Annotated in this window: 36 protein-coding genes (1 of these 36 cut by a window edge); 10 read left to right on the forward strand and 26 right to left on the reverse strand. The window is 70.2% G+C overall.

Annotated features, from left to right (window positions below; translation table 11 throughout):
- The 4 genes from ABFX54_RS13620 to ABFX54_RS13635 all read right to left on the reverse strand — a co-directional run.
- Positions 1–106: the beginning of a roadblock/LC7 domain-containing protein gene (locus ABFX54_RS13620; protein WP_090935862.1), read on the reverse strand. Its footprint begins 317 nt before the window's first position; 106 of the gene's 423 nt are visible here — the first part of the coding sequence; its start codon is at positions 104–106; the stop codon falls past the left edge of the window.
- Positions 103–3,411, reverse strand: coding sequence for a sensor histidine kinase (locus tag ABFX54_RS13625; protein WP_346104709.1), 3,309 nt, complete (start codon positions 3,409–3,411; stop codon positions 103–105). The genes ABFX54_RS13620 and ABFX54_RS13625 overlap by 4 nt, the downstream gene beginning before the upstream one ends.
- Before the next feature lie 176 nt (positions 3,412–3,587).
- Positions 3,588–4,985, reverse strand: a complete 1,398-nt coding sequence (locus tag ABFX54_RS13630) for an aminobutyraldehyde dehydrogenase (protein WP_346104710.1) — start codon at positions 4,983–4,985, stop codon at positions 3,588–3,590.
- A 28-nt stretch (positions 4,986–5,013) separates the two neighbouring features.
- Positions 5,014–6,279, reverse strand: coding sequence for a glycosyltransferase (locus ABFX54_RS13635; RefSeq protein ID WP_346104711.1), 1,266 nt, complete (start codon positions 6,277–6,279; stop codon positions 5,014–5,016).
- A gap of 124 nt (positions 6,280–6,403) precedes the next feature.
- On the opposite strand from ABFX54_RS13635, the gene ABFX54_RS13640 reads away from it, so the two are divergent.
- Positions 6,404–7,009, forward strand: a complete 606-nt coding sequence (locus ABFX54_RS13640; protein WP_346104712.1) for a TetR/AcrR family transcriptional regulator — start codon at positions 6,404–6,406, stop codon at positions 7,007–7,009.
- Here ABFX54_RS13640 and ABFX54_RS13645 read toward each other — a convergent pair.
- The 5 genes from ABFX54_RS13645 to ABFX54_RS13665 form a co-directional block, all read right to left on the reverse strand.
- Positions 7,003–8,049, reverse strand: coding sequence for an ABC transporter ATP-binding protein (locus tag ABFX54_RS13645; RefSeq protein WP_346104714.1), 1,047 nt, complete (start codon positions 8,047–8,049; stop codon positions 7,003–7,005). The two genes, ABFX54_RS13640 and ABFX54_RS13645, sit on opposite strands and share 7 nt — an antisense overlap.
- Positions 8,036–8,815 (reverse strand): ABC transporter permease, encoded by a 780-nt coding sequence (locus tag ABFX54_RS13650; RefSeq protein WP_346104715.1) that lies wholly within the window; start codon positions 8,813–8,815, stop codon positions 8,036–8,038. The genes ABFX54_RS13645 and ABFX54_RS13650 overlap by 14 nt, the downstream gene beginning before the upstream one ends.
- A complete protein-coding gene (locus ABFX54_RS13655) occupies positions 8,808–9,647 on the reverse strand; it encodes an ABC transporter permease (RefSeq protein WP_346104717.1) in 840 nt (279 codons plus the stop codon). The genes ABFX54_RS13650 and ABFX54_RS13655 overlap by 8 nt, the downstream gene beginning before the upstream one ends.
- Positions 9,648–9,685: 38 nt before the next feature.
- Entirely contained in the window at positions 9,686–10,807 is a 1,122-nt protein-coding gene (locus tag ABFX54_RS13660; protein WP_346104718.1) for a polyamine ABC transporter substrate-binding protein, read from the reverse strand.
- A 157-nt stretch (positions 10,808–10,964) separates the two neighbouring features.
- Entirely contained in the window at positions 10,965–11,168 is a 204-nt protein-coding gene (locus ABFX54_RS13665; RefSeq protein ID WP_346104719.1) for a hypothetical protein, read from the reverse strand.
- Here ABFX54_RS13665 and ABFX54_RS13670 point away from each other — a divergent pair, their 5' ends adjacent.
- Positions 11,169–12,095 carry a hypothetical protein gene (locus ABFX54_RS13670; RefSeq protein ID WP_346104721.1) on the forward strand — a complete coding sequence of 309 codons (927 nt, stop codon included), beginning with the start codon at positions 11,169–11,171 and terminating at the stop codon, positions 12,093–12,095. It abuts the gene before it with no gap.
- A complete protein-coding gene (locus tag ABFX54_RS13675) occupies positions 12,092–13,051 on the forward strand; it encodes an SIS domain-containing protein (protein ID WP_346104723.1) in 960 nt (319 codons plus the stop codon). The genes ABFX54_RS13670 and ABFX54_RS13675 overlap by 4 nt, the downstream gene beginning before the upstream one ends.
- Positions 13,052–13,093: 42 nt before the next feature.
- Here the strand turns inward: ABFX54_RS13675 and ABFX54_RS13680 are convergent, their stop codons facing one another.
- The 4 genes from ABFX54_RS13680 to ABFX54_RS13695 all read right to left on the reverse strand — a co-directional run bounded on the left by ABFX54_RS13680 (position 13,094) and on the right by ABFX54_RS13695 (position 17,137).
- Positions 13,094–13,660, reverse strand: a complete 567-nt coding sequence (locus ABFX54_RS13680; RefSeq protein ID WP_346104724.1) for a GTP-binding protein — start codon at positions 13,658–13,660, stop codon at positions 13,094–13,096.
- Positions 13,641–13,955 carry a DUF742 domain-containing protein gene (locus ABFX54_RS13685; RefSeq protein ID WP_245956310.1) on the reverse strand — a complete coding sequence of 105 codons (315 nt, stop codon included), beginning with the start codon at positions 13,953–13,955 and terminating at the stop codon, positions 13,641–13,643. Before ABFX54_RS13685 ends, ABFX54_RS13680 begins: the two co-directional genes overlap by 20 nt.
- A gap of 66 nt (positions 13,956–14,021) precedes the next feature.
- Positions 14,022–14,444 (reverse strand): roadblock/LC7 domain-containing protein, encoded by a 423-nt coding sequence (locus ABFX54_RS13690; protein WP_346104726.1) that lies wholly within the window; start codon positions 14,442–14,444, stop codon positions 14,022–14,024.
- A complete protein-coding gene (locus ABFX54_RS13695) occupies positions 14,441–17,137 on the reverse strand; it encodes a sensor histidine kinase (protein WP_346104728.1) in 2,697 nt (898 codons plus the stop codon). The genes ABFX54_RS13690 and ABFX54_RS13695 overlap by 4 nt, the downstream gene beginning before the upstream one ends.
- A 337-nt stretch (positions 17,138–17,474) precedes the next feature.
- Between ABFX54_RS13695 and ABFX54_RS13700 the strand changes: the two genes are divergently transcribed.
- The 5 genes from ABFX54_RS13700 to betA all read left to right on the forward strand — a co-directional run bounded on the left by ABFX54_RS13700 (position 17,475) and on the right by betA (position 24,070).
- Positions 17,475–18,560, forward strand: coding sequence for a quaternary amine ABC transporter ATP-binding protein (locus ABFX54_RS13700; protein ID WP_346104730.1), 1,086 nt, complete (start codon positions 17,475–17,477; stop codon positions 18,558–18,560).
- Entirely contained in the window at positions 18,557–20,473 is a 1,917-nt protein-coding gene (locus ABFX54_RS13705; RefSeq protein ID WP_346104732.1) for an ABC transporter permease, read from the forward strand. Before ABFX54_RS13700 ends, ABFX54_RS13705 begins: the two co-directional genes overlap by 4 nt.
- A 65-nt stretch (positions 20,474–20,538) precedes the next feature.
- Complete coding sequence (locus ABFX54_RS13710; protein WP_346104734.1) at positions 20,539–21,444, forward strand: ABC transporter substrate-binding protein; 906 nt, start codon at positions 20,539–20,541, stop codon at positions 21,442–21,444.
- Positions 21,445–21,500: 56 nt separating this feature from the next.
- Positions 21,501–22,442 carry an ABC transporter substrate-binding protein gene (locus ABFX54_RS13715; protein WP_346104736.1) on the forward strand — a complete coding sequence of 314 codons (942 nt, stop codon included), beginning with the start codon at positions 21,501–21,503 and terminating at the stop codon, positions 22,440–22,442.
- Complete coding sequence (betA, locus tag ABFX54_RS13720) at positions 22,439–24,070, forward strand: choline dehydrogenase (RefSeq protein ID WP_346104738.1); 1,632 nt, start codon at positions 22,439–22,441, stop codon at positions 24,068–24,070. Before ABFX54_RS13715 ends, betA begins: the two co-directional genes overlap by 4 nt.
- 1 nt (position 24,071) lies before the next feature.
- Here betA and ABFX54_RS13725 read toward each other — a convergent pair whose 3' ends face one another.
- Together ABFX54_RS13725 and ABFX54_RS13730 are read right to left on the reverse strand one after the other, a co-directional pair.
- A complete protein-coding gene (locus ABFX54_RS13725; RefSeq protein ID WP_346104828.1) occupies positions 24,072–24,836 on the reverse strand; it encodes an ABC transporter permease in 765 nt (254 codons plus the stop codon).
- 26 nt (positions 24,837–24,862) lie between these two features.
- Positions 24,863–25,810, reverse strand: a complete 948-nt coding sequence (locus ABFX54_RS13730) for an ATP-binding cassette domain-containing protein (protein ID WP_346104740.1) — start codon at positions 25,808–25,810, stop codon at positions 24,863–24,865.
- Between the two features lie 80 nt (positions 25,811–25,890).
- Between ABFX54_RS13730 and ABFX54_RS13735 the strand changes: the two genes are divergently transcribed.
- A complete protein-coding gene (locus ABFX54_RS13735; RefSeq protein WP_346104742.1) occupies positions 25,891–26,661 on the forward strand; it encodes a TetR/AcrR family transcriptional regulator in 771 nt (256 codons plus the stop codon).
- A 64-nt stretch (positions 26,662–26,725) separates the two neighbouring features.
- On the opposite strand, the gene ABFX54_RS13740 is transcribed toward ABFX54_RS13735, so the two are convergent.
- The 7 genes from ABFX54_RS13740 to ABFX54_RS13770 form a co-directional block, all read right to left on the reverse strand.
- Entirely contained in the window at positions 26,726–27,304 is a 579-nt protein-coding gene (locus tag ABFX54_RS13740) for a GTP-binding protein (protein ID WP_346104744.1), read from the reverse strand.
- On the reverse strand, positions 27,285–27,647 hold the full coding sequence (locus tag ABFX54_RS13745; protein ID WP_106248329.1) for a DUF742 domain-containing protein: 363 nt from the start codon (positions 27,645–27,647) through the stop codon (positions 27,285–27,287). The genes ABFX54_RS13740 and ABFX54_RS13745 overlap by 20 nt, the downstream gene beginning before the upstream one ends.
- Before the next feature lie 26 nt (positions 27,648–27,673).
- The gene (locus ABFX54_RS13750) at positions 27,674–28,096 is read right to left on the reverse strand and encodes a roadblock/LC7 domain-containing protein (RefSeq protein ID WP_106248327.1); all 423 of its coding nucleotides are present in this window, start codon (positions 28,094–28,096) and stop codon (positions 27,674–27,676) included.
- Positions 28,097–28,117: 21 nt separating this feature from the next.
- Entirely contained in the window at positions 28,118–31,180 is a 3,063-nt protein-coding gene (locus ABFX54_RS13755) for a nitrate- and nitrite sensing domain-containing protein (protein WP_346104746.1), read from the reverse strand.
- A gap of 222 nt (positions 31,181–31,402) precedes the next feature.
- A complete protein-coding gene (locus ABFX54_RS13760) occupies positions 31,403–33,628 on the reverse strand; it encodes a [protein-PII] uridylyltransferase (RefSeq protein WP_346104748.1) in 2,226 nt (741 codons plus the stop codon).
- 121 nt (positions 33,629–33,749) lie between these two features.
- On the reverse strand, positions 33,750–34,088 hold the full coding sequence (locus ABFX54_RS13765; RefSeq protein WP_346104750.1) for a P-II family nitrogen regulator: 339 nt from the start codon (positions 34,086–34,088) through the stop codon (positions 33,750–33,752).
- Positions 34,085–35,398, reverse strand: coding sequence for an ammonium transporter (locus ABFX54_RS13770; RefSeq protein ID WP_346104752.1), 1,314 nt, complete (start codon positions 35,396–35,398; stop codon positions 34,085–34,087). The genes ABFX54_RS13765 and ABFX54_RS13770 overlap by 4 nt, the downstream gene beginning before the upstream one ends.
- 204 nt (positions 35,399–35,602) lie before the next feature.
- On the opposite strand from ABFX54_RS13770, the gene ABFX54_RS13775 reads away from it, so the two are divergent.
- Complete coding sequence (locus tag ABFX54_RS13775; RefSeq protein WP_346104754.1) at positions 35,603–36,535, forward strand: ABC transporter substrate-binding protein; 933 nt, start codon at positions 35,603–35,605, stop codon at positions 36,533–36,535.
- Between the two features lie 67 nt (positions 36,536–36,602).
- On the opposite strand, the gene ABFX54_RS13780 is transcribed toward ABFX54_RS13775, so the two are convergent.
- The 4 genes from ABFX54_RS13780 to ABFX54_RS13795 all read right to left on the reverse strand — a co-directional run.
- Complete coding sequence (locus tag ABFX54_RS13780) at positions 36,603–37,364, reverse strand: MOSC domain-containing protein (RefSeq protein ID WP_346104756.1); 762 nt, start codon at positions 37,362–37,364, stop codon at positions 36,603–36,605.
- Between the two features lie 166 nt (positions 37,365–37,530).
- Positions 37,531–38,472 carry a sigma-70 family RNA polymerase sigma factor gene (locus ABFX54_RS13785; protein ID WP_106248319.1) on the reverse strand — a complete coding sequence of 314 codons (942 nt, stop codon included), beginning with the start codon at positions 38,470–38,472 and terminating at the stop codon, positions 37,531–37,533.
- A gap of 66 nt (positions 38,473–38,538) precedes the next feature.
- The gene (gene hutI / locus ABFX54_RS13790) at positions 38,539–39,723 is read right to left on the reverse strand and encodes an imidazolonepropionase (RefSeq protein ID WP_346104757.1); all 1,185 of its coding nucleotides are present in this window, start codon (positions 39,721–39,723) and stop codon (positions 38,539–38,541) included.
- Positions 39,720–40,425 (reverse strand): amidohydrolase family protein (locus ABFX54_RS13795; RefSeq protein WP_346104759.1); only part of this gene is annotated, 706 nt, incomplete at its 5' end. The genes hutI and ABFX54_RS13795, both read right to left, overlap by 4 nt.

Genomic DNA, 40,425 nt, shown 5'->3' on the forward strand with positions numbered 1-40,425 from the left:
ACCCGTCGGACGACACCACGACCGTGTGAGCGACGCCTGGCACGTTGTTCACGAAGTCCGTGATCAGCCAGCTTATACCGCGCGCTCCCTGGCTCATTTCTCTCATTTGTCCTCCTCATTCTCTTCTCCGCGGGTGAACGCCCGGCCTTGCCGGACACCCTGCTGGAAGCTGGAGAGCCGGCTGCGCAACCGCTCCGGGGAGATCTGGGGCGCCGGCGACGTGGCCTGGGGCTCGGCGAGACTGGCCGTGCCCGGCACCAGGTTGGCCTTGGGAACACGACGGGGCAGGCCCGACTGCGTCGTACCGGCCTGCTGCGGCTGGGCCGCGGCCTGCGCGGCCTGGAAGCCGGAGTCCGCGGGCGACGACCAGGTCGCCGCCGCGCCGGAGGCGCCGGGCGTGCGCTGCGGCAGCCCGGACCTGCTCAGCGTGTGCTGCGGCTGGTTCTGCGGGGGGTTCTGCTGCTGGGGGGCCGGCGGCGCCGCGGGCGGCGGCGGGTCGGCGGGGATGGCCGGGTGCACGGCCGTGATCTCCGGCTCGCTCTCCGGCTCCGGGTGGCGCAGCATGTCCGGCTCGGGCTGGCGCAGCACCTCGGGGTCCGGGCGGCGGAACCAGTCCGAGCCGACCGACGAGAAGATCGGCAGGAACTCCTCGCCCTGCTCCTCCATGGGAGAGTTGCGGACCGCGGGCAGCGGGCCCGTCATGTCCTGCGAGGAGTAGTCGCCGGGGCCGAAGCGGCTGTACTGCCCGTTGCCGTTCTGCTCGTACTGGTCCGCGGGCTTGGGCTCGTCGAACACGAACGGCGAGTGGTAGTTGTCGCCGAACACCGGCTTCGGCCGCTCCTCCGCCTCGAACAGCGACCTGCGCGGCGACGGGTCGCCGAACGACGTCCAGCGCGGCTCCTCCTGGGGCTGCTGCTGCGGCGGTTCGGTCGCGAAGGACGGCCAGCGCGGCTCGTCGTCCTGCATGGGCGGCGGCTGCTCGGCGAACGACGGCCACCGGTTCTCGGCGAACGGCTGCGGGTCGGCGGCCGGCGGGGCCTCCTCGGCGAACGAGGGCCAGCGCTGCTCGCCGAACGGCTGCGGCTGCTGCGGCACGGCCGGGGGCTCCTCGGAACCGAACGGCGGCCAGCGGTGCTCGTCGGCGGCCGGCTGCGGCTGCTCGTACGACGGCTGCTCGTACGACGGCTGCTCGTAGGAGGGCGGCTGCTCGTAGGAGGGCGGCTGCTCGCCGAAGGCGGCCGGCTGCTGCTCGCCGAACGAGGGCCAGTTGCCGCCACCGGGCACCGGCAGCGAGCCCGGCCACTGGGTGTCGACGACCTGGTCGGGAGCGTCGTCGAAGGAGGGGTGACCCTGCATGCCGTTCGGCGACTGGGGCCCGAACTGGCTCGGGTCGAACGTGGTGAACGCCTCGTACTGGCCGCCCTGCTGCGGCATGCCCGCCCCGTTGCTGATGAGCATGTCGGGCATCATCACGAGCGCGCTCAGGCCGCCGGTCTCGCGCATGCTCAGCTGGACGCGGACGCCGTGGCGCAGGGCCAGGCGGCCGACCACGAACAGGCCCATGCGCCGCGAGACGGAGACGTCGACGACGGGCGGGTTGGCCAGGCGCCAGTTGGCCTCGGCCAGCTCCTCCTGGCTCATGCCGATGCCGAGGTCGTTGATGGAGACCATCACGCCGCCCTCGACGGGCGTGCTGGTGACGGTGACCTTGCTCTCGCGCGGGGAGAAGGAGATGGCGTTCTCGATCAGCTCGGCGAGCAGGTGGACGGCGTCGGTGACGGCCGGGCCGACGATGAGGGTGCCGGACGGGATCTGGATCTGCACCCGTTCGTAGTTCTCGACCTCCGACAGCGAGGCGCGGGCGATGTCGACCAGCGGCACCGGCTCGCTCCACTTGCGCGCGGCCTCCTGGCCGGCGAGGACCAGGAGGTTCTCGCTGTTGCGGCGCATGCGGGTGGCCAGGTGGTCGAGGCGGAACAGGTTCGCGAGCCGGTTCTCGTCCTCCTCGCCCTGCTCCAGGCCCTCGATGAGCTGCAGCTGCCGTTCGACCAGCGTCTGGCTGCGGCGGGAGAGGTTGACGAACATGGCGTTGACGTTGGCGCGCAGCTTGGCCTCGTCGCCGGCCAGCCGGATCGCCTCGCGGTGGACCTCGTCGAACGCCCGGGCCACTTCCCCGATCTCGTCGCGGGTGTTGACGCCGACCGACGGCACCTCGGGAATGTTGGCGCCCTCGCCGGACTCGCGCAGCACGCGGACGGTGTCGGGCAGCCGGGTCGTGGCGACCTGGAGCGCCTCGGCGCGCAGGCGGCGCAGCGGCCGGACCAGCGAACCGGCCACGCGGGTGGTGATCACCAGGACGAGGAGCAGCAGGACGAGGATCAGCGCGCCGGAGATGATGGCGTTGCGCTGCTCGGTGTCGCTCAGCTCGCGGGTGCTGGCCACGATCTTGGTGGCCAGGCCGTTCTCGACCTTGCGCATCGCGTCGGTGGTGAAGTCGGTGCTCTTGTACCAGTTGTCGAGGTCGCGGACGAGGGTGGGCGTGGTGACGTCGAGTTCCCTGATCCGGTTGCTGTCGCTCACCTGCGCCAGCGCACGCTGGCGCATGGCGTCGGCGAGGTCGACGTCCTGGCCCCTGACCCCCTGCTGGTAGGCCTTGAGCTCCTCGGGGCCGGCCTCCTGCTCGAACGCGGCCAGCTCGGCCTGCTGCTTGTTCCACGAGCCGAGGAAGTCCGACCAGTCGGCGCGGTCGATCCTGCGCTGCACGAGGGTGACGATGAGGATGATCTGCTGCCGCGAGACCTCCTCCTTGACCTTCTGCAGCGAGTTGAGCGCGGCGACGTCACCCTGGAGGGCGTCGTCGCTGACGCCGTCGCCCAGGTCTCCCTGGATGGAGGAGAACACGTCGATCATCGTGCTGTACGTGCCGATGGAGGCGCGCGCGGGCACGTTGCCGACCATGGAGGCGCGAAGGCTGTTGAGACCGTCGAGCCAGCGGCGCATGTTCTGGACGCCCTCGCGCACGCGGACCGAGTGCGCGGCGTCGATGGCGGTGGAGGCGGACAGCACTTCCGTCTTGGCCTCGTCGGTGGCCTGCCGCTGCGTCTTCAGCTTGACGAAGCGCTGCCCCTTGCGGCGGTCGGCGACGTACCACGCGGTGAGCGTGCGCTCCTTGGCGAGTTCGTGGTTGAGCGCGCCGATGCGCTGGACCAGCTCCGCCACCTGGCTGAGCCGGCGGTATTCGGCGCTGGTGCCGATGGAGTTCGCCAGCTGGACGCCGGCGAGCAGCACGCCCACGACCGTGGGGATGAGGATGAGCGCGACCAGCCTCGACCGCACACGCCAGTTCGCCAGCCGGAACCGTCCGCCTGTGTACTCCCCTGACTTGGTGTGCCTGGGGTCTTTCGTCCTCACTGAGTCTCGCAACCTCTCGCCGGTACGTGCTCGAAGAAAATCAGACACGCGTGGGGCGCATGGGATTCTGTCCGGCTGGGTAATTGGAACACAACCCGTACCAGATCGGCCAACCGAACATATCCCACCACACATGCCCAAAGAGGCACTTTGGGCACCATAGCGCCTACACGTTTTCAGGCTGGCCGGAACGAATCCCGTTCGGCGGGCGCCGCGTGCTTCACCATCAGGTGCCGCGTCACCGAATACTCCTGCACCGCCTCCTGGCTCATGTCCTTGCCGAACCCGCTGCCCTTCACCCCGCCGTGCGGAGCCTCGCTGGCGATGGGCAGATGGTCGTTGACCCAGGTCACGCCCACGTCGAGCCGGTGCGAGACCCGCATCGCCCTGGCCACGTCACGCGACCAGACCGAAGAGGCCAAACCGTATCTAGTGTCGTTGGCCAGTCTCACCGCTTCGTCCTCGCCGTCGAACGGCAGAACCACCAGGACCGGTCCAAAGAGCTCACCCTGGACGATCTCGCTGGTCTGAGCGACGTCGGCCACCAAAGTGGGCGGGTAGAAAAAGCCGGGGCCCCCGATCGGGGAGCCGCCGTGCACCACGCGCCCGCCGGCCCGCGACACGAAGCCGTGCACCCGGTCCCGGTGCGCCGCGGAGATCAGCGGGCCGATGTCCGTCTTGGGGTCCCAGGGGTCGCCCACGGTGATGCCCGCCAGCCGCTCCCTGATCGCCTCCACGGCGTCGCCGTAGACGCTCCTGTCGACGTAGACGCGGGTGGCCGCGGTGCAGTCCTGCCCCGTGTTGTACGTCGCCCCCATGGCCACGCCGTGGGCCATCTCCGCCAGGTCGGCGTCCTCGAACACCAGCGCAGGCGCCTTGCCCCCGAGTTCGAGGTGGACCCGCTTGAGCGTGGCCGCCGCGCCGCTCATGACGGCCCTGCCGGTCTCGGTGGAGCCGGTGACGCTCACCATGTCCACGCCGGGGTCGGTGACCAGCGCCTGACCCACCTCCGCGTCGCCCGTGACGGCCCGTACGAGCCCGGCCGGGGCGCCCGCCTCGGCGAACAGCCCGGCCAGCCGCAGCGTCGTACGGGGCGTCTGGGGCGCCGGCTTGATGACCACGGCGTTGCCCGCCGCGACCGCGGGCCCGAGCTTCCAGACCGCCATCACGAACGGGAAGTTCCACGGCGCGATCGACCCCACCACCCCGACCGGGCGGCGCAGCATGACCGAGGTGTAGCCGGAGCTGAACACCCCGGCCCCCGTGCCCTCCAGCGAGCGGGCGGCCCCGGCGAAGAAGCGCAGGTTGTCGGCGGCGAAGGGCAGCTCGCCGTCGCGGAACACCGCGGCCGGCTTGCCCGTCTCCTCCACCTCCAGCCTGGTCAGCTCGTCGGCGTCGGCCTCCACCAGGTCGGCCAGCCGCAGCAGGACCCGCGCCCGCTCGCCAGGGGTGGCCTGCGACCACTCCTCGAACGCGGCGCGGGCCCCGCGGACGGCCGCCGCCACCTCCTCGACCGGCGTGTCCGGAATCTCGGCACAAGGAAGGCCGGTGGCGGGGTTGATCAATTCGCGCATCAGGAAGACTTCATCTCTCCGGGTCGGGCTACTTGCCGAGTTGCTCGATCAGGTCGGCGGCCTTGCGCAGGCCGTCGCGACGCCGGATCTCCTCGCCCGCGGCGGCGATCCTCGCCCGCAGGTCATCGTCGCCGATCAGGCGCTCGACCGCCCCCGTCAGCTCATCGTCGGTGAAGGTGTAGGTCGAGAGCCTGACACCATAGCCGAGCTCGTCGATCCGCTGCGCGTTGTCGTACTGGTCCCAGAAGAGCGGCAGCAGGATCATCGGCTTGCCGAAGTGCAGCGCCTCGGTGGTGGTGTTGTTGCCGCCGTGGGTGATGACCAGGTCGCACAGTGGGATGATCTTAGTCTGCGGAACGAACTCCGCACCCCACATGTTGTCGGCGAGCTTGATCTCCTCGTGCAGCGGACCCTTGGAGACGATGTACTGGTGCGGGGTGGTGGCCAGCACGTCGATCACGCGCTGCATCAGCTCCACGTCGGAGGAGCCCAGCGAGCCGAGCGAGAAGTAGACCAGGGAGCCCTCGCCGCGCTGGAACGGCAGCGTGAAGTCCTCCTCGGTCTCGCGGACGGAGGAGTCGAGACGGTGCCACGACGGGCCGAGCGGGCGGTCAGCGACGTAGTCGGCGATCTCCGGGTAGACGTAGAGGTTCAGGTCGCCCTCGTGGATGAAGTCCAGGTCGGGCAGGGGTGCGGTGCCCTGCTCGACGCACCACTCGTTGAAGGCGGTCCAGAGCTCGCGGTGGGTGCGGTCGTACTCGGCGCGGAAGTCGTCCCACTCGGAGCGGTCGGTGGCGGGCAGGCCGGAGAAGACCGGCGCGACGTTCTCGCCGCGCACCTCCAGCGGGTTGCAGGAGACGATGCGGACGAACTTGCGGCCCGCCGTGAGCAGCGCCGGGAACGTGATCACGTTGTCCTCGACGATCACGTCGGGGTTCACTCGCTCGATGATGGCCTTGAGCTGCGGCTCGCAATATTTCGCGCCCTCGACGAGCTCGGCCCAGATCGGCTTGGTGACCGTCTCGAGCTGCTCGCGCGTGCTCTTGCGGTACTCGGGCGCGGTCTCGCGGATGAAGTCCTTCCAGAACTGGCCGGCGTCCTGCTCCTCCTCGGCCGGCGGGGCCAGGTCGACCAGGTCCTCCTCGAAGCCGAGCGCTTCGAGCTTGCCCTTCCAGGACGCCTCGGCGGCGAAGACGACCCGGTGACCGCGCCGGCGAAGGATGTCGCCGATGCCGATGCAGTTGTTGGTCGGTCCGTACGCGCTTTCCGGCATGAACAGGAACGTGAGAGACATCGAGACTCCGGGAGAACTCGTCATTTTGAAGGTGAATTCAAAAATGGATCTGGCGTGAGGGTCGAGTTACGTGCACTATGGTCACGGCTAACTGAACATCATGCGAAGAGTGAGGGTGGTGAGGGTGGCGCAGCGTAAGAGCCGCAGCGATCGGCGCATCGACTTGATCGAGGCCGCGCGCAGGGCCATCATCCGCCACGGCATAGACGGTGTACAGCTCTCGCACGTCGCCGAGGAGGCTGGCCTGACCTCGGGCGCCGTGCTCTACCACTACCCCGACCTCAGCGAGCTGCTGGTCGAGGCGCAGCACGCGGGCATGGAGCGCTTCTACGAGCAACGCCTGCGTCAGCTCGCCACGCTCACCGACCCCGTCGAGAAGCTGGTGGTCACGATCAGGTCGGGGCTGCCGACCGGCTCGCTCGACCCCGACGTGCGCCTGCTCAACGAGCTCGGCGGCGCCGCGGGCCGCAACCGGGTCTACGGCGTGCTGCTCACCTCTCTCTACGACCGTCAGGTGTCGATGTACCAGGCGATCCTGGACACGGGTGCGGCGCTCGGCGTGTTCCGGCTGAGCGCCGACTCGCTGACGATCGCGCGCAACCTCGTGGCCCTGGAGGACGCCTACGGCTACCGCATCACGGCCAGGCATCCGGTGATCGGTCCCGACGAGGCGAACGAGCTGATCCTGTCCTACGCCCGCGCGGCCACGGGCAACGACCTGGCTCACTGACCGGCCGCCATGACGACCGCGTCCCCGGCGTCCCAGCGCACCTTGACCTTGGCGCCCGCGCTCACCGTGGCGGCGCCCTGGACGGCGGCGAGGACCGGCTTGGCCCGGCCTGGGACGTCCACGGAGACGTGTGAGACGCCGCCGTAGAAGCTGACGTCGAGGACGCTGCCGGCAAGGCCCCTGGCCGCGTTCTCGTCGGCCAGCTCGATGCTCTCCGGCCGGACGGCCAGCAGCGCCGCCGCGCCCGGCTCCAGCTCCGTCAGCGGCGTGCCTGCCAGGGTGCCGAACGTCTCGCTCTCGATCCCGCCGGGCCCTGCCACGCCGGGGAAGAGGTTGTTGGCGCCGACGAAGTCGGCCACGAAGGGCGAGCGTGGGCGCTCGTACAGGGCGATCGGCTCGTCCACCTGGCAGACCCTGCCGTTGTCGAAGACGGCGATGCGGTCGGCCAGCGACATGGCCTCCTCCTGGTCGTGCGTGACGACCACGAACGTGATGCCCACCTCGTGCTGCAGGCGCTTGAGCTCCAGCTGCATGTCCGCGCGGACCTTCTTGTCCAGGGCCGACAGCGGCTCGTCGAGCAGCAGCAGCCGGGGCCGCTTGACGATGGAACGCGCCAGCGCGACGCGCTGGCGCTGGCCGCCGGAGAGCTGGGCGGGCTTGCGGGAGGCGTGCGCGGACAGGCCGACCGTCTCCAGCACCTCGCCGACGCGCCGCCTGACCTCCTGCCGGGGCAGCCGCTCGCGCTCCAGGCCGTAGGCCACGTTCTTGGCCACGGTCATGTGCGGGAACAGCGCGTACGACTGGAACATGAGGCTGATCGGCCGCCGGTTCGGCTGCAGGGACAGCAGGTCGTCGCCGTCGAGCGTCACGGCGCCCGCGTCCGGCGTCTCGAAGCCGGCGATGATGCGCAGCAGCGTGGTCTTGCCGCAGCCGGAGGGGCCGAGCAGGGCGAAGAACTCCCCCTGGCCGATCTCCAGTGACACACCGTCGAGCGCGGTGACGTTCCCGAACCTGCGGGAGACACCGTCAATCTTGAGCACGAGACTCCCCGATCTTGGTCAGTCGCTGCCCGGCGATCACCGCCGTGAAGCTCACGAGCAGCAGGATCGCGGCCAGGGCGTTGATCTTCGGGGTGACCCCGAAACGGATCATTGAGTAGATGACGATCGGCAGCGTCGGCTCGGCGTTGCCGATCGTGAAGAAGGCGATGACGAACTCGTCCAGCGACAGCGTGAACGCCAGCAGCGCCCCGGCCACGATCCCCGGCGCGAGCTGCGGCAGCGTGATCCTGATGAACGTCACCACCGGCCCGGCGCCCAGGTCGCGCGAAGCCTCCTCCAGCGAGGTGTCCGCGCCCGACAGCCGGGTCCGGACCACCGCCGCCACGAACGCCATCGCGAACACGCCGTGGGCCAGGATCACCGAGTACAGGCCGAGCGTGAGCTGGATCATCCCGTAGAAGACCAGCAGCCCGATGGCCAGCACCAGGTCGGGCAGCACGGCGGGCATCAGCGAGACCGCGTCGAGCAGCTTGGACCTGGTGTACCTGGCCAGGCCGACGGCCAGCAGCGTGCCGAGCACCGTGGCGATCACGGTCGACCCGACGGCCACGATCAGCGTGTTGACCACGCCGTTCATGATCCGTTCGTCGCCGGCCAGCTCGCCGTACCACTTGAGGCTGAAGCCCTCGTAGGTGTACGCGGACTCGCCGGCGTTGAACGACATGACGACGAGCACGACGATCGGCGCGTAGAGGAAGACGTACGTGGCCCAGAAGGGGACGTACAGGAGCCTGGATCTACGCACGGCGCGCCACCCACGCCTGCGCGACGAGCAGCACGAGCAGCACCGCGATGAGCGCCAGCGCCAGCGTCGAGCCGAACGGCCAGTCGCGCGCCGACAGGAACTGCTGCCTGATCAGGTTGCCCACCATCAGCGACTTGCTGCCCCCGAGCAGCTCGGGGATGACGAAGTTGCCGAAGCTGGGCACGAACACGAACAGGCTCCCGGTCAGCACGCCCGGCACCGTGAGCGGCAGCGTGACCTTCCTGAAGGTGGTCAGGCCGGAGGCGCCCAGGTTGGCCGAGGCCTCCCTGAGCTGCGGGTCGAGCTTCTCGATCGCGGCGAACAGCGGCAGCACCATCAGCGGCAGGTACGAGTACACCAGCCCCGCCACGATCGCGCCCTCGTTGTAGAGCAGTTCGAGCGGCTCGATCCCGAACACCTTCAGCCCGCTGTTGACCAGCCCGGGCCCGCTCAGCAGGATGATCCAGGCGTAGACGCGGATGATGAAGTTCGTCCAGAACGGCAGCACGATCGCGACCAGCGCGATCGTCTTCCACTTCCGCGGAAGCTGGGCGATCAGGTACGCCGTCGGATAGCCGACCAGGAGCGCGATCACGGTGGTTGTCGCCGCGATCGTCAGCGACTCGATGACCACGTTCAGGTAGAGCGGGTCGATCAGCCGTTCGAAGTTCTCGGCCGTGAACTCGTAGACCACCCCGCCGAAGCGCCCGCGCTGGAAGACCGTGTAGCTCAGCACCAGCGCCAGCGGCACCAGCAGCAGCACGACCAGGTACGTCAGCCCTGGCGTCAGGAACACGAACGCGCCCAGCCGGCGCCCTCTCGAACGGGACACCGGCCGGGCATTGACCTCTGACTTCACTACAACGACAACTACTTCGCCGAAACGTCGGCCGACAGGCGGGTGTACTTGGTCGAGGCGGCGCCCAGGTCGATGATCGACTCACCGTCCAGCAGCTGGGACGGCGGGATGTCGAGCAGCGAGCCCTTGGCGATCTTCACCTTCTCCATGGCCGCCTTGTTGGGGACCTTGTAGTTGATGTTCTCGGCCGCCCAGCTGTGGATCGCGGGGTCGAGGATGTAGTTGATCAGGGCGTGCGCGGCCTCCTTGTTCTTGGAGGACTTCATGATCACCATGGTGTCCACCCAGAGGTCGCTGCCCTCCTTCGGCACCGCGAACGCGATGTTGCCCTTGGGGTCGGTGGTCGGGCACCAGCCGTCCCACGCCTCGACCATCACGGCCTCGCCGCTGACCAGCTTGTCACCGAACGTGGTGTCGTCGTAGGTGAGCAGGTGGGGCTTCTGGGCCATGAGCAGCTCGCGGGCCTTGGCGATCTCCTCGTCCTTGTCGGTGTTGACCGAGTAGCCGAGCGACTTGAGCGCGGGCAGCGCCAGCCAGCGCTCGGTGGTCATCATCGTGACCTTCTTCTCGGCCCAGGCCGGGGGCTTGAGGAGATCGTTCCAACTGGCCGGCTTGCTCTTCACCAGGTCGGTGCGGTAGCAGATGCCGGTGGTGCCCCAGGTGTAGGGGACGGAGTACTTGTTGCCCTTGTCGTAGGAGAGCTGGGTGGCCTCGGGGTAGAGGTTGGCCAGGTTGGGGATCAGCTCGGGGTGGATCGGCTCCAGCAGGCCCTGGGCGTTGAGCGCCTGGGCGTACTGGCCGGACACGAAGGCCACGTCGATGCCGCTGTCGCCCTGGGCGGTGAGCTTGTTCATCGCCTCTTCGTTGGTGGCGTGCAGCGCGACCTTCATGTCCTGGACCTTGAGCTTCTCCTTCACCCGCTGGGGCAGCTCCTTGGGCGTGTAACCGTCCCATACGGTGATCTGCAGGGACTGCTTCGACAGGTCCGCGTCGGGCTTGAGCTGGTCGGCCGCCGCTACCGTCGTGCCATCTGAGCTTGACGACGACTCACCGCCGCACGCCGCGACGGCAAGCGCGAGACCGGCCACCGCGACGGCGGCCGGGAGACGACGGGTGAACCGGGTACGGGACACGGCCGCTACTCCTTCTGCAATTTGTATGGGAAGAGGGGTCGCGCGACCTTACCGGACACAGCCGACCAGACCAGGAGTGTTGCAGCAGAAATCAACATGGGCAAGACTTTTGATGACATTGCTACCTGGAAGTTTGGTCTACCAGTTGAATTGGGATTCAATACGCCATCGCTTGATCTCTCTCGGTGAGAAGCCACTCACCGCCCGAGATCGCGGGCTCACCGCCGCGCTCCTTCTGCGGCTGGAGGGGGAGGTGCCGCCGCCGTTCGCCGTGCGGCGCTTCCTCCCGCTCCCCAGCCTCTCGTACGGTCTTGAAGATCTCCACACTGGGGCCCCAGGTGAGCGTGATTTCGGTGACCATGTGGACCAGACGAACTACTCGGTGGTGGTGGACGAGCGGATCGTGGTGAAGTGGCTGACGCCTCCCGCGCCGCTGCCCCACCCGACGCCGGAGCTCCTCGCGCACCTCGTTGAGGCGGGATTCAACGACACGGCTCCCCCTTACGCGGCTCTGACAGGTGTGGTGGACGGACGCGAGCACCTGCTGGCGTTGGTGACCGGCTATCTGCCCGAGGCCAGGGACGGCTGGGAGTGGTGCGTGGACGAGGCGGAGCACGGTCGGACCGGCTTCGCCACCGAGCTCGGCCGGCTCGCGGCCGGCCTGCACCTCGCCCTGTCCACTCTCCCCGCCCTGTCCGATGGGGAGGCCAAGGGGGAGGATCTTGCCGCCAGGGCTGAGAGCGCGCTGACCGAAGCGCTCGCCCTGACCGCTGGCGCTGACGGCGCGTGGCTGGCCGCCAGGGCCGGCGCCATGAGACGGGAGCTGGCCGCGCTGGAGCGGGCCCCCGCCGGCTCCCCGCTGATCAGGATCCACGGCGACCTGCACGTGGGCCAGATCCTGCGCTGGCGCGACGGGTACGCGGTGATCGACTTCGACGGCAACCCGACCGTCGCCGACGCCGCGCCGTACCAGCCGGCCGCCAGGGACGTGGCCCAGCTGACCACGAGCCTCGACCACGTGGCGCAGGTGGCGATCAAGAGAAGGTCCACGCCGCCCGCCCGCGCCGCCGCCTGGGCGGAGCGGGCCCGCGCCACCCTGCTCACCGCCTACCGGCGCCGGCTGGCCGAGGAGGGCAGGGCAGACTTGCTCGACGAGAGCCTGATCCGCCCGTTCGAGGTGGAGCAGGAGTGCCGCGAGCTGATCTACGCCGCCCGGCACCTTCCCCGATGGCGCTACGCCCCGATGGGCGTCCTGCGCACCTGGTACCCCGAGGAGAACACCGCGTGAACGCCGAGCTCTACCTGTCCGACCTGGAGTCCAAGCCGGAGGCGCTGACGGCGCTGGCCGGCCGGCTGCGCGCCGAGGACCCGTTCGCGGGCCTGCCGGCGGGCATCGACCGGGTGCTGTTCCTCGGCATGGGCAGCTCACGCTACGGCGCCGGCGTCGCCGCGCTGCGGCTTCGCGCCGCCGGCGTGTTCGCCCATGCCGAGTACTCCTCCGCCGCGGCGAGCCTGCCACCGGCCGAGGGCACCCTGGTCGTGCCCATCTCGGCCACGGGCTCCAGCAGGGAGACCCTCGACGCCGTCGTCGCGTACGCGGGCGGCCAGGCCCGCCTGGCCGCGTTCACCAACTCCCCCGGCTCGCCCCTCGCCGCCGCCGCGGACCTGGTGGTCGACCTGCACGCCGGGGAGGAGCGCGGCGGCGTCGCCTGCCGCACGTTCCAGCACACGCTGGCCCTGCTGCTGGCGCTGGAGTCCAGGCTCACCGGCCGTGACCGCGACCTGCCCGCCCTGCTCGAACGGGCGGCGCAGGCGTCGGCCGACCTGCTGGAGCGCAGGGACGAGTGGCTGCCCCTGACCATGGAGCTGCTGGACGGCCCGCACGGCGTCTACACGATCGCCCCGGCCGAGCGGCTGTCGTCGGCGGAGCAGTCGGCGCTGATGTTCCGCGAGGGCCCGCGCCGCCCCGCCGACGCCTGCGAGAGCGGCGACTGGTCGCACGTGGACGTCTACCTCACCAAGACGCTCGACTACCGCGCCCTGCTCTTCCCCGGCTCCCGTTACGACGGGCAGGCCATGGACTGGGTGCGCGAGCGCGGGTCCACGGTGATCGCCGTCGGCGGCGAGGTGAAGGACGCCGCGGCGGCGATCAGGTACGTCCACGACGACGACCCGGACGTCGCCCTGCTCACGGAGACGCTGGTGGCCGAACTGGTGGCCGCCTACTGGTGGTCGGCCCAATAGACCCGGCCCTGCAGGCCCGTTTCGGCGGCCTGGCCGGGCCGCTCAACCGGTGCGTACGGTCAGCGCGTGTTCGACCAGCGTGATCAGCGTCTGCTTGACCGCCGGCCGGACCCGCGCGTCCGTGCGCACGATCGGCACGTGGGCCGAGAGCGTGAGCGCCTCCCGCACCTCGCTCTCGATGTGCGGGAACTCTCCGTTCCAGCCGTTGAGCCCGATGACGAACGGGATCCCGGAGTTCTCGAAGTAGTCGACCGCGGCGAAGCTGTCGGCCAGCCGCCGCGAGTCGACCAGCACCACGGCCCCGATGGCCCCGCGGACGAGGTCGTCCCACATGAACCAGAACCGGTGCTGGCCAGGGGTGCCGAAGAGATAGAGGATCAGGTCCTGGTCGAGCGAGAGCCGCCCGAAGTCCATGGCCACGGTCGTGGTGGTCTTGCCCGGAGTGTGCCCGAGGTCGTCGATGCCCTCCGACGCGTCCGTCATGACCGCCTCCGTCGTGAGCGGCATGATCTCGGACACGGAGCCCACGAACGTGGTCTTGCCCACGCCGAACCCGCCGGCCACGACGATCTTCGTGGAAGTGAGCCGGCTAGAGCCTGCGAAGTCCACTTAATACCCTTTCGAGCAGGCCCCTGTCGGGCAAACCTGCCTCTAGCTGCGGCTGGTACACCTTGACCAGCCCATCCGCCTCCATGTCGGCGACGAGCACCCGAGCCACTCCGAGGGGCACGCTGAGCAGCGCGGAGATCTCCGCCACGGACCGCACCTGCCGGCACAGCTCACTGATCGCGCGATATTCGCGCGTGTAGGTCGTGCCGAGCTGCGCCGAGGTGGCCGACGATACCAGTGCCTCCATGGCCAGCGCCGTGCGCGGAGCGGTCCGGCCTCCGGTCACGGCGTACATCCGGACGAGCGAACTTCGCTCGGGCTCCGGCTCCCCGTTGTGCCACGATGCCACGGTTCACTCCCATCACCACGGACGCGCTGCGGAGAGCTCCGCCCTCACGGCAGGCGTCAGCACCTGCCCCGCACGCTCGACCAGGATCGTCATCTGGTAGGCGACCAAGCCCATGTCGCAGTCGGGTGCGGCCAGCACCGCCAGACAGGAACCGTCGCTGATCGACATCACCAGCAGCAGGCCGCGTTCCATCTCGACGAGGGTCTGGGTGACCCCGCCGCCCTCGAACACGCGGGCCGACCCCTGGGTGAGGCTCACCAGCCCGGCCGCGATGGCGGCGAGCTGGTCGGCACGGTCTTTCGGAAACCCCCGGGAGAAGGCCATCGGCAGGCCGTCCGCGGAGACCACGACGGCGTGCGCCACGCCCGGGACCTCTTCGACGAAGCGGCTGACCAGCCAGTTGATGTCTCTGGCGGCCTGACTCAACTCCTTCATGAGTCCTCCTGGAGCTCGGCGCGTCCTTTGCGCACGCCCTGCTGGTAGCTGGCCAGCCTGCTGCGCAACCGGTCAGGGGACACCGGAGCGGCGGGAACGGGCGGCGGCTGCGGGCTGGCGGCGCCCGGTACCAGATTCGCTCGTGGCGTGCGCTTCGGCAAGCCGGAGTTCGTGGTGCCGCTCTGCACGGGCTCCGCGGCCGCTCCCGCGGCCTGCCACCCCTGGTCGGCGGGTGAGGACCAGGACTCCTCGCGGCGGTCTGCCGTCGGCGCCGACCTGCTGAACCAGCTGCTCTCCTCGACGGAGGCGAAGATCGGCAGGAACTCGTCCTTGGCCGGCGCAGGGGGCGGCGGGAACGACGTCGCCGGCGTGGCCTGGTCGGGGTAGGACGAGGCGGGCGGCGCCGGCTCGGCGAACGACGACCGCGGCCCACCCGGCCCACCCGGCCCACCCGGGCCGCCCGGGCCGAACGTCGAGTCGAAGGAGGCTGAGTCGAAGGAGGCCGCGTCGAAGGACGCCGAGTCGAAGGAGAGCGATCCGCTCATGGACGTGCGCGAGGAGGTGAACCAGGACGACGGCTCGGGCGCGCCGCCGGTGTCGAACGACGGATGGCCCGACGAATGACCCGATGGCGGGCCGGCGGGCGAGGAGGAGTACGGCGGGGCGTACGACGGCGTGGGCCGGTTGACCTGCCTGGGCGCCTGGAGACGCTGCCCCGCGCCGGGCACCGGACCGGGCACGGCGGTGAGCAGCCGGGGCGGGACCAGCACCATCGCGGTCAGGCCGCCGATGTCCTGACGGCGCAGCTGCACCCGGATCTGGTGCCGCAGCGCCAGCCGGCCGACCACGAACAGGCCCATGCGCCGCGAGACGGAGACGTCGACCACGGGCGGGTTGGCCAGGCGCCAGTTGACCTCGGCCAGTTCCTCCTGGCTCATGCCGATGCCCTGGTCGGTGACCGACAGCATCAGGCTGCCGCCGTCGATGCGGCTGCTGGAGATGATGACCTTGGTGTCGCGCGAGGAGAACGAGACCGCGTTCTCGACCAGCTCGGCGAGCAGGTGGACCACGTCGGTGACGGCCTGCCCGGCGATGGCGACGTCCGACTCGACCTGGATGCTGACCCGGTCGTAGCTCTCGACCTCGCCCAGCGCCGCCCGCACGATATCCATCAGCTCGACCGGCTCGCTCCACTTCCGCGCGGCCTCCTGGCCGGCCAGGACGAGCAGGTTCTCGCTGTTGCGGCGCATGCGGGTGGCCAGGTGGTCGAGCTTGAACAGGTCGCCGAGCCTGGTGTCGTCGCGCTCGCCGCGCTCCAGCTTCTCGATCAGCGTGAGCTGCCGCTCGACCAGCGTCTGGCTGCGCCTGGACAGGTTGACGAACATGGCGTTGACGTTGGAGCGCAGCTTGGCCTCGTCGCCGGCCAGCCGGACGGCCTCGCGGTGCACCTCGTCGAAGGCGCGCGCGACCTCGCCGACCTCGTCTTTGGAGAAGATGCCGATGGGCGGCACCTCGGCGGTGACCACGCCGTCGCGCGACTCGCGCAGGTGCTGGACGAAGTCGGGGAGCCGCTTGCCGGCGATCTCCAGGGCCTCGCCGCGCAGGCGGCGCAGGGGGCGTACCAGGGATCGGGCCACACCGGTGGTGATGAGCAGCACGATCACGAGCAGGGCGAGCACGGCGACGGCGGTCACGATGGCCTGCTGCCGCTCGTCGGCGCTCAGCGCCTCGCTGCGCCGGACGATGCCCTCCGCCTGGCGCTCCTCGACCTGGCGCATGGCGTCGACGACCACGTTGGTCGCGTCGAACCACTCCTTGGCGTCGTCGGGCGCGGACTGGTCGAGCCCGCGCAGCGGCAGACCCCTGGTGGCTCTGATCAGCACCAGCTCGCGCAGGAAGAGCATGCGGTCGGCGGGCCTGCCGTTGACGTTCTCGTCGAAGAAACGGCGCTCCTCGGCGGTGGCCTCGGCGGCGAATCCCCTGCGCTCGTTCTGCTCCCTGGACTGCTCGCCCAGGAAGCGCTTGAGCTGCTCCTGGTCGAACGCGCCCTCGGCGAGGACGACGGTGACCAGCGCCTGCTGGTAGGACAGGCTCTCCTTCGCGCGGGCGAGCCCGTCGAGCATGCGCGTCTGGCGGAAGAGCTCGTCGTCCACGCTGCCCTTGACCAGCTCGTTGTGCACGGAGAGCAGGTCGTTGACGACCGTGGTGTAGAGCTCGACGGCGGGGCCGGGCAGCAGGTTGGCCTCCAGCGCCTGCGCGCGCAGGGAGGTCAGGTCGTTCAGCCGGTTGAGCAGGCTCTCCAGCTGGTCGGCGGTGCGGCCGGTGGAGTCGGTCAGGAGCTGCTGGGCGATGCCGCGCACCTGCCCGGCCTCCAGGTCCACCTGGTCCATCTGCGCCTTGACCTCGGCCAGGCCGTCGGCCGGCCGGTTACGCGCGATGTACCAGGAGGTCCGCGCCCGCTCGCCGGAGATGAGGTGGGTGAGGCCGCCGAGTTCGGCGGAGAGACGGGCGAACTGGTTCGTGCGCGCGTAGTCGGCGGCCGCGGCGGTCGAGGAGAGCACCTGGACGCCGCCGAGCAGCACGGCCGCGGCGGTGGGCACCATGATGAGGGCCACGAGACGTGCTCGGACGCGCCAATTGCCCAGCCGCCAGCCGCCGTCGCCGGCGTGCTTGACGCCCCGCTCTGTAGTCACCGAACGCACCTCGCCCGAATCGGCGTATATGAGGAGTGTGTGCCGTGGGAGAAATCAAGTTGCCGGTTATTGCAACACATCCTAAGGCTCGTGGCCAAGGCAACATAACGCGACAAAAGTTAGCTCGCGTGACTGATGAGGATAGAACCTGGCACTCCATGATGGAAGCGTCTGCAGCACGAAATAAACCTTTAACAGAATAAATGTCCGCTTCTGGGCGATTGGTCCGTTCCAGCGAGTAACGTGCGAGGCGCACGAAGATCTCCAGAAGGTCACAGCGTTGAGAATCTCGCTATTCCCGACATATGTTGAGCGACGTCATAACGAGGAGGCGAGTGTGGGAGATTCTCCCGACAACGCGGCTATCACCGTTGCGGGCCTTTGGAAGATCTTCGGACCCAGGGCGGAGAAAGTCCTGGACAGCGAGGACAAGCATCTCGAACCCGCCGCGCTGAGGGAGAAGACCGGCTGCACCGCCGCCGTCAGGGACGTGGGCTTCGAGGTCCGCCCCGGCGAGGTCTTCGTGGTCATGGGCCTGTCGGGCAGCGGCAAGTCCACCCTGGTGCGCTGCCTGACCCGGCTCATCGAGCCGACCGCGGGCCGGATCACGATCGGCGGCGAGGACATCCGCGCCGCCTCGCCCGCCCGGCTCCGTGAGATCCGCCGGCACCAGGTCAGCATGGTCTTCCAGCACTTCGGCCTGCTGCCGCATCGCAAGGTGATCGACAACGTCGCCTACGGGCTGGAGATCCAGGGCACCGCCAAGGCCGCCAGGCACGCGCGGGCCGGGGAGATCCTCTCGCTGGTCGGCCTCGACGGCTACGCCGACGCCTATCCCGACCAGCTCTCCGGCGGCATGCAGCAGCGGGTCGGCCTGGCCCGCGCGCTGGCCGTGGAGCCGCAGGTGATGCTGTTCGACGAGCCGTTCAGCGCGCTCGACCCGCTGATCAGGCGCGACATGCAGGCCGAGGTGATCCGGCTGCACCGCGAGGTCGGCAAGACGATGGTCTTCATCACCCACGACCTGTCCGAGGCGCTCAAGCTGGGCGAGCGGATCGCGATCATGCGGGCCGGCTCGATCGTGCAGCTCGGCACGGCCGAGGAGCTGGTGGGCGCGCCGGCAGACGACTACGTGGCCGACTTCGTGCGCGACGTGCCCAGGAGTCACGTGCTGACCCTGCGCTGGATCTGCCGCCCTCCCGAGCGCGGCGAGCCGCTGGACGGGCCGGTGCTGCCGGTGACCACGGTGATCAAGGACGCGATCGGCGTGTCGTCGACCTCCGCCCAGCCGATCAGGGTGGTGGACGGCGACGAGCTGGTCGGCGTGGTGGACCAGGTGGACCTGCTCGGCTTCCTGGCCGGCCAGGACGTAGGCGCGAACGCGGGCACAGGCGCGGGCACGGGCGCGAAGGCGGGGGCATGAGCTCCACGGCCGTCCCCACGCCCTCCGCCAGGCTCGGCCTGCCGAAGTGGGCGGCGCCGGCGGGCGTGGCGCTGCTGTTCGTGGTGGCGTACCTGGTCTTCCAGGGCACGGGCACGCTCCCGCACGACAAGGAGGCGCCGCAGTTCCTGGCCGTCACCGAGCTGCGCGAGTGGATCGACGACCACCGCAACGACAACCCGCTCTTCCTGTACTTCCTCAACTACATCCGGCTCTTCGTGGGCCTGCTCTACGGCGTGTTCCAGACCGCCCTGTACGCCCTCGGCTGGCCCGGCATCACCGGGGTCATGGGCGCGCTGGCGTGGCTGGCGGGCGGCTGGCGGATCGCGCTGCTCGCGGTCGCCGGCGTGAGCGCGTTCGGCGTGCTGGGGCTGTGGCAGTCGAGCGTCGACACGCTGGCCCTGGTCGCGGTGGCGGTGCTGCTGTCACTGGCGATCGGCGTCCCGATCGGCGTCTGGGCCGGGCTCTCCGCCCGCGCCCGCCGGGCGATCACCCCGATGCTGGACGTCATGCAGATCATGCCGACGTTCGCGTACCTTGCGCCGCTCGCGCTGTTCTTCCACATCGGCGCGCCCGCCGGGGCCATCGCCACGATGATCTACTCGATCCCGCCCGCGATCCGCATCACCGCCCTGGCCATCTCGGGGGTCTCCCCCACCGCCGTCGAGGCGTCCACCTCGCTCGGCGCCACGCGCGCGCAGACGCTGTTCAAGGTCTACCTGCCGCTGGCCAGGTCCACGATGGCGCTGGCGGTCAACCAGACGGTCATGATGGCGCTGTCCATGGTCGTCATCGCCAACCTGATCTCAGCCCCCGGGTTGGGCGGCGACATCATCCGAGGACTGTCGCGCGCGCAGGTCGGCATCATGCTGCCGGCCGGCGTCGCCGTCGTGATCATGGCGGTGGTGCTGGACCGGATGCTGATGGCGGTGGCCCGCCGCGACCCGCACGCCAGGATCGGCCGCGCCGGCCTGGCCGGGGCGGGCGTGCTGGCCGCCGCCGGGCTCGCGCTCATCCCCGTGCTGCCCGCGACGTGGCCGGAGAGCCTCACCGTCAACGTCGTCTCCGAGGTCAACGACATCGTCCGCTGGGCCGAGACGAACTGGTTCGGCGTGACGACGTGGATCAAGGACGTCACCTCCGCCGTCCTGCTCAACCCGCTGGAGTCGCTGCTCACCTCGGCCCCCTGGTGGCTGATCGCGCTCGCGGTGCTGCTGGTCGCCTGGCGGGTGAGCGGCGCCGGCCCCGCGCTGACGGCGCTGGGCTGTCTGCTCGCCATCGCGCTGCTCGGCGTCTGGGAGCACGCCATGCAGACGATGACCACGGTCGCCGTCGCGGTGCTGGTCACCCTGCTCATCGGCCTCGTGCTCGGGGTGGCCGCGGCCCGCTCGCCGCGCTACTCGGCCGTTCAGCGGCCCGTGCTGGACGCCGCCCAGACCATGCCGGCGTTCGTGTACCTGCTGCCGGCGCTGGCGCTGTTCGAGACCACCCGCTTCACCGCCATCTTCGCCTCGATCATCTACGCCGTTCCCCCCGTGGTGCGCCTGGTCGAGGACGGGATCAGGGCCGTGCCCCCGACCGTCGTGGAGGCCGCGGCCTCCGCCGGCTCGACCTCGGCCCAGCTCCTGTGGAAGGTGCAGCTCCCGATGGCCAGGCGGGCGATCCTGCTCGCGGCCAACCAGGGCATCGTGATGACGCTCGCCATGGTCGTCGTCGGTGGGCTGGTCGGGGCGGGGGCGCTCGGTTACGACGTGGTCGTCGGTTTCTCCCAGCGGAGCGACTTCGGCATGGGCTTCGTGGCCGGCGTCGCGACCGTCCTGCTCGGAGTCATGCTCGACCGCATCACGCAGGGCGCCGACAGACGCCCTTCCCCCCGAAAGAGGAAGCTCACATGAAGATTCGCCTGTTCGCAGGCCTGATGGCCGTTGCGTTCGCTGCCGCGGGCTGCGGCGGAGCAACGGTGGACAGCAGTTCGACCAGCACCGCCGCCCCGCAGGCCGGCGCCACCAGCGCTGCCTCCGCGGGCACCGTGAAGATCGCGATCAACCCCTGGGTGGGGTACGAGGCCAGCGCGAACGTCGTCGCGTACCTGCTGAAGAACGAGCTCAACTACAACGTCGAGCTGCCCGAGATCAAGGAGCAGCTGGCCTGGGAGGGCTTCGAGACCGGCGACGTCGACGTCATCATCGAGAACTGGGGTCACCCCGACCTGAAGAAGCAGTTCATCGAGGAGAAGAAGACGGCGCAGGAGGCCGGCTCGACCGGCAACAAGGGCATCATCGGCTGGTACGTGCCCAAGTGGATGGCCGACAAGTACCCGGACATCACCGACTACAAGAACCTGAACAAGTACGCCGACCTGTTCAAGACCTCGGAGTCGGGCGGCAAGGGCCAGCTCCTCGACGGCGACCCCAGCTACGTCACCAACGACGAGGCCCTGGTCAAGAACCTCAAGCTGAACTTCAAGGTGGTCACGGGCGGCAGCGAGGCGGCCCTGCTGAAGTCGGCCACGCAGGCGCAGGAGCAGAAGAAGGCGCTGCTGTTCTACTTCTGGACGCCGCACTGGATCTTCGACAAGGTCGACCTGGTCCGCGTCAACCTGCCCGCCTACACCGAGGGCTGCGACGCGGATCCCAAGAAGGTCGCCTGCGACTACCCGGAGATGGACCTCGACAAGATCGTCAGCACGAAGTTCGCGCAGACCGGCGGGAAGGCGTACGAGCTGGTCAAGAACTTCACCTGGACCAACGAGGACCAGAACGCCGTGGCCAACGACATGACCAACAACGGCATGACCGGCGAGGAAGCCGCCAAGAAGTGGATCGAGGCCAACCCCGCGAAGTGGCAGGCCTGGATCCCCAAGTGACCCCGTCATGACCGCGCGGCCCCGCCCCTGGGGCCGCGCGTTCCCGGAGACCTCTGATGATGCGAACCAAGAAGCTCGCCGCCGCGCCCCTCGCCGGGATCCTGCTCCTGACGGCCTGCTCGGGGGCCGAGCCCGAGACCGCCGCCCAGGCCAAGGGGACGGTCAACATCGACATCCACGCCTGGGCGGGCTACGAGGCCCAGGCCGCCGTCATGGCGCACCTGCTGGAGCGGGAGCTGGGCTACAAGGTCAACAAGCGTCCCGTGAAAGAGGACCAGTCCTGGAAGGATTTCGAATCCGGCAAGGTCGACGTGATCGTGGAGAGCTGGGGTCACAACGACTTGAAGAAGACCTACATCGAGCAGAAGAAGGTCGCACTGTCGGCGGGCCTCACGGGGAACAAAGGGGTCATCGGCTGGTACATCCCCGAGTGGATGGCCAAAAGGTATCCCGGCATTACGGACTACCGAAACCTCAATAAATACTCTAGCCTTTTCCGGACCGAGAAAACCGGCACCGCCGGACAGGTTCTGGACGGCGATCCGACCTTCGTGACGAATGACGAGGCCATCATCAAGAACCTCGGACTGAATTACAAGGTCGTCTACTCCGGGAGCGAGGCCGCGTTGATCAAGGCCGCGCAGGAGGCGACGAAGAACCGGACGCCGCTGCTCATGTATTTCTACGAACCGCAATGGCTGTTCACCAAGATCCGGCTCGTCAAGGTCTCGCTGCCTCCCTACGCGGTGGGCTGCGACGACACGGCGGCGAAGGTGGCCTGCGACTATCCGCCGTACCTGCTGGACAAGATCGTCAGCAGGCGGTTCGCCGAGACCGGCGGGAAGGCCTACGAGTTCGTCCGCAACTTCAACTGGACCAACGACGACCAGAACGCCGTGGCCAGCGACATGATCAACGAGAAGATGAGCGCCGAAGAGGCCGCCGAGCGGTGGGTCGACGAGAACAAGATCGTGTGGAAGGACTGGATTCCCCGTTGAGGTTCGACTTCGTCATCGTAGGCGGCGGCTCGGCCGGCTGCGCCCTGGCCAACCGGCTCAGCGCCGATCCCTCGACCTCGGTGCTGGTGCTGGAGGCCGGCCGGGCCGACTCCCTGTGGGACGTGTTCATCCACATGCCGGCCGCGCTGATGTTCCCCATCGGCAGCCGCTTCTACGACTGGAAGTACGAGTCCGAGCCCGAGCCCCACATGAACGGCCGGCGCGTCTACCATGCCCGCGGCAAGGTGCTGGGCGGTTCGAGCAGCATCAACGGGATGATCTTCCAGCGCGGCAACCCGCTCGACTACGAGCGCTGGGCCGGGGATCCCGGCATGAAGGACTGGGACTACGCCCACTGCCTGCCGTACTTCAAGAAGATGGAGAACTGCCTGGCCGGCCCCGGCACCGAGTTCCGCGGCGGTGAGGGCCCGCTCAAGCTGGAGCGCGGTCCCGCGCGCGGGCCGCTGTTCGAGGCGTTCTTCGAGGCGGTCCAGCAGGCCGGGCACCCCCTGACCGACGACGTGAACGGCTACCGCCAGGAGGGCTTCGCCGCCTTCGACCGCAACATCCACCGCGGCCGCCGGCTCAGCGCCGCCCGCGCCTACCTCCACCCGGTGCGCCGCCGTCCCAACCTGACCGTCAGGACCCGCGCCTTCGTGGAGAAGGTGCTCTTCGACGGCACCCGCGCCACCGGCGTCCTGTGCGACGGCGAGCGCATCGAGGCCGGGGAGGTCATCCTGTGCGGCGGGGCGATCAACACCCCGCAGCTCCTCCAGCTCTCCGGGGTCGGCCCACGCGCCCTGCTGGAGCCCCTGGGCATCGAGATGGTGCACGACCTGCCCGGCGTCGGGGAGAACCTCCAGGACCACCTGGAGGTCTACATCCAGCACGCCTGCACGCAGCCGGTCTCGCAGCAGCCCTCGCTGGCCATGTGGCGCCGTCCCTTCATCGGCGCCGACTGGCTCTTCCGCCGGCGCGGCCCAGGGGCCACCAACCACTTCGAGGCCGGGGGCTTCATCCGCTCCAACGACGATGTCGCCTACCCCAACCTGATGTTCCACTTCCTGCCGATCGCCGTCCGCTACGACGGCTCGGCCCCGGCCGGCGGCCACGGCTACCAGGTGCACATCGGCCCGATGTACTCCGACGCGCGCGGCTCGGTGCGCGTCCTCTCCGCCGATCCCCGCCGCAAACCGGCCCTGCGCTTCAACTACCTGTCCACCGAGCAGGACCGGCGCGAGTGGGTGGAGGCGATCAGGCACGCCAGGGCCATCCTGTCCCAGCCCGCCTGGGCGGATCTGGACGGGGGCGAGCTGTCACCGGGGCCCGACGTACGTACGGACGAGGAGATCCTGGCCTGGGTGGCCAAGGACGGCGAGACCGCCCTGCACCCGTCGTGCACCTGCCGGATGGGCACCGACGAGATGTCGGTGCTCGACCCGCAGAGCATGCGGGTGCACGGCCTGGACGGGCTGCGCGTGGTGGACGCCTCGGCCATGCCGTACGTGACCAACGGCAACATCTACGCGCCGGTGATGATGCTGGCCGAGAAGTCCGCCGACCTCATCCTCGGCAACACGCCCCTGCCGCCGGAGCCGGTCGCCTTCTACCGCCACGGGCAGGCGTAGTTCACCGGTCGAGACGCTGGTACCGGCGGACGGACAGGGCGAAGAACAGCGCCGTGATGACGAGCGGCCACACCACGGCCATCAGCACCGCGTGCTGCGCCACCCAGGAGTCGCCGCCCCAGCCCGGGTTGCCGAACAGCTGCCTGGCCGCCGCCACCGTGGACGACAGCGGGTTCCACTCCGCGACCGCCCCCAGCCAGCCCGGCATCGTGTCCGGGGCGACGAAGGCGTTGGACAGGAAGCCGATCGGGAACTCAAGGGTCTGCACCGCCACCACCGCGCCGGGATCCCTGGTGAGCAGCCCCAGGTACATCCCGGCCCACAGCAGCGAGAAACGCAGGAGCAGCAGCAGGCCCACCGCGCCGAGCGCGCCGGAGAACGTGGCCGGGCGCCAGCCGACCGCCAGCCCGCAGGCCAGCAGTCCGGCCAGGACGAGGACGGAGTTGAGCAGGTCGGCGACGGCCCGGCCGATCAGGACGGCCGAGGGCGCCATGGGCATGGAGCGGAAGCGGTCGGTGACGCCCTTCGAAGCGTCCGTGGCTACGGCGATCATGGTGGCGCTCAGGCCGAAGAGCATCGTCATGCCGTACATGCCGGGCATGAGGAAGGCGAAGTAATCGGCCCCCTCGGGCACCTTGACCGCGCCGCCGAACAGGTAGCCGAAGGCCAGCGTGATGACCACGGGGAAGACCACCCCGAACACCACCGTCATGGGCTGGTTGGCCCAGTGGATCAGGTCCCTGCGGGCCACCGACCAGCCGTCCATCAGAGCCCAGCGCAGCGAGATCGCGTTCACTTCCCCTCACCTCCGGCGGTCAGGCTCAGGAAGACCTCGTCGAGGGTCGGGCGGCGTACCGTCACGTCCTCGACCTCGATCCCGGCCGCCGACAGCGCCACCAGGACCTCCGTGAGCGCCTGGACACGCTCGCGCACCGGCACGCTCACATGCCGGGTGTCGGGATCCGCCTCCACCGCACCTTCCACAGTCCCTGACGCCGCGCGGCCGACGATCTCGGCGGCCTGGGCCAGCCGTTCCGGGTCGCGGATCACCACGTCGAGCCGGTCGCCGCCGAGCCGGGCCTTGAGCTCGTCCGGCGTGCCCTCGGCCACCACCCGGCCCGCGTCGATCACGGAGATCCGGTCGGCCAGGTGATCGGCCTCCTCCAGGTACTGGGTGGTCAGCAGCACCGTGGTGCCGCCGGCGACCAGGTCGCGCACGGCCCGCCAGATCTCCGCGCGGCTGCGCGGGTCGAGGCCCGTGGTGGGCTCGTCGAGGAACAGCACGGGCGGCGCCAGGATCAGACCGGCCGCGAGGTCGAGCCGGCGCCGCATGCCGCCCGAGTACTCCTTGGCCGGCCCCTCGTGCTCCAGGCCGAAGCGCTCCAGCAGCTCCCCCGCCCTGGCCCGCGCCTCGGCGGAGCTCAGGTGATAGAGGCGGCCGAACAGCTCCAGGTTCTGCCGGCCGGTCAGGATCTCGTCCACCGCGGCGTGCTGGCCGACCAGTCCGATGCTGCGGCGCACCTGGCGGGGCTGCCGGACGACGTCGTAGCCGGCCACCTCGGCGCGCCCGCCGGTGGGGCGCAGGAGCGTGGTGAGGACGCGGACGGTCGTGGTCTTGCCCGCGCCGTTGGGGCCGAGCAGGCCGTGCACCGTGCCCTGGCCCACGTCGAAGTCGATGCCGTCCAGCGCCGCGTGCTCGCCGTACGTCTTGCGCAGGTCGCGCGCCCATACCGCTGACAATGCCGCCTCCCGTCGATAGCGTACGCTGTACCGTACGCCATACGGTGGAGGACGGCAACCGTACGGTGTACCGTACGAGGGTGACAGTCGAGTACTCCGGAAAAGGCGACCCGGCGCGCAGCCTGGCGCTGCTCTGGCGCACCAGCGAGCGGGCCAGCCGCAAGGGCAGGCCGGAGCTGAACGTCGATCGCATCGTGCGCGCCGCCATCGAGGTGGCCGACGCCGAGGGCCTCCAGGCGCTGTCCATGCGCCGCGTGGCCGAGCGGCTGGGCGTGGGGACGATGTCGCTCTACACGTACGTGCCGGGCAAGCCGGAGCTGTTCGACGTCATGCTCGACACGGTGTACGGCGAGACGGCCAGGCCGGAGCACGTGCCCGGCGACTGGCGGGGCGCGCTCGACCGGATCGCCAGGGAGAACTGGGCCCTCTACCTGCGCCATCCCTGGCTGCTCCAGGTGGCGGCGAGCCGTCCCCCGCTCGGGCCCAACGTGACGGCCAAGTACGACTACGAGTTGCGCGCCGTGGACGGCATCGGCCTGACGGACGTGGAGATGGACTCGGTGATCACGCTGGTCACCGGCTTCGTGCACGGGGCGGCCAGGGGCGCGGTGGAGGCCGCGCAGGCGGAGAGCGTGACCGGGCAGACCGACGAGCAGTGGTGGGCCGCGCACGCGCCCTTCCTCAGCCGCATCGCCGACGCCGGGCGCTATCCCGTGGCCTCCAGGGTCGGGCAGTCGGCGGGCGAGGCGTTCAACGCCGCCTACAGCCCCGAGCACGCCTTCGAGTTCGGGCTGGAGCGCGTGCTCGACGGCATCGAGGCTTTGATCAACCGCCGCGCGACCTCATCCTGACGCGGCGGACCGGCGTCCAAAACCTCGGCCCGACGTCGCGAGCCGGCGTCCGCGACCCGGCGGGCTAGCGCACGGGGGCCGCGCGCAGGCGTACGACGTGCTCCACCAGGGAGATCAGCGTCGCCTTGACCGACTCGCGGCTGCGGGCGTCGGTGCGCACGATCGGAACGTGCGGCGAGAGCGCGAGCGCCTCCCTGACCTCGCCGTCGGAGTGCGGGAACTGCCCGTCCCAGCCGTTGACCCCGATGACGAACGGCAGCTTGGCCTCTTCGAAGTAGTCGATGGCGGGAAAGCTGTCGGCCAGGCGGCGCGTGTCGAGCAGCACCACGGCGCCGATCGCGCCGCGGACGAGGTCGTCCCACATGAACCAGAACCGGTGCTGGCCGGGGGTGCCGAACAGGTAGAGGATCAGGTCACGGTCGAGCGACAGGCGGCCGAAGTCCATCGCCACGGTCGTGGTCTGCTTGTTCGGCGTCATGCCCAGGTCGTCGATGCCCGCGGACGCGTCGGTCATCACGGCTTCCGTGGTGAGCGGGAGGATCTCGGACACCGCCCCCACGAACGTCGTCTTCCCGACGCCGAACCCGCCCGCGACGACGATCTTCGTCGACGTGAGGCCGGGGCTAGAGCCTGCGTAGTCCACTGAGCACCCTTTCGAGCATGTTGAGGTCTGGTTGTCCCTGGCTGAGGCGTGGCTGGTGCAGGCGGACAAGCCCTTCGTCGGACATGTCCGCCACGAGCACCCTGGCCACACCTAGCGGGACGCGGAGCAGGGCCGAGATCTCGGCGACCGACCGGAACGACCTGCACAGCTGCATGATGGCCTCTTGCTCGGGGGTGAGCATGGCCATCTCGTCGTCCGGGATCGACATGGACGAGATCAACGTCTCCATGGCGAGGTGATAACGCGGCTCGGAACGGCCGCCGGTCACCGCGTAAGGACGGAACAGGGGCTCTTCGTCCCCGGTGCCGTCAGTGCCGTACACGGCCCTCTCCCATCAGTTCCATCACATCACCGGGACCTGGCGGCCTGAAGCTCCGCACGAAGGGCCGGTGTCAGCGCTTGTCCCGCTCTGTCTACCAGCAACGTCATCTGGTACGCCACGAGGCCCATGTCACAATCCGGACCCGCCAGCACCGTCAGAACCGAGCCGTCGCTGATCGCCATCACCAGCAGCAGGCCACGCTGCATCTCGACGACGGTCTGCGTCACCGCGCCGCCCTCGAACACCCTGGACGCACCCACGGTCAGGCTCAGCAGACCCGCGGAGACCGCGGCGAGCTGGTCGGCCCGGTCGGGCGGGAAGCCCTCCGAGGCGGCCAGGCAGAGCCCGTCGGCCGAGACGACGACGGCGTGCGCGACACCTGGGGTGTTACGCACGAAGTCGGTGATCAGCCAGTCGAACTTGTGCGCCTCGTGGCTAAGGGTTGTCACGCATCCTCCCCGGCGGGACGCTTACTCACTCTGTTCCTCCTGTCCGTGTACTTCCTGACGGGCCCGTCGCACACCTTGCTGGTAGCCGGCCATCCTGGCGCGCATCCGGTCAGCTGAGACCGGGGGCTCGGGAGCCTGCCGCTGGGGCTGCTGCGCCTGTGCGGGCCGGCTCGCCGTGCCCGGCACCAGGTTGGCTTTCGGGGTCCGTTTGGGGAGCCCGGCGGCGGTGACGCCGCCGAGACTCGGTTCGCTGGCCGCGGCCGCCGCACGCCATCCGGCGTCCGCGGCCGTACGCCACGCTTCCTCCCCAGAGGGTACGGCTTGCGCCGGTGTGGCCTCACCGGTGCCCGCCGGTTGGGGCGGCGTCTCCGCGGGCGGGCGGCGGAACCAGGCCGACTCCACCGAGGCGAAGATCGGCAGGTACTCCTCCTGCTCCTGCTCCATCGGCGACATGTCGACCGACGGGGTCCGGCCAGGCCCGCGTACGTCGTTCGTCGAGTACGACGGCGCCGGCGGCGGCGTCTGGAACGCGCCACTACCAGATCGCGGAGAACCCGCGCCGGGGTACGAAGGGTAGTTTCCTGAGTCGAACGTGCCCTGCTGCCTGCGGTAAGAGCCGCCGTCGGTGTCGGCGGTGAAGCCGCCCGCCCCCGGGCGGCCCGGGTCGGAGCCGAACGCGGGCCCGGGCGTCCCCTGCGCGTTGCCGTCCTGGCGCGGGCCCGCCCGCCGGGCGGGGCCGGTGTCGAACGTGCCGGGGCCCGTCCTGCCGGGGCCGCTGTCGATCGGGCCGCTGCCGAACGATCCGCTGCCGAAGGAGCCGCTGTCGAACGAACTGCTGCCGAACGGGCCGGGCCCGGAGGGCGGGGCCGCGTGCCGGGGCCGCCCGTTGTCGGCGGAGCCGGGGCGCGGCGCGGGCCCCGCCTCGAAGGCGCCGCGACGCTGCTGCCCGTTGTCTAGACCGCCCGTCCTGGGCTGCCCGTTGTCTAGACCGCCCGTCCTGGGCTGCCCGTTGTCGTAGCCGCCAGGCCGCGGCACCTGCCCGATCTCGAAGGAGTCGAAGCTGGCGAACGACCGGAACGTCCCGTTCGGCGTGCCCAGCCCGTTCGGCCCTGAGGCCCCGGTGCCAGAAGCGGCGGGCTGGCCGGGCACGGTGCCGCCGCCGAACGCCGGCCGCTGCGGCAGCGGCTGCTGCTGCGTCCCGTCGGCGATCAGCGTCGGAGGCAGCAGCACCATGGCGATCAGGCCGCTGCCGTCGCCCTTGCGCAGCTGCACCCTGATGCCGTGGCGCAGCGCCAGCCGGCCGACCACGAACAGGCCCATGCGGCGGGAGACCGACACGTCCACGACGGGCGGCTCGGCCAGGCGGCGGTTGGCCTCTGCCAGCTCGTCCTCGGTCATGCTGATGCCGGAGTCGGTGACGGACAGCAGCGCGCCGCCGCCCTCGATGAGGCTGCTGGTGACCGTGACCTGGGAGTTGCTCGGGGAGAACTGGATGGCGTTCTCGACCAGCTCGGCGACGAGGTGGACCAGGTCGTTGGCGCAGCTGCCGAGCACGGAGGTGGCCCGGTGCACCTTGACCTGGACGCGCTCGTAGCCCTCGACCTCCGACAGCGCGGCGCGGACGACGTCGACCAGCTTGGCCGGCTGGCTGCGCCGGCGGGTGGCCTCGTGCCCGGCCAGGACCAGGAGGTTCTCGGAGTTGCGGCGCATGCGGGTGGCCAGGTGGTCGAGCTTGAACAGGTCGGCAAGCCGGCCGCCGTCCTGCTCGCCCTTCTCCAGGCCGTCGATCAGCGAGATCTGCCGCTCGACCAGCGTCTGGGTGCGGCGCGAGAGGTTGACGAACATCGAGCTGATGTTGCTGCGCAGCTCGGCCTCCTCGCCCGCCAGGCGTACGGCCTGCCGGTGCACCTGGTCGAAGGCCCTGGCCACCTCGCCGATCTCGTCGTTGCCCTCGACCTCGATCGGCTGCACGTCGCGTACGGCCGTGTCACCGCTGACGCGCAGCTGGTGCACCACGTCGGGCAGCCGGAAGCCGGCCACCTCCAGCGCCTCGGTGCGCAGCCGGCGCAGCGGGCCGACCATGGAGCGGGCGATGGCGACGGTGAGCAGCAGGACGATCAGCAGCAGCCCGAGGATCAGGGCGCCCGCGACGATCGCGCTGCGGATCTCCGACTGGCGCAGTTCCTGGCTGCGCAGGTTCACCTTGTCCGCCATCTGCTTCTCGATGCCGTGCAGCACCTCGATGGCGTTGGTGTTCTGCTTGAACCACTGGTCGCGCTCGGCGTTGGCGGAGATCAGGTTGTCGGTGATCGTGGCGCCCGGCTGCCGGCCGCTGACCAGCGTGACCGCGCGCGACTTGGTGAGCTGGACGTTGACGTAGTCGTTGTTCGAGGTGAGCGCCTTGGACAATTCAAGGCCGACCTCGACGCCGGCCTCGGCGCCGACGGTGGCGATGTCGCGCTGCTGGCGGGCGTTGGAGGCGATGAACTCCTCGACGTCCTTGGCGCCGACCCGCCTGGTCTCGTAGGAGGCCTGCAGCAGCTTCACCCGCTGCCTGGACATCTCCTCCTTGGCCGAGGCGAGCGCGCTCAGGGCACGGAACTGGCCGACGATCTGGGAGTCGTCGGACATCAGGGCCAGCTCGTCGTGCAGCTTGAGCAGGGTGTCGGTGAGGAAGTCGTACCGGATGGTGTTGACCTGGCCCTCGGTCCTGATCTTGGGGAGCCGGCTCAGGTCGTACTTCGCCTGTTCGACTGCCTTGACCACACGGGGTCCATAAGAGTCGTCCATCGTGTTAAGGTCGGCTCTGACGGTCTTGATCAAGGTGTCGACGGACGCCTTGCGCTGTGCGTACGGGTTGGCCAGGGCCTTGCGCACCGAGCGGCTCGCGCCGATCCAGCCGCCCGTGTCGCGTTCGAGTCCGATGGCCTGCACCAGGTCACGGATGCGTCCGGCCTGCTCGGCCGCGGTGGCCGTGCGGTCGTAGACGCCGATGCTCTGGACCGACCCGACGACGCGCGCTCCCCCGAGCACGACGCCGGCGATGGTGGGCACCAGGATCAGGGCGGTCAGCCGCCATCTCACGCGCCAATTCCGCAGACCCAGCCGTGGCAGAGACCGCTGCCCGCGGTCCCTTCGTGTGGCTGGGTCGCTTCCCGCACTCCCCGTAGTCACCGCTCCCGCTACCCCTCAATCGTCCCGTCCGCCACGGGCCATAGGCCGTCCACAAAGTATCCGCAACAACTGACTTAACAGGCATATCGGACACAATCGTTACAAACGTGACCGTGGTCGATGTGTTGTTGGTTATCGCAGTGCGGCCAGGACTTGATCGCGGACTTGAGCCCTCTGCGCGTCGTCGCTGAGGGGGCGACCAGCGCGGTCCACAACGTAGAAGACGTCCACCGCCTCCGCGCCGAGAGTCTCCACGCGAGCGGCCCTCACGTCAAGACCACACTCACCGAACGCACGTCCGATGCGCCACAGCAGCCCCGGCCTGTCATGGGCCCTGACTTCCACCACGGTAGCGGTCGCGGAGGCGTCGTCGACCAGTGTCACCCGAGGTGGGGCCACAGGTACGCGGGGCGGCCTGAGCGCGCGGGTGCGGCGGGCCAGCCGCTGCTCGATGTCAAGACGGCCGGCAAGGACGAGCCTGAGATCGGCCTCCAGCGTCGCGGGGTCGGGCGGAGAACCGTACTCGGGAATGACGGAGAACTCGATCACCGCCGTGGAGCCCGCGGACGCCGACGAGGCCGAGCGCACGACGAGCCGGTGGGCCGACAGCACCCCGGCGGCGCTCCACAGCAGGCCGACCCGGTCGGGGGCGACGACCGTGACCGCTCCCCCGTTGACCCGGACGGCGCCGCCGCCGTGGCGGGCCAGCCCGGCCTGCTCGGGCGAGAGGGTGGGCGGCTTGGGCGGCGGCGAGCCCGACAGCACCGACCTGACCCGGCGGACCAGGTCGGCGACGAGCCCCGCCTTCCAGGCGTTCCAGGCGGCGGGACCGGTCGCGTTGCCGTCGGCGACCGCCAGCGCGGCCAGCAGGTCGAGCACCTCGCGGGTGCCGACCGTGGCGGCCACCTTCTCGATCGTCACGGGATCGTCGAGGTCCCTGCGGGTGGCGGTCTCGGGCAGCAGCAGGTGGTGGCGGACGACGACGGCGAGCGTGTCGATGTCGTGGGCGGGCAGGCCGATGCGGGTGGCGATGTCGCGGACCACGACCTCGCCGGTCGCCGAGTGGTCGCCGGGCCAGCCCTTGCCGATGTCGTGCAGCAGCGCGGAGATCAGCAACAGGTCGGGGCGGGAGACCTCACGGGTGTGGCCGGCCGCGTTCGCGGCGGCCTCGATCAGGTGCCGGTCGACCGTGAAACGGTGGATCGGATTGCGCTGGGGGCGGTGGCGTACGCGCTCCCAGTCAGGAAGCAGTTTGACAAGAATGCCCGCCTGGTCGAGCTCCTCCCACACGGGCACGGCGGCGCGGCCCGCGCCGAGGATCGACACCAGCGCGTCGCGGGCCTCCTCGGGCCACGGCACCGGCATCGGAGCCGACTGAGCTGCGAGTACGGACACGGTCGCGGGCGCCATCGGCAGCCCGGAGTCGGCCGCCGCGGCGGCGGCGCGCAGCACCAGGACGGGGTCCTTGCGCGGGTCGGCGCCCCTGGCCAGCACCACCTCGCCGCCGTGCTCGACCACGCCGTCGGCCAGCGGGCGGCGGCCACGGGGCGCCGGTCCTGACAGCAGTCTGTCAACGGTGCGCCAGGTGGCGTCGAAGGCGTGGGAGACGGTACGGCCGGCCTCGGCCAGGCGGCGCATCAGCGCCTCGGCGTCCAGCAGCCCGAGCAGCCCGGCCACCGCGTCCTGCTCCTGGAGGACCAGCCGGTCGGTGCCGCGGGCGGTGACGACGTGCAGCGCGTGCCGCACGTCGAGGATGAACTCGTACGCCTCCCGCGCCCGCGGGCCCGGCGCCGAGGCGACCCAGGCGGCGGCCACGGCCTGCATCGCCTGGACGTCGCGCAGCCCGCCGCGTCCGTCCTTGATGTCGGGCTCCAGCAGGAAGGCGAGCTCGCCGCTGGCCTGGGCCCGCTTGTCGGCCGCCTCGCGCAGCTCGCCGAGCCTGCGCCTGGAGTCGGCGCGCCATTCGGCCAGCACCGACTCCCTGGCCTTCCTGGTCAGGTCGGGGTCGCCGGCCACGTGTCTGGCCTGGATGAGGCCGAGCACGGCCTTGAGGTCCTGCCTGGCCACCGACACGGCCTCGTCCACCGTGCGTACGGAGTGGTCGAGGTTGACCGCGGAGTCCCAGATCGGATACCAGATCCGGTCGGCGATCCTGGCCACGTCGGCCCGGCCGTTGTGCAGCAGCACGAGGTCGAGGTCGCTGCCGGGTGCCAGCTCACCCCTTCCCAGGCTGCCGACGGCGACGAGCGAGACGTGCTCGCCGTCGCTCGCCGTGCGGAAGAGATCCTTCAGCCAGCGGTCGGTGTCCGCGCCCCGCTCCTTGCGGGCCGCGGCGTACGAACGGGCCTCTCCCCTCACTGCTGTGCCCCCTTGCCGAGCTCCGCCCGGACCCCCTTGTCCGGGCATCGCCGCGGATCCGTCGTGGAACCCCTGTCGTGCTCCGCCCTGACGCCGTTGTCAGGGCTTCGCGTCTCCGACGTCACAGGGCTTCCGAACCCCGTTCTCCCGTGCGCACACGGATGACGGTGTCGACCGGCACGGACCAGACCTTGCCATCGCCGATCTTGCCGGTGTGGGCCGCCTTGACGATGACGTCGATCACGTCCTCGGCGTCGTCCTCTTCCGCGAGGACCTCAAGGCGCACCTTCGGCACCAGGTCCACCTGGTACTCGGCGCCGCGGTAGACCTCGGTGTGGCCGCGCTGGCGGCCGTAGCCGCTGGCCTCGCTGACGGTCATTCCCTTGATGCCGAACTGTTCGAGCGCGGCCTTCACGTCGTCGAGCTTGAAGGGCTTGATGATGGCGGTGATGAGCCTCATGCGTCCACCTTCTTCGTGGCGGGAGCGGTGACGGGGCCATTGGGGGAGCTCATGCCGGAGGCGTGAACGGTGCCGAGGTCGTAACCGGTCTCGGCGTGTGAGGTGATGTCGATGCCGGTGACCTCGTCCTCGGCGGGGATGCGGAAGCCCATCGTCTTGTCGATGATCTTGCCGATCACCCACGTGAGGATGAACGAGTAACCGCCGACCGCGACGGGGCCGAGCACCTGAAGGCCGAGCTGGCCGAAGCCGCCGCCGTAGAACAGGCCCTCGCTCTGCTGGTCGAGGAAGGGGTAGGCGGCCAGGAAGCCGAGGGAGACGGCGCCGACGACGCCGCCGACCAGGTGCACGCCGACCACGTCGAGGGAGTCGTCGTAGCCGAGCTTGTACTTCAGGCCCACGGCGTAGGCACAGATCGCGCCGGCCAGCAGGCCGATGACCATCGCGGCCCAGGGGTCGACGAAACCACAGGCGGGGGTGATGGCGACCAGACCGGCCACCGCGCCGGAGGCGGCGCCGAGGCTGGTGGCGTGGCCGTCACGCAGCTTCTCCACCACGAGCCAGGCGCCGACGGCGACCGCGGTGGCGACCTGGGTGTTGAGGAACGCGAGGCCCGCCGTGCCGTCCACGGCCAGCTCGGAGCCGGCGTTGAAGCCGAACCAGCCGAACCACAGCAGCGCCGCGCCGAGCAGCACCAGGGTCAGGTTGTGCGGCCGCATCGGCTCCTTGCGCCAGCCCTGCCGCTTGCCCAGCACCAGGGCCAGGGCCAGGGCCGCGGCACCGGCGTTGATGTGGACGACCGTGCCGCCCGCGAAGTCCTCGATGCCCATGGTGTTGAGCCAGCCGGTGCCCCACACCCAGTGGGCGACGGGGAAGTAGACGAGCGCGGCCCAGATCACGCTGAACAGCATCCACGCGCCGAACTTCGCCCGGTCGGCGATGGCACCGCTGATCAGGGCGACCGTGATGATGGCGAACGTCATCTGGAAGGCCGAGAAGACGAGACTCGGCATGCCGGTGCCGTCGTCCTTCGTCGCGGTCTCCACCAGGCTCTGCAGGCCGAGCGCGTCGAAGCCGCCGACGAAGTTGTTGAGTGCTGAGCTGGGGTTGTCGGTGAAGGCCAGGGAGTGCCCGAAGAGCATCCAGGTGATGGTTACGGTGACGATGGCGCCGAACGACATCATCATCATGTTCAGGACACTCTTGGCCCTGGTCATGCCCCCGTAGAAGAACGCGAGGCCCGGAGTCATCAACAGCACCATCGCGGTGGCCGCGAGCATCCAGGCAGTCGTGCCGCTATCGATCTTCACGACGCGACCCTCCTTACATGTGACGTGTGGCCACAGCGTGTTCGGCCGGGGTTTCGTGGCTCGACCAGGCGTGTTTCACATCTGTGAATCTCGCCACACGGGTGTTTCGGCTAGGTTTCGGGCATCTCACACCGCGCATTTGGGTAACGCTGAATCAGACATGTCATACTTAGGATTGCCTAACCTAACGATCAAGGAATGCCCATGCGCCTTCGCCTGGCCGTCGCTGCCATGCTGCCCGTGTTAGTCCTCACCGCATGCGGGAGCGGCACCACCGCGTCGCAGGAAGCGGGGCCCACCCGTACCGTCAAGCACGCCATGGGTGAGACCAAGGTGCCCATGACGCCGAAACGGGTCGTCGTCCTCGACACCGACAAGTTCGACACGATGGTCTCGCTCGGCCTCTCCCCTGTCGGCGCGGCGCAGGCCCAGGAGAACCAGACCTGGCCCGAATACCTCGGCCCGGCCCTGGCGGGCACCAAGCCCGTGGGCACGCTGCAGCAGCTCAACATCGAGGCCATCATGGCGCTCAAGCCGGACCTCATCCTGGGCAGCAAGTTCCGCCAGGCCGCCTTCTACGACAAGCTCGCCAAGATCGCCCCCACCGTGTTCACCGAGCGGGTCGGCATCACCTGGAAGGACAACTTCCTGCTCGACGCCGAGGCGCTGGGCAAGAAGGAGCAGGCCCAGCAGCTGCTGTCCGCGTACGAGACGCGGGCCGAGGAGGTGGGCGCCAAGTTCTCGAAGCTGAAGGTCAGCATCGTGCGCTTCATGCCGACCGAGATCCGCATGTACGGCCCCGAGTCGTTCAGCGGCATCGTGGTGGGCGACGCCGGCATCCCGAGGCCCGAGGCGCAGCAGCTGGCCGACCAGGACGACAAGCGCTTCGGCAAGCTGAGCCAGGAGAACATCGCCAAGGCCGACGCCGACGCGGTCTTCTACACCGCGTACGGGGAGGCGGCGGCCAAGTCGCAGGCCACCGTCACCGCGGGGCCGCTGTGGAAGAACCTGGAGGCGGTCAAGTCGGGCAACGCGCACAACGTGGACGACGAGATCTGGATGACCGGGATCGGCGTCACCGCCGCCGGCAAGATCCTCGACGACCTGGACGAGTACCTGGCGCCGCTCGCGAAGTGACGTCTCACCGGGCGGGCCCGGGCGTGCGCTCACGCGAGCCGCGCCGGACGGCCTGCCCGGCGGCCGGTCACGCGAGACGTACCGGATCGCCCTTCCTGATCAGGCCGGGGCGGAGCACCCGCGCGTAGACGCCCGCGCAGGCCTGGTTCTCCAGGTCGAAGACCGTGACCCGGTTGTGCCTGGCCACGGTGCGCAGGGCGTCGGCGTCGCGCTCCAGCGCCCCGTGCGCCAGCGTCGGCACGGCGCAGCGAGGGCTGGCCACGATCACGTGCAGCACCACCTGCGCGCCGACGTGCAGCTCGCGCCCGGCCCAGTCGTTCTCCACGAAGCCCTCCGGCTCCGTCGCGATCACCAGGTTGGGCCGGTAGCGCAGCGCCTCGACGTGCCCGCGCGGGCCGAGCGCGCCGATCCGCTCGACGGTGGAGGTGGTGATCAGGTGGATCGGCGCGAAGTCGAAGAACGTGCCCTCGGGCGAGCCCGAGCCGAGCACGGTCGTGGTGTAGGGCACCTCGGCCTCGATGCCGTCGGCGAGCACCCGTTCGGGCACCGACCGTTCGAGGTGGGCGCCCTGCGGGGGCACGTCGATCAGCCGGACCTCGCGCCCGAGCAACGCCGACAGCTCCGCGTCACCCGGCGCCCGCGCGCCCTCGATCGCCAGCAGCCCGCGCCAGAGGCGGGGGTTCTTGGCGCTGGCGATCTTCCCCGTCGCGACGTCGAGCACCGCCCGAGCCCGGTCTCCCGCGAGCCCCCGCTCGCTCACCACGCTCTCGGCGAGCTCTTCCCCCAGCATCGACTTGACCGGATAGCGACGCAGCGTCTCGACATGCATGCTGGAGAGCTTACGACCCGCCCGGAAAGTCGCGGATCACCCGCAGAACCTGACTCACCCCCGGACCCGACGCCCCGAATCTTGACGCCCTCGAACCTGACGCCCCCGGGCCCTGGCGGCCCACGCCCCGAACCCCCACACGGCTCCCCCCGGAACCGCGAGCGGTCTAGGCGGCCGCGGTGGCCATCTTGCGCAGCCGGGCCAGCGCGTCGCGCTCGATGCGGCGGGCGCGGTCACGGCCGATGCCGTAACGCTCGCCCACCTCGGTCAGCGTGTGCTCACGCCCGTCGACCAGCCCGTAACGCCAGCGCAGCATCTCGCTGGTGACCCCTTCGAGCCCGGTGAGCCACTGGTCCAGCCGCTCCCGCTCCAGGATGTCGATGGCCTGCTGCTCGGGATCGGCCCAGGTCTCGTCGGCGATCATGTCGCCGAGCTCGGTCTCGTCCTCGTCGCCGACGCCGAGCTGCAGCGACACCGGGTCGGAGGCCCAGCGCCGCAGCTCACGCACCCGCTCGATGGGCAGGTCGAGGATCTCGGCGAGGTCGTCGTCGGTCGGCTCGGCGTCGAACTCCGCCAGGATGTCGCGCCGCACCCGCATCAGCCGGGTCATCTGCTCGCCGGCGTGGGTCGGCAGGCGTACCGGACGGGCCTGCTCGTGAATGGCCCGGCCCACCGACTGCCTGATCCACCACGTGGCGTAGGTGGAGAACTTGTATCCCCGCCGGTAGTCGAACTTCTCCACCGCCCGGACCAGCCCCAGGTTTCCCTCCTGGACCAGGTCGATCAGCGGCATCCCCCGGCCGGAGTATTTCCTGGCCACCGCCACGACCAGGCGCAGGTTGGCCTGGATGAACTCGTCCTTGGCCCGCTGGCCCGAGATGGCCAGCCGCTCCAGCTCCTCGTCGGCCGCGTCCCCGATGCGCGGCTCCGTGCCCCCGCTGTCGAGCAGCTGTTCGGCGAACAGGCCCGCCTCGATCCGCTTGGCGAGCTCCACCTCTTCCTCAGCCGTGAGCAGCGGGACCCGGCCGATCTCGGCCAGATATGTCCCCAGCAGATCGCGATCAGCGACGTGCTGCTCCTGCGTGCGACTCCCCGTAGGCCTTGCCATCCCCAGGCACCTCGTTCCGCAGCTGCATACTTACCCGGCCAACGTCCGGGCAGGGGCAAAGATTCCCTAAAGCACTACGTCTGCGGGATGGTTCTGGATGTCCTCCTCAAGGAGGAGACCACGGTGAAACACCTGGTGAACGAGGGGAACGCCGGGCCGGTAGGCCAGGTGCACGTAGGAGGGAGCGTCGAGGACGACGAGGTCCGCACGGGCCCCGCGCCGCAGCCAGCCTACGTCCGTACGGCGCAGCGCGCGCGCCCCTCCGTACGTCGCCGCCCTGATCGCCTCCAGCGGCGTCATCCGCATCTCGCGCACGGCCAGCGCCACGCAGAACGCCATCGACGAGGTGAACGACGAGCCGGGATTGCAGTCGGTCGCCAGCGCCACGGTCGCGCCCGCGTCGATGAGCCGCCGCGCGTCGGGGTACGGCGAGCGGGTGGAGAACTCGGCCCCCGGCAGCAGCGTCGCCACCGTCCCCGAGGAGGCCAGCGCGTCCACGTCGGCCGCCGACAGGTGGGTGCAGTGGTCGGCGGAGGCCGCCCCCAGCTCGCAGGCCAGGCGCACCCCAGGCCCCTCGGTCAGCTGGTTGGCGTGCACGCGCACCCCGAGCCCGGCCTTGCGCCCGGCCGTGAGGATCTCGCGCGTCTGGTCCCCGTCGAAGGCCCCGCGCTCGCAGAACACGTCCACCCACTTGGCGTAGGGCGCGCAGGCTTCGAGCATCTCCCCGGCCACGAGCCGCACGTAGGAGTCGGCGTCCATGTCGGCCGGCACCACGTGGGCCCCGAGGAAGGTGGTCTCGTCGGTCAGCCCGGCGGCGATCTCCAGCGAGCGCCGCTCGTGCTCGACGGACAGCCCGTAGCCGCTCTTGATCTCCACGGTGGTGGTGCCCTGGGCGAGCATCTCGCCGACCAGGGCCCGCGCGCGGGTGGCCAGCTCGGCCTCGCTCGCCCGGCGGGTGGCCGCGACCGTGGTCCTGATGCCGCCCCCCGTGTACGCCTCCCCCGACATGCGCGCCTGGAACTCGGCCGTCCGGTCACCGGCGAAGACGAGGTGGGCGTGGCTGTCGACGAACCCGGGGATGACCGCCCGCCCGCCGGCGTCCACCCGCACGTCGGCGTCGGGCGCCTCGGCGGCGGGGCCGGTCCAGGCGACCAGGCCGTCCTCGACGACGAGCGCGGCGCAGGGGATCTCCTCGCGCTCGGGGTCGCCGGTGTAGAGCAGCCCGATCCCGTCGATCAGCGTCGTGGTCATCGCCGCTCCCCCATCGCCGCGCCTGTCTCCGCCCCTGGCGCCGTCCCCGTTGTTGTTCCCGTCGCCGTCCCTGTCGCAGCCCCTGTCTCGGGTCCTGTCACCGCCCCGATCGCCCGGGTCAGCATGCGCCCCACGTCGCCGAGCACGTGGCGGCCGTCGGCGACCACGCGGCGCCCGCCGGAGACCACCGAGTGCACGTCGGCCGCCGTGGCCGCGAACACCACGGCCTCCAGATCGGGAGCGCCGGCCGTGCGTACGGAGTCGAGCCGCAACGTCACCAGGTCCGCCCACGCGCCGGGCACGAGCAGGCCCGCGTCGGGGAAGCCGAGCGAGGTGTGCCCCTCGACCGTGGCGGAGCGCAGCAGGTCGGCGGCGCGCCAGTGCCCGCGTCGCTCGCTGGCCAGCCGTTCGTTCAGCTCGACCGCCCTGGCCTCCTCGAACAGGTCGATCACGGCGTGGCTGTCGGAGCCGAGCGTGATGCGCGCGCCCCGGTCGGCCGCCGTCCTGGCCGGGCCGATGCCGTCGGCGAGGTCGCGTTCGGTGGTGGGGCACATGCAGATGTAGGTGCCCGACTGCGCGAGCAGCTCGATGTCCACGTCGGTCAGGTGGGTGGCGTGCACCGCGGTCGAACGCGGCCCCAGCGCCCCGCGTTCGTGCAGGACCTGGACGGGCGTGGCGGCGTAGCGCTCGACGCAGGCGGCG

This window comes from Nonomuraea maheshkhaliensis (assembly GCF_039529435.1).
In the GTDB taxonomy this organism is placed as follows: domain Bacteria; phylum Actinomycetota; class Actinomycetes; order Streptosporangiales; family Streptosporangiaceae; genus Nonomuraea; species Nonomuraea maheshkhaliensis.

Excerpts from the sequence above, each read along its gene's own strand:
- hutI (WP_346104757.1), bottom strand. The coding sequence starts at position 39,723 with ATGACCACGACGCTGATCGACGGGATCGGGCTGCTCTACACCGGCGAC.
- ABFX54_RS13690 (WP_346104726.1), bottom strand. The coding sequence starts at position 14,444 with ATGAAGGAGTTGAGTCAGGCCGCCAGAGACATCAACTGGCTGGTCAGC.
- ABFX54_RS13775 (WP_346104754.1), top strand. The coding sequence starts at position 35,603 with ATGCGCCTTCGCCTGGCCGTCGCTGCCATGCTGCCCGTGTTAGTCCTC.
- ABFX54_RS13715 (WP_346104736.1), top strand. The coding sequence starts at position 21,501 with ATGATGCGAACCAAGAAGCTCGCCGCCGCGCCCCTCGCCGGGATCCTG.
- ABFX54_RS13725 (WP_346104828.1), bottom strand. The coding sequence starts at position 24,836 with ATGGACGGCTGGTCGGTGGCCCGCAGGGACCTGATCCACTGGGCCAAC.
- ABFX54_RS13635 (WP_346104711.1), bottom strand. The coding sequence starts at position 6,279 with ATGTCTCTCACGTTCCTGTTCATGCCGGAAAGCGCGTACGGACCGACC.
- ABFX54_RS13665 (WP_346104719.1), bottom strand. The coding sequence starts at position 11,168 with ATGGTCACCGAAATCACGCTCACCTGGGGCCCCAGTGTGGAGATCTTC.
- ABFX54_RS13630 (WP_346104710.1), bottom strand. The coding sequence starts at position 4,985 with ATGCGCGAATTGATCAACCCCGCCACCGGCCTTCCTTGTGCCGAGATT.
- ABFX54_RS13780 (WP_346104756.1), bottom strand. The coding sequence starts at position 37,364 with ATGCATGTCGAGACGCTGCGTCGCTATCCGGTCAAGTCGATGCTGGGG.
- ABFX54_RS13705 (WP_346104732.1), top strand. The coding sequence starts at position 18,557 with ATGAGCTCCACGGCCGTCCCCACGCCCTCCGCCAGGCTCGGCCTGCCG.
- ABFX54_RS13765 (WP_346104750.1), bottom strand. The coding sequence starts at position 34,088 with ATGAGGCTCATCACCGCCATCATCAAGCCCTTCAAGCTCGACGACGTG.
- ABFX54_RS13785 (WP_106248319.1), bottom strand. The coding sequence starts at position 38,472 with ATGGCAAGGCCTACGGGGAGTCGCACGCAGGAGCAGCACGTCGCTGAT.
- ABFX54_RS13685 (WP_245956310.1), bottom strand. The coding sequence starts at position 13,955 with ATGTACGCCGTGACCGGAGGCCGGACCGCTCCGCGCACGGCGCTGGCC.